This is a genomic window from Halorubrum sp. Atlit-8R, from assembly GCF_003666025.1.
Classification (GTDB): Archaea; Halobacteriota; Halobacteria; order Halobacteriales; family Haloferacaceae; genus Halorubrum; species Halorubrum salinarum.
Genome location: NZ_QPLV01000007.1, coordinates 1 through 55,900 on the forward strand (window position 1 = coordinate 1; position 55,900 = coordinate 55,900).

At 57.9% G+C, this 55,900-nt stretch carries 58 protein-coding genes and 4 pseudogenes; 25 read left to right on the forward strand and 37 right to left on the reverse strand.

The features are described 5' to 3' along the window. Window positions 1–294: 294 nt before the first annotated feature. Entirely contained in the window at window positions 295–1,254 is a 960-nt protein-coding gene (locus DVK05_RS15230) for a transcription initiation factor IIB family protein (RefSeq protein ID WP_080506115.1), read from the reverse strand. A 377-nt stretch (window positions 1,255–1,631) separates the two neighbouring features. On the opposite strand from DVK05_RS15230, the gene DVK05_RS15235 reads away from it, so the two are divergent. From DVK05_RS15235 to DVK05_RS15250, 4 genes are all read left to right on the forward strand, one after another. Beyond that, window positions 1,632–1,844 (forward strand): hypothetical protein, encoded by a 213-nt coding sequence (locus DVK05_RS15235; protein ID WP_230455323.1) that lies wholly within the window; start codon window positions 1,632–1,634, stop codon window positions 1,842–1,844. Between the two features lie 368 nt (window positions 1,845–2,212). Further along, window positions 2,213–2,785, forward strand: coding sequence for a CPBP family intramembrane glutamic endopeptidase (locus DVK05_RS15240; protein WP_199712343.1), 573 nt, complete (start codon window positions 2,213–2,215; stop codon window positions 2,783–2,785). Between the two features lie 162 nt (window positions 2,786–2,947). Further along, window positions 2,948–4,105 (forward strand): multicopper oxidase domain-containing protein, encoded by a 1,158-nt coding sequence (locus tag DVK05_RS15245; RefSeq protein WP_049983701.1) that lies wholly within the window; start codon window positions 2,948–2,950, stop codon window positions 4,103–4,105. 154 nt (window positions 4,106–4,259) lie between these two features. Continuing rightward, a complete protein-coding gene (locus tag DVK05_RS15250; RefSeq protein WP_049983700.1) occupies window positions 4,260–5,462 on the forward strand; it encodes a hypothetical protein in 1,203 nt (400 codons plus the stop codon). Between the two features lie 146 nt (window positions 5,463–5,608). Here DVK05_RS15250 and DVK05_RS15255 read toward each other — a convergent pair whose 3' ends face one another. Then, window positions 5,609–5,794 (reverse strand): hypothetical protein, encoded by a 186-nt coding sequence (locus DVK05_RS15255; protein ID WP_049983699.1) that lies wholly within the window; start codon window positions 5,792–5,794, stop codon window positions 5,609–5,611. A gap of 169 nt (window positions 5,795–5,963) precedes the next feature. Continuing rightward, the gene (locus tag DVK05_RS15260; protein ID WP_049983698.1) at window positions 5,964–8,462 is read right to left on the reverse strand and encodes a cation-translocating P-type ATPase; all 2,499 of its coding nucleotides are present in this window, start codon (window positions 8,460–8,462) and stop codon (window positions 5,964–5,966) included. Between the two features lie 897 nt (window positions 8,463–9,359). Between DVK05_RS15260 and coxB the strand changes: the two genes are divergently transcribed. The 3 genes and pseudogenes from coxB to DVK05_RS17790 all read left to right on the forward strand — a co-directional run. After that, window positions 9,360–10,151: a cytochrome c oxidase subunit II gene (gene coxB / locus DVK05_RS15265; RefSeq protein ID WP_049983697.1), complete on the forward strand. Its 792-nt coding sequence runs from the start codon at window positions 9,360–9,362 to the stop codon at window positions 10,149–10,151. Next, entirely contained in the window at window positions 10,148–12,646 is a 2,499-nt protein-coding gene (locus DVK05_RS15270) for a cbb3-type cytochrome c oxidase subunit I (RefSeq protein ID WP_049983696.1), read from the forward strand. Before coxB ends, DVK05_RS15270 begins: the two co-directional genes overlap by 4 nt. A gap of 199 nt (window positions 12,647–12,845) precedes the next feature. Next, window positions 12,846–13,412, forward strand: a pseudogene (locus DVK05_RS17790) (hypothetical protein); the annotation flags it as partial. Here DVK05_RS17790 and DVK05_RS15280 read toward each other — a convergent pair. After that, a complete protein-coding gene (locus DVK05_RS15280; protein ID WP_173231026.1) occupies window positions 13,347–15,296 on the reverse strand; it encodes a copper-translocating P-type ATPase in 1,950 nt (649 codons plus the stop codon). The pseudogene DVK05_RS17790 and the gene DVK05_RS15280 overlap by 66 nt on opposite strands. A gap of 57 nt (window positions 15,297–15,353) precedes the next feature. On the opposite strand from DVK05_RS15280, the gene DVK05_RS17425 reads away from it, so the two are divergent. Then, on the forward strand, window positions 15,354–15,542 hold the full coding sequence (locus DVK05_RS17425) for a hypothetical protein (RefSeq protein WP_199712344.1): 189 nt from the start codon (window positions 15,354–15,356) through the stop codon (window positions 15,540–15,542). A gap of 264 nt (window positions 15,543–15,806) precedes the next feature. Here the strand turns inward: DVK05_RS17425 and DVK05_RS15285 are convergent, their stop codons facing one another. Continuing rightward, window positions 15,807–16,004, reverse strand: a complete 198-nt coding sequence (locus tag DVK05_RS15285) for a heavy-metal-associated domain-containing protein (RefSeq protein WP_049983694.1) — start codon at window positions 16,002–16,004, stop codon at window positions 15,807–15,809. Window positions 16,005–16,136: 132 nt separating this feature from the next. Here DVK05_RS15285 and DVK05_RS15290 point away from each other — a divergent pair, with 132 nt between their 5' ends. The 7 genes from DVK05_RS15290 to DVK05_RS15320 all read left to right on the forward strand — a co-directional run bounded on the left by DVK05_RS15290 (window position 16,137) and on the right by DVK05_RS15320 (window position 22,332). Beyond that, window positions 16,137–16,727 carry an AsnC family transcriptional regulator gene (locus DVK05_RS15290; RefSeq protein ID WP_049983693.1) on the forward strand — a complete coding sequence of 197 codons (591 nt, stop codon included), beginning with the start codon at window positions 16,137–16,139 and terminating at the stop codon, window positions 16,725–16,727. A 160-nt stretch (window positions 16,728–16,887) separates the two neighbouring features. Then, complete coding sequence (locus DVK05_RS15295; RefSeq protein WP_049983692.1) at window positions 16,888–19,488, forward strand: heavy metal translocating P-type ATPase; 2,601 nt, start codon at window positions 16,888–16,890, stop codon at window positions 19,486–19,488. 44 nt (window positions 19,489–19,532) lie between these two features. Next, window positions 19,533–19,733, forward strand: a complete 201-nt coding sequence (locus DVK05_RS15300; protein ID WP_230455299.1) for a hypothetical protein — start codon at window positions 19,533–19,535, stop codon at window positions 19,731–19,733. Continuing rightward, on the forward strand, window positions 19,730–20,731 hold the full coding sequence (locus DVK05_RS15305; protein ID WP_049983690.1) for a DUF63 family protein: 1,002 nt from the start codon (window positions 19,730–19,732) through the stop codon (window positions 20,729–20,731). The genes DVK05_RS15300 and DVK05_RS15305 overlap by 4 nt, the downstream gene beginning before the upstream one ends. Before the next feature lie 2 nt (window positions 20,732–20,733). Further along, complete coding sequence (locus tag DVK05_RS15310; protein ID WP_049983689.1) at window positions 20,734–21,192, forward strand: hypothetical protein; 459 nt, start codon at window positions 20,734–20,736, stop codon at window positions 21,190–21,192. A gap of 13 nt (window positions 21,193–21,205) precedes the next feature. Then, the gene (locus DVK05_RS15315; RefSeq protein ID WP_049983688.1) at window positions 21,206–21,910 is read left to right on the forward strand and encodes a DUF1405 domain-containing protein; all 705 of its coding nucleotides are present in this window, start codon (window positions 21,206–21,208) and stop codon (window positions 21,908–21,910) included. 113 nt (window positions 21,911–22,023) lie between these two features. After that, window positions 22,024–22,332: a plastocyanin/azurin family copper-binding protein gene (locus DVK05_RS15320; protein ID WP_230455297.1), complete on the forward strand. Its 309-nt coding sequence runs from the start codon at window positions 22,024–22,026 to the stop codon at window positions 22,330–22,332. Window positions 22,333–22,355: 23 nt separating this feature from the next. Here the strand turns inward: DVK05_RS15320 and DVK05_RS15325 are convergent, their stop codons facing one another. The 3 genes from DVK05_RS15325 to DVK05_RS16990 all read right to left on the reverse strand — a co-directional run bounded on the left by DVK05_RS15325 (window position 22,356) and on the right by DVK05_RS16990 (window position 24,613). Then, window positions 22,356–22,868 carry a metal-dependent hydrolase gene (locus DVK05_RS15325; RefSeq protein ID WP_049983686.1) on the reverse strand — a complete coding sequence of 171 codons (513 nt, stop codon included), beginning with the start codon at window positions 22,866–22,868 and terminating at the stop codon, window positions 22,356–22,358. 57 nt (window positions 22,869–22,925) lie between these two features. After that, entirely contained in the window at window positions 22,926–24,224 is a 1,299-nt protein-coding gene (locus DVK05_RS15330) for an APC family permease (protein ID WP_049983685.1), read from the reverse strand. A gap of 92 nt (window positions 24,225–24,316) precedes the next feature. Beyond that, a complete protein-coding gene (locus tag DVK05_RS16990) occupies window positions 24,317–24,613 on the reverse strand; it encodes a hypothetical protein (protein ID WP_147437802.1) in 297 nt (98 codons plus the stop codon). A gap of 480 nt (window positions 24,614–25,093) precedes the next feature. Between DVK05_RS16990 and DVK05_RS15335 the strand changes: the two genes are divergently transcribed. Then, window positions 25,094–26,428: a permease gene (locus tag DVK05_RS15335; RefSeq protein ID WP_049983683.1), complete on the forward strand. Its 1,335-nt coding sequence runs from the start codon at window positions 25,094–25,096 to the stop codon at window positions 26,426–26,428. A 2-nt stretch (window positions 26,429–26,430) separates the two neighbouring features. Here the strand turns inward: DVK05_RS15335 and acnA are convergent, their stop codons facing one another. Continuing rightward, entirely contained in the window at window positions 26,431–29,208 is a 2,778-nt protein-coding gene (acnA, locus tag DVK05_RS15340; RefSeq protein ID WP_049983682.1) for an aconitate hydratase AcnA, read from the reverse strand. A 103-nt stretch (window positions 29,209–29,311) separates the two neighbouring features. Next, entirely contained in the window at window positions 29,312–29,908 is a 597-nt protein-coding gene (locus tag DVK05_RS15345) for a S16 family serine protease (RefSeq protein WP_049983681.1), read from the reverse strand. Between the two features lie 321 nt (window positions 29,909–30,229). Between DVK05_RS15345 and DVK05_RS15350 the strand changes: the two genes are divergently transcribed. After that, entirely contained in the window at window positions 30,230–30,724 is a 495-nt protein-coding gene (locus DVK05_RS15350; RefSeq protein WP_233562216.1) for a hypothetical protein, read from the forward strand. Here the strand turns inward: DVK05_RS15350 and DVK05_RS15355 are convergent. After that, entirely contained in the window at window positions 30,717–31,142 is a 426-nt protein-coding gene (locus DVK05_RS15355; protein ID WP_049983679.1) for a hypothetical protein, read from the reverse strand. The two genes, DVK05_RS15350 and DVK05_RS15355, sit on opposite strands and share 8 nt — an antisense overlap. Before the next feature lie 59 nt (window positions 31,143–31,201). After that, window positions 31,202–31,864: a plastocyanin/azurin family copper-binding protein gene (locus DVK05_RS15360; protein WP_049983678.1), complete on the reverse strand. Its 663-nt coding sequence runs from the start codon at window positions 31,862–31,864 to the stop codon at window positions 31,202–31,204. A 116-nt stretch (window positions 31,865–31,980) separates the two neighbouring features. Between DVK05_RS15360 and DVK05_RS15365 the strand changes: the two genes are divergently transcribed. The 3 genes from DVK05_RS15365 to DVK05_RS15375 are packed head-to-tail and all read left to right on the forward strand — an operon-like array spanning window position 31,981 to window position 32,900. Then, on the forward strand, window positions 31,981–32,331 hold the full coding sequence (locus tag DVK05_RS15365) for a winged helix-turn-helix domain-containing protein (RefSeq protein ID WP_049983677.1): 351 nt from the start codon (window positions 31,981–31,983) through the stop codon (window positions 32,329–32,331). Between the two features lie 2 nt (window positions 32,332–32,333). Beyond that, a complete protein-coding gene (locus DVK05_RS15370; RefSeq protein WP_049983676.1) occupies window positions 32,334–32,621 on the forward strand; it encodes a hypothetical protein in 288 nt (95 codons plus the stop codon). Between the two features lie 3 nt (window positions 32,622–32,624). Then, window positions 32,625–32,900, forward strand: a complete 276-nt coding sequence (locus tag DVK05_RS15375; protein WP_049983675.1) for a hypothetical protein — start codon at window positions 32,625–32,627, stop codon at window positions 32,898–32,900. Between the two features lie 12 nt (window positions 32,901–32,912). On the opposite strand, the gene DVK05_RS17795 is transcribed toward DVK05_RS15375, so the two are convergent. Together DVK05_RS17795 and DVK05_RS15385 are read right to left on the reverse strand one after the other, a co-directional pair. After that, window positions 32,913–33,053, reverse strand: coding sequence for a universal stress protein (locus DVK05_RS17795; protein ID WP_394338861.1), 141 nt, complete (start codon window positions 33,051–33,053; stop codon window positions 32,913–32,915). A gap of 205 nt (window positions 33,054–33,258) precedes the next feature. Further along, window positions 33,259–33,729, reverse strand: a pseudogene (locus tag DVK05_RS15385) (PLP-dependent transferase); the annotation flags it as partial. A gap of 3 nt (window positions 33,730–33,732) precedes the next feature. Here DVK05_RS15385 and DVK05_RS15390 point away from each other — a divergent pair. Continuing rightward, complete coding sequence (locus DVK05_RS15390; protein WP_233562218.1) at window positions 33,733–34,014, forward strand: hypothetical protein; 282 nt, start codon at window positions 33,733–33,735, stop codon at window positions 34,012–34,014. Between the two features lie 135 nt (window positions 34,015–34,149). Here the strand turns inward: DVK05_RS15390 and DVK05_RS15395 are convergent, their stop codons facing one another. From DVK05_RS15395 to DVK05_RS15425, 8 genes are all read right to left on the reverse strand, one after another. Continuing rightward, on the reverse strand, window positions 34,150–34,998 hold the full coding sequence (locus DVK05_RS15395) for a plastocyanin/azurin family copper-binding protein (RefSeq protein WP_230455295.1): 849 nt from the start codon (window positions 34,996–34,998) through the stop codon (window positions 34,150–34,152). A 134-nt stretch (window positions 34,999–35,132) separates the two neighbouring features. Beyond that, complete coding sequence (locus DVK05_RS15400) at window positions 35,133–35,486, reverse strand: SHOCT domain-containing protein (protein WP_049983674.1); 354 nt, start codon at window positions 35,484–35,486, stop codon at window positions 35,133–35,135. A 6-nt stretch (window positions 35,487–35,492) separates the two neighbouring features. Continuing rightward, window positions 35,493–35,909 (reverse strand): DUF302 domain-containing protein, encoded by a 417-nt coding sequence (locus DVK05_RS15405; RefSeq protein WP_049983673.1) that lies wholly within the window; start codon window positions 35,907–35,909, stop codon window positions 35,493–35,495. 105 nt (window positions 35,910–36,014) lie between these two features. Further along, entirely contained in the window at window positions 36,015–36,362 is a 348-nt protein-coding gene (locus DVK05_RS15410; RefSeq protein WP_049986201.1) for an SHOCT domain-containing protein, read from the reverse strand. A gap of 63 nt (window positions 36,363–36,425) precedes the next feature. Continuing rightward, window positions 36,426–36,743, reverse strand: coding sequence for a hypothetical protein (locus DVK05_RS15415; RefSeq protein ID WP_049983672.1), 318 nt, complete (start codon window positions 36,741–36,743; stop codon window positions 36,426–36,428). Window positions 36,744–37,015: 272 nt separating this feature from the next. Further along, window positions 37,016–37,720 (reverse strand): hypothetical protein, encoded by a 705-nt coding sequence (locus DVK05_RS16995; protein WP_147437804.1) that lies wholly within the window; start codon window positions 37,718–37,720, stop codon window positions 37,016–37,018. Between the two features lie 25 nt (window positions 37,721–37,745). After that, entirely contained in the window at window positions 37,746–38,336 is a 591-nt protein-coding gene (locus DVK05_RS15420; protein ID WP_080506109.1) for a MarR family transcriptional regulator, read from the reverse strand. Between the two features lie 125 nt (window positions 38,337–38,461). Then, window positions 38,462–39,856, reverse strand: a complete 1,395-nt coding sequence (locus DVK05_RS15425; RefSeq protein WP_049983671.1) for a permease — start codon at window positions 39,854–39,856, stop codon at window positions 38,462–38,464. Between the two features lie 327 nt (window positions 39,857–40,183). On the opposite strand from DVK05_RS15425, the gene DVK05_RS15430 reads away from it, so the two are divergent. Beyond that, window positions 40,184–41,650, forward strand: a complete 1,467-nt coding sequence (locus tag DVK05_RS15430) for an amidohydrolase family protein (RefSeq protein ID WP_049983670.1) — start codon at window positions 40,184–40,186, stop codon at window positions 41,648–41,650. Between the two features lie 373 nt (window positions 41,651–42,023). On the opposite strand, the gene DVK05_RS15440 is transcribed toward DVK05_RS15430, so the two are convergent. The 4 genes and pseudogenes from DVK05_RS15440 to DVK05_RS15460 form a co-directional block, all read right to left on the reverse strand. Beyond that, on the reverse strand, window positions 42,024–42,710 hold the full coding sequence (locus DVK05_RS15440) for an NAD(P)-dependent oxidoreductase (RefSeq protein ID WP_080506108.1): 687 nt from the start codon (window positions 42,708–42,710) through the stop codon (window positions 42,024–42,026). Next, entirely contained in the window at window positions 42,707–43,018 is a 312-nt protein-coding gene (locus DVK05_RS17585) for a hypothetical protein (RefSeq protein WP_230455292.1), read from the reverse strand. Before DVK05_RS17585 ends, DVK05_RS15440 begins: the two co-directional genes overlap by 4 nt. Before the next feature lie 658 nt (window positions 43,019–43,676). Further along, complete coding sequence (locus tag DVK05_RS15455; RefSeq protein ID WP_049983668.1) at window positions 43,677–44,831, reverse strand: DUF63 family protein; 1,155 nt, start codon at window positions 44,829–44,831, stop codon at window positions 43,677–43,679. Between the two features lie 72 nt (window positions 44,832–44,903). Further along, a pseudogene (locus tag DVK05_RS15460) lies at window positions 44,904–45,125 on the reverse strand (Lrp/AsnC ligand binding domain-containing protein); the annotation flags it as partial. On the opposite strand from DVK05_RS15460, the pseudogene DVK05_RS17800 reads away from it, so the two are divergent. After that, a pseudogene (locus DVK05_RS17800) lies at window positions 45,114–45,654 on the forward strand (hypothetical protein); the annotation flags it as partial. The pseudogenes DVK05_RS15460 and DVK05_RS17800 sit on opposite strands and share 12 nt — an antisense overlap. 35 nt (window positions 45,655–45,689) lie before the next feature. On the opposite strand, the gene DVK05_RS15470 reads toward DVK05_RS17800, so the two are convergent. From DVK05_RS15470 to DVK05_RS15500, 6 genes are all read right to left on the reverse strand, one after another. Further along, window positions 45,690–46,940: a phage integrase SAM-like domain-containing protein gene (locus DVK05_RS15470; protein WP_049983667.1), complete on the reverse strand. Its 1,251-nt coding sequence runs from the start codon at window positions 46,938–46,940 to the stop codon at window positions 45,690–45,692. A gap of 27 nt (window positions 46,941–46,967) precedes the next feature. After that, a complete protein-coding gene (locus tag DVK05_RS15475; RefSeq protein ID WP_174955904.1) occupies window positions 46,968–47,477 on the reverse strand; it encodes a DNA-binding protein in 510 nt (169 codons plus the stop codon). Next, on the reverse strand, window positions 47,470–48,165 hold the full coding sequence (locus DVK05_RS15480; protein ID WP_196219627.1) for a nucleotidyltransferase domain-containing protein: 696 nt from the start codon (window positions 48,163–48,165) through the stop codon (window positions 47,470–47,472). Before DVK05_RS15480 ends, DVK05_RS15475 begins: the two co-directional genes overlap by 8 nt. A 100-nt stretch (window positions 48,166–48,265) precedes the next feature. Continuing rightward, the gene (locus DVK05_RS15485; protein WP_049983666.1) at window positions 48,266–48,805 is read right to left on the reverse strand and encodes a hypothetical protein; all 540 of its coding nucleotides are present in this window, start codon (window positions 48,803–48,805) and stop codon (window positions 48,266–48,268) included. A gap of 468 nt (window positions 48,806–49,273) precedes the next feature. After that, window positions 49,274–49,759, reverse strand: a complete 486-nt coding sequence (locus DVK05_RS15495) for a hypothetical protein (RefSeq protein WP_121564742.1) — start codon at window positions 49,757–49,759, stop codon at window positions 49,274–49,276. Then, window positions 49,752–50,624, reverse strand: coding sequence for a ParA family protein (locus tag DVK05_RS15500; protein WP_119712862.1), 873 nt, complete (start codon window positions 50,622–50,624; stop codon window positions 49,752–49,754). Before DVK05_RS15500 ends, DVK05_RS15495 begins: the two co-directional genes overlap by 8 nt. 493 nt (window positions 50,625–51,117) lie before the next feature. Here DVK05_RS15500 and DVK05_RS15505 point away from each other — a divergent pair, with 493 nt between their 5' ends. Both DVK05_RS15505 and DVK05_RS15510 read left to right on the forward strand, forming a co-directional pair. Next, window positions 51,118–51,792 carry a helix-turn-helix domain-containing protein gene (locus tag DVK05_RS15505; RefSeq protein ID WP_121564744.1) on the forward strand — a complete coding sequence of 225 codons (675 nt, stop codon included), beginning with the start codon at window positions 51,118–51,120 and terminating at the stop codon, window positions 51,790–51,792. Continuing rightward, entirely contained in the window at window positions 51,789–52,484 is a 696-nt protein-coding gene (locus tag DVK05_RS15510; RefSeq protein ID WP_121564746.1) for a hypothetical protein, read from the forward strand. Before DVK05_RS15505 ends, DVK05_RS15510 begins: the two co-directional genes overlap by 4 nt. 83 nt (window positions 52,485–52,567) lie before the next feature. Here DVK05_RS15510 and DVK05_RS15515 read toward each other — a convergent pair whose 3' ends face one another. The 5 genes from DVK05_RS15515 to DVK05_RS15535 form a co-directional block, all read right to left on the reverse strand. Beyond that, window positions 52,568–52,840 carry a hypothetical protein gene (locus tag DVK05_RS15515; RefSeq protein WP_121564803.1) on the reverse strand — a complete coding sequence of 91 codons (273 nt, stop codon included), beginning with the start codon at window positions 52,838–52,840 and terminating at the stop codon, window positions 52,568–52,570. A gap of 157 nt (window positions 52,841–52,997) precedes the next feature. Next, window positions 52,998–53,432, reverse strand: a complete 435-nt coding sequence (locus DVK05_RS15520; RefSeq protein WP_121564748.1) for a TRAM domain-containing protein — start codon at window positions 53,430–53,432, stop codon at window positions 52,998–53,000. 57 nt (window positions 53,433–53,489) lie between these two features. Continuing rightward, on the reverse strand, window positions 53,490–54,056 hold the full coding sequence (locus DVK05_RS15525; RefSeq protein ID WP_233562221.1) for a hypothetical protein: 567 nt from the start codon (window positions 54,054–54,056) through the stop codon (window positions 53,490–53,492). A gap of 90 nt (window positions 54,057–54,146) precedes the next feature. Next, window positions 54,147–54,824 carry a hypothetical protein gene (locus DVK05_RS15530; RefSeq protein ID WP_233562223.1) on the reverse strand — a complete coding sequence of 226 codons (678 nt, stop codon included), beginning with the start codon at window positions 54,822–54,824 and terminating at the stop codon, window positions 54,147–54,149. Window positions 54,825–54,940: 116 nt separating this feature from the next. Then, complete coding sequence (locus DVK05_RS15535; protein WP_121564752.1) at window positions 54,941–55,789, reverse strand: hypothetical protein; 849 nt, start codon at window positions 55,787–55,789, stop codon at window positions 54,941–54,943. Between the last annotated feature and the right edge of the window lie 111 nt (window positions 55,790–55,900).

Sequence of the window (55,900 nt, forward strand, 5' to 3'; positions counted from 1 at the left end):
AAGTCTCGATTCCCAGCTCAAAAGTAACGATTTGAAAGAATAGAGAGGTGAGCGAAGACTTAGTGACATAATATTGAGAGGAGTATATTTTGTATTGATCTCTGAGTCGGGGTTCATTATTTTCAGATGGATCTTATATTCCCCTACAGAGCGAGCAGGGATAGGAAACGTATCATGAATTAATATTTCATGAGATGTGATACATAACCCACCTTCTGTCTGTGTCTGGAAATCATTCATATTAAATTAAATTTGTATGACCCAATATCCATTATTATACAACAAATTGCTATTTTATATATCCTTTTCGTACACTTCGAGAAGCTCCTTATATCGATTTTGTATTGTAACTTGGCTTATGTGGGCGACTTCGCTCACAGTCTCTTGTGTGAGCTGTTCGTTCGTAAGATGGGTCGCAGCATATAACGCAGCAGCCGCTAATCCTGCCGGGTTCTTCCCACTGTGTACCCCATTTTCTGTCGCAACCTCAAGAATTTCTCGAGAACGCTGTTCCGCTTCATCGCTCACGCCAAGTGATGAAGCGAATTGTGGAAGAAATTGAGTCGGAAGCTCCGGTTCAATTTTTAACTCAAGTTCACGGGATAGATATCGATACGCTCGCTGGACTCGGATTTTTTTAACACGACTCACATCAGAGAATTCTTCTAATGGCCGTGGCATTCCATGCTGTCGTGTAGCCGCGTACAGCGAAGCTGTTGACATCCCTTCAATCGATCGGCCGGGTAGTAAGTCCTTCTCTACAGCACGTCTGTATAGGATACCCGCTGTTTCTCGGATTGATTTCGGAAGGCCGAGTGCAGACGCCATCCGGTTTATTTCACCGAATGCTTGTTTAAGATTTCGTTCATGAGAATTTTTTGCTCGAAACCGTTCATCCCACATCCGAAGACGCTGTAACAGAGCGCGTTGACCATCAGGAACTGATTTTCCGTTAGCGTCCTCATCTCGCCAGCCGATAGTTGTACTTAAACCCTTATCATGCATCAGCCGTGTTGTTGGGGAACCAACACGACTCTTCTCATCGCGCTCCTCTGACGTGAACGCACGCCACTCTGGACCATGATCGATCCGGTTTTCCTTGAAAATCAACCCACAATCTTCACAAGTTGATTCACCTCCGGTATCGTTATGAGTGATTTGACCTGAACACTCGGGGCACACGCTGTTTTCAATGTACTCTGAGGCCTGATTGAGATTATCTAACGGCTGTTCGATGTTATGTTCTTGGCGCATAATAGTAACCCGATGAATAGGTTTGTTCCCCCCAAATCGTGGGGCTTCTTACCTGTTCTGAGGGGTAGCTGCGTATTGAACAAGTGGCGGAATCCCATTCGGGAGGAATCCGACCTATACCTTTGTAACCAAACTGTTGATAGACTTATTGTAATTAGGAAGCATCCTATCAATAAAAATATGTTCACCGGTATAATGAATACTAATCATTCAATTCACGATGGGGTGGTCAGCCTAGTAAATAAAGAACAACGACCTGTCCCCTTACTAAACGAATTTTAGATGGGGTACGAACGGAACCAATTCGTATTGGAAAGTCTATTTCCGTCGCAGAGATCGCAACAATTGGGATTTTCTGGTTCAGCCTCGGCCTCGGACTGCGACCATGTGTCCTCGGTTGGTACCAACGAATTCTGATGAACCCACTAGTAATCGTCCTAGGTGTTACAGCAATCAGGTCTCATCTGTCAGTTTGGTGGACTAACATTCACTTATCGGTTCCTAGTAGAGTGTTCTCAACGTATCACCCGATGGTACAGGCGGCGACAACCTCCTGCTCATACAAATCACCGTGCGCCGCTGTACGATGACAGACTCCCGTAGATGGACTAACAATTCCGAATCTCCCACTCCTGGCATTCATGCACATTACAGCCACAGAAGCTATTTGTTTGGCTGTATCTGAGAGACAAACGAACAACATCAGACAATTAATGATCAAAAGCGCCAATTTATCAGCACAACTCAGTATCGGAACTCGACGTATTGCTCACGCAAACCGATCAGTAACAGGTATTTTCAAATGACAAATTTAATTACACGGATCCAGTCTGTCGGCAGTGCAGTTGGACTGACGTACGGCTCAACGGTTATTGGATCGATTATTGTCACCATCGCTGCCGCATTACTGGGCGCATTCGGGATCGACGTAACCGCTCGTCCATCATTGCGCCTCGTGATGACCACGATCTTGTTACAAGGAGTAACATTCGGAGGGCTCTCAATCCTCTATCTCAGATTCCGCGGTCTCAACTACACATTCGTTTCGCTTTCGATTCCGGACCGCCGGGATATTGCTGTGACTATCGGAGGAATAGGTACGCTTCTCAGCCTACTCGTTGTCTCATCACGCATCACTTCCGCACTTGGACTGGAATCTGCAGAAAATCAGGTAGTAACGATTGGTCAACAGAATCCAACAGCCTTTCTGGTTCTAATTCCTCTATCGTTTTTGTTAGTTGGTCCGGGCGAAGAGCTCCTATACCGAGGATTGGTTCAGGGGACACTTCGAGAAACACTACATCCAACCCGTGCAATCGTTCTTGCAAGCATCCTCTTCGCGTCGATCCATCTCTTTTCGTTGAGCGGGGAAGGGAAACTCGTGTACGTCGGTATCGCATTCATTCTCGCCTTGGTACTCGGTGCGACCTACGAATACACCGATAACCTCACTGTTCCGGCCGTGATTCATGGTGCGTATAATGCGATACAATTTACCATCGCATATCTAACAGCTACTGGCGGCGTGTAACTGTTCGCTATCTGTTGATAGCGTATTTGTTTCTTTGACCGCTACACAAGTGCCTTACTTGCGGATAGTTTGACTGTAGCCGAATATGTTCGTAGGGGTCTCTCACTGACGGGGATTCCGCATTCCTGTTTTAATACGACAACAAAGTATTCCAAATGTACCATGACTAGATCTTTCGGTGCCCCTGGAACCGGACTATCCCGGAGAGAATTTCTCGCTGCGACTGGGGTGACAGGCGTGTCGGCGTTGGCGGGCTGTTCATCCAAAACAATCGACGCGCCGACAGCGGCCACGGGCACCCCGAGTGAAGCACAGACGACATCGTCTGATCTTCCCTACACCAGTCCTCCGACGGTGATTAATGTCGACGAACAGGGAGGATCCGTGACGATGGGGACGCAGCCGGCGCGACACGCGGTCCATCCACTTGATTCAATGGGCGGCCCGGTCGAGTTTCCCCGAGTCTGGGCATGGCAGGCCGACGACAACGACCCGAGCGTTCCAGGCCCGATCCTTCGGACAACCGAAGGGAATGACATGGAAGTGACCCTCGACAATACGAATGGGCGTCGACCCCATACCATCCACTTCCACGGGGTCACCAAAACATGGAAGAACGACGGTGTTCCGACATCGACCGGAATCCAAGTCCCGGCGGGTGAGAAACACACCTATGAAATTCCGGCGAACGTTCCGGGGACGCACCTGTACCACTGTCACTTCCAGACACACCGTCACATCGATATGGGAATGTACGGTATCTTTCGGGTCGACCCCGAAGGCTACGAGTCGGCGGACCGGGAGTACTTCATGACGATCAAAGACTGGGACTCACGGATCCCGGAAAAATGGGCCGGAGAGGCGGATTTTACCTACGATACGACCTCGCGGACTCCGGACGTCTTCACGGTTAACGGGAAGAGCGCACCCCGGACGCTCCACCCCGAACAAGGGTCACCGATCATTGTCGATCAGGGCGATCAGGTCCGTATTCACCTCGTCAACGGGGGATACATGTCACACCCGATACACATCCACAACCACCGCTTCCGGCGCGTCGAAAAGGACGGTGGGACGGTTCCGGAGGCCACCCGCCACGACATGGATGTCACGAATATTGCACCCGCTGAACGACACACAATCGAGTTCACGGCGGACGCAGACCCCGGGATCTACCTCATGCACTGCCACAAAGTCAACCACGTGATGAACGGGTCGTTCTACCCCGGTGGCATGCTTACGGGGGTTGTGTATCGCTCCGTCATGGATACGGACATCTTCAGCCAGCTCATGGAATACGCCGGCTACGAACCGAACTGACACGATCAGACACCCTCCCCCCTCCCTCCGAGCCTTTCTAGTCGGGGCTCTACAGCACGGTTCCACTCATACACAGACTCTCAGGTGGTCACGAGGTGCGTCTCGGGGAAACGAGAGAGACAGATAGTTGTGTGTGAGTTACTAAGCTCGCGTAATGACTCAGAAAGGCCGGAAAGAGAAAGCGGATGGTGACAGACCGAAATCTCGCAGAAGGTCGATCCGCCTACTCGTCCTGGTTTCTGTCGGGATCAGTCTCCTTTCGCTGGTCCCCACAGTTTCGGCCCACGGTGGCGCCGAGGCGTCGGGTTTCACACAGTCGCACGGGCTGGCGATCGCTGGTATCGGCGCCCTCGCAGTCGGTGCGCTCGTTCTCCTCAAGCGAAGGGAACGGATCTCACCGAGAGCCGCTCTGTACGGGATTGCGGTCGGCATCGGAGTTGCTGTCGCCGGTGCGATCCTCTTTGAGGGCCTGGCCCCGGATCCGACGTATCAGGCAGATTCGATGCCGTTCTCGCGGTCTTTGTATCAGCCGCTCGCGATCGGAACCGGCCTGTTAGTCGTGGTTGCGAGTTTTATCACCGGACTCGTTCGATGGACGACACGTCCTCGGTACATGGCTCTCGGAATACTGTTCGGCGGCTGGATACTGTATCCGTATCTGCTGCCCGGGTTCAGCGGCTACACCAATCCGATAGGATACGGGATCGTCCTCGCGACACCGCTGCTCGTCGGATACATTCTCTGGAAAGACGTTGGCGCGGCGCTGTCGACGATCCTTCGGGATTCGGTGGCGCGTCGGTTCGGATTCAGCGTCGGAGTCATGGTGAGCCTCTTCTTCATGGCGACGGCAGGATACCTGTCGTTCTTCAGTGAAGAGGGGGCTCCGCAAGAGACGACCATAGCTGTCCTGAACGTGCTGTATCAGATCGTGCGATGGCCCACCCTTGAGGTACTGCTTCCTGACGTCCCGTTTTTCATCGCGATCTCGCCTGGAGTGGTCATCGTACTGGGACTACTCGGCGTTCTCGTGGGATTGAACGCAGCCGCCGTCGCTCACTCGTGGCGTCTCGATCGGCAGGCGGGCGCCACACAGAGCACGGCCGGGACGGCGACGGTCGTCGGTGCGTGTACGTGTGGGTGTTGTGGGCCACTCGTCTCCCAAGTCGCCGTCATCGCGGCCGGCCCGACGATCGCGGCGCCGATATACTGGATCTTCGTCGATTCGGCGTCGCCACTGAGTTCAATATTCTTGTTAGGTAGCATCGCACTGTTCACCGGCACGCTCGTGTATTCGATTGACTCCCCAGCACCTATCCGAAAAGATACGTCTGAGATCAGTACGGGAGTCACAGAATAGGCGTCTCGGCCACATCGATCCTCCGTTGCTGATCGTTCATCAAGTTTTGTTGAAACGAAGTGCGGACCACCGGACGTAGTAACCCGAATGAAGACGCTTCAGACGGACGGACACTGTGAGTTTGGGGGCAGTACCGGACAGGACCGCTACGGACTAACGCGGAATTCGCCGTGTTTCATCCCGAAAAAGTACGCGACCACCGAGAACGCGATCATCGAGGGAAGAACCATCATAAATACGGTCGAAGGTGCCATCACTGCGGTTAGCGCGACCGTTGCGACAGCGACGATCACGGCGAGCGGAACCACCGAACGTGTAAAGTCGAACTCCATAGTTGTAGTAGTATCTAGACAAGCATAGTCCTTAAGAAACAGAAGGAATGAGGAGCCGGATGGTGACCCCAACAGTCGGATCAACGATGCGCGAACCTTGATATCCACCCTTCATACCACGTCGGTGAGACAGCTCGGATCCGTGCTCGTTTGGAGGCCGTACCCCTCATCAAATTAGCTTCCGTTGAGTGTTTACCGCGATCAACCCACCGCCGGCAATGACCGCGGCCGCTGCCGTCAGCGGATTGAAGAACCCGACAGCCAACGCCGCGAGGGCGATACCATTGTAGGAGAACGCGAGGAGGTTGTTCTGTTTCACGCGGCGGCGAGCCGCTCCCGCGAGGTCGAAGGCGGTTTCGACAGAGCGGATGTCGTTGTCGACGATGGCAATGTCGGCAGCGTCGGCGGCTAGTGCTGTACCGCCGCCCAGAGAGATACCGAGGTCGGCAGCGGCGAGGGCCGGGGCGTCGTTGGTACCGTCACCGACCATCGCGACCTCCCCATCAGATTTGAGCCGCCGGATCGTTGCCGTCTTCCCCTCCGGCGGAACCGTCGCAAAGACGTGCGTCACGGCGTCGTGTCGCTTGAAGAAGTCCGTTGCCTCCTCGTCGTCGCCGGTCAGGACGACGATCTCCGTGCCCCGTTCCCCAAGCCGAGAGACGGTGTCATCCCAGCCGTCTCGCGGCTCGTCCCCGACGACAATCAGCCCCTCTGCTGTCCCGTCACGACCGACGACCACCGGAAGCTGTCCGAATTCCTGGGCGTCGGCGATCCGAGATCGGATGTCGTCGTCGACGGTCCACCCCTGTTCTGCGAACAGATCAAGGTTTCCGACGAGGTACGATGTGTTGCCGATCACGCCTTCGATACCGGACCGATGGTTCGTGAACTCGCGTATCTGACCGACGCCTTCCGTTCCGGCCGCGTCATCTCCGGAGTCCGGCTGATCCGCTGTGCCGTCGCTACCGTCTTTCCCAGCGAATGCCGTCGTGATAGCGTTCGCGGCGGGATGTGACGCCCGTTGTTCGAGTGCGGCGACGGCGTCGAGCAACTCGGGAGGCGCGTCCGCTTTGATCACTTCCATCTCTCCGGTTGTGAGTGTCCCCGTCTTATCGAAGACGACGATATCGACGTCGCGGAGCCGTTCAAAAACTGTTTCGTCGAAGATGATGATCCCGCGGCGGAGCGCACTGGAGAGGCTCTTCGCGACCGACAGGGGCGTCGCAAGGCCGAGAGCCCACGGTGAGCCGGCAAGGATGATCAACAGCGCGAGGAGGAGGGCATCTGGCAGGCCCATCCCGAATGCGAGTACACCGACGCCGCCAACCGCGACAGCGGCTCCGACGACGAGGAAGACGGCGTACGACGCGAGTTGGTCAGCATGGCGTTGGACGCCGTGAGTCGCGCTCTGTAGGTCCCAGACGGCAGTCGTTATCCGGTCGATACTACTCGTTAGGTCCGGGGCGACACGGACCAACGCTGCCCCGTCCGTCACGATCGACCCCCCGATCACGTCGTCGCCGGCGCGTTTGAGCACCGGAAGTGACTCCCCTGTCACGATCGCTTCGTCGACGGTACAACTGTCTTCAACCAGTTCACCGTCTATTGGAACACGTTCGCCCTGTCGGACGAGCACGACATCCCCTGTACTGAGATCCTCCACGCGAACTTCCTGAGTCTCCCCGTCCGAGTCGTACGTTCGTGTACTCTCGACCTGTGAAATGGTGAGTTCGGTGAGACGATCAAGTGCCCGCTGTTTGATCGACGATTCGTAGAATACCATCGCGGTAACCGCAGCCGTGACGATGATCGCGAGATCATAGAAAATGTCGTTTTGCCCGAGAATAACGGCAGCCGTACTGTACGCGTACGCGCTAACGGCGGTGAGCGCAACCAACAGGTCGGTGTTCGGGCGTCGCATTTTGAGACTGATATACGCGCCACGCAACACTGGCAGACCGGTGAAGACGAGAATGATACCAGTCATCACGAAATACAGTCGGAGGAACACGAATGCCCCTTGACTGTTTAGCCGAAATGTGCCCTCAAATATTTCGAGCACTTGCCAGTCGAAAATCGACGCGAGCTGCGCTGGATAGAGGATCGCAACGTATGGAACCAACAGAAACGCACCGAAGAGGAACCCAACGGAGTATCGCATACCCAAGAGCTGGTCGTCTCGGCGCTTTCGAATCCCACCCATCTCCCGCGATCGACGTGTCGTGCCACCGGCCTCACCCACGTCTGATGAGGCATCTTCACGGAGATACGCGGTGTAACCCAGCGAGCTCAGTGCCTCGCGCAACGATTCCTTCGAAACAATGGCTGGGTCGTGTTCAACTCGGATCGTCTCCGTGACGTAACTCGCCTCGGCACTAGCCACTCCCTCTTGTTTATCGGCAAGAGATTCAAGATACGCCTCACACGTCGCAGAATACATTCCGTCGATCCGGAGGAACGTTTGAGAACGATGTTGATTGGGAGGACCCGTGTCGTCTCCCTCTTCGATCTTGCTCTCAGATGAGGTTTGCGTGGCATCGGGAGAATCGGAAGCTCCGAGCGTCGTATACACATCGTGGCAACCACTCGAACAGAACGATTGTTCACCGACAGTCTCAAATGTGGAAGAGTGAACCTCGCGACCACACAAGTAGCAGTTATCAGTCATAGTTCAACAGAGGGGTGCTTGGTCTGCTTGAAACTATACCGGCCTGAATAGACATCATAAAACATATTATTCCATATAGATTGATCAGGCGCTAGGACGTTGATCGCTCAGTATACAATAATCGGGTCATGTTTATGTGGTTGTTGCTACCTTCCGTATGGTGAGATTCACAGTAGTGTATCTGTGTCGATCCATATTGGTTCTACACGTACACAGTACCCTCAAGAGCAGCCCTTTGTAGGCAGCATATAGGAGCAAAGCACGTTCTACACGTACACAGTACCCTCAAGAGTACACGATAACCATCCTCGCTCACTGATCTCTATGTGTAATTGTACCATGATACCCAACAGGGCAGTTCCAAATGAGGGCTGATCACCGCGCCAGCGGGATGGGTAGTTCCTCGAGAACGTGACAACAGCGGTCCCAAGTGTAGTTAGAGAGTTTCTCGACAGAATTACGCTGTTGAAACACATGGATTCCTCGCACGAGAAATAAAGCACACTCCCGACAGCAAATCCCACGCTGCGATTGATCGCGTAGAAGTCGTTGACTAGAATTTCCATTAGTGCCATCAGCCGCAGATTTTCAAGTGTAATACTACCATTTGCCGAATTTTCACCGATTATGAGACTCAAATTACGATCGATAGTGGATTCAGGTTCGGAAGAAAGCGCCGGATGAAATTGCTAGCTCCGCCTTCAGGGCAGTCTTCATCAAGTTACGCCTCCAAAGGCAGGTTGAATGACTACCACGAGCAAGATATTTTAATAGTAACATTGTTGGTAATCCCACGTGGCAGGTGTTCCGAAAACTCGGTACAACTATTCTACTCAGGTGATACAAAATAATAAGTGGACCCTCGTGAAGTAGAGGGGCGAGACTACGGAAGCAAATATGATTGACACAGTTATCTTACAACGAGGGAGCGACTGGCGCGCGCAAGCGGAGGTTTTCGACGAGATCTTCTTCGTCTTCCTCGCGCTCGGTACCCTCGTCGGCACCATCGTCGTGGCGTACACGCTGTGGAACGTGTACAAGTACCGCGACGACGGGGGCGAACCGAAAGAAGACTTCGACGCGCCGACGGTCGGCGAGCTCCCGACGGGACAGGGTGGTCCGAAAGCGAAGAAGCTCTTCCTCTCATTTGGACTGAGCGCGATCGTCGTTATCAGTCTCGTTGTGTACGCGTACGGGATCCTCCTCTACGTCGAGGAGGGGCCAGACACAGCAGACGAGAGCGACATCGAGATCCTCGTCGAGGGGTACCAGTTCGGCTGGGAGTACGAGTACCCGAACGGCCACACCACGACGGGCGAGATGGTCGTGCCGGCCGATAACCGAGTCAACCTCGACGTGACCTCACGCGACGTGTGGCACAACTTCGGCTCGTCAGAGTTGCGGATAAAATCCGACGCTATCCCCGGAGAGACCAGCGAGGTCTGGTTCTCCGTGAGTTCCGAAGAAGTCGAGGCACAGGGCGGCGAGGCAACGTACCGAGTCGAATGCTTCGAGCTCTGTGGGGCCGGTCACTCTGCGATGACTGGTCAAATCACGGTGCTCCCGCAAGACGAGTGGGAAGAATGGTATACAGGTACCCAAAGTGAAAACACCTCCAATATCGATAGGACTTCCGCCGGAAATACTCCCAGCGTTGACAACGCGATCATTCGAGGTGCCCCTACATGAGCGAACTCCCGCCCACGACTTCGGTCAAACGATGGCTCGTCACGACTAACCACAAGGACATCGGGATCCTCTACACGATCACTGCCCTGTTCTTCCTACTATTCGGCGGTGTCCTTGCTTTACTGATCCGTGTCCAGCTCTGGGAACCAACGAATCAGATCCTGTCCGGGCTGGCGTACAACGAGGCCGTCACTGCCCACGGACTGATAATGGTGTTCTGGTTCCTCTCCCCGTTTGCCTTCGGCTTTGCAAACTACTTCGTGCCGCTCCAGATCGGTGCCGACGACCTTGCGTTCCCACGGCTTAACGCACTCTCCTACTGGATGTACCTGTTCTCAGGCGTATTATTATCAATCAGCTTCTTCCAAGGCGGCACGCTGAGCGCTGGCTGGACGATATACGCTCCGCTCAACATACCCGCGTACACACCGAGTATCGGCTCGACGGGTGCGATACTAGCACTCGCGATGTTCACCATCGGAGTCACCGCCTCGTCGATAAATTTCCTCGTGTCTATTCATCACTCGCGTGCCGAAGGGATGGGAATCATGGACATGCCGATGTTCACATGGTCCATCCTCGCGACCGTGTGGATGATGCTGTTCGCATTCGCCGCATTACTCGCTGCGGGACTAATTCTTGCATCCGACCGTGTACTAGGCTCGGTGTACTTTTCCGCAACAGAGGGCGGCTCCCTTCTGTGGGGCCACCTATTCTGGTTCTTCGGCCATCCGGAGGTGTACATCGTCTTCTTCCCGGCGCTCGGTGCAATGTTGGAGCTTTTCCAGACATTCTCTGGGCGTCGCCTCGTCGGGCGAAAGTGGGTGATAATCGCCATCTGTCTTGTCTCCGTCCAATCGTTCCTTGTGTGGATGCACCATATGTTCCTGACGACGATCAATTTGGAGATCAAGACGCTAATGATGGCAACCACCATCGGTATTTCCTTACCCTTTGACCTGATCGTGTTCTCGCTGATCTACACGCTCATCAAGGGACGAATCCAGTTCACGACACCGTTCCTCTTCGCGTTCGGGGCGCTGCTATTGTTCATCCTCGGCGGCATCACCGGGGTGTTCCTCGGCGCTATCGTCCTCGACTACGAGTTCCGTGGCACCTACTGGGTGGTCGCGCACTTCCACTACGTGATGTTCGGGGGGGCGACAGCGCTGATCGGCGCTGCGTACTACTGGTTCCCGAAAATAACTGGGAAGATGTACGATGAACTCCTCGGGAAGATCCATTTCATACTGTTCTTCATCGGGTTCAACGCCGTCTATTTCTCGATGTTCCTCGGGTGGGAGACCCCCCGGCGTGTCTTCGAATACAACCCCGAACTCCAAATTTACCACCAATTCGGGACTATCGGCGCGTTCGTACTCGGATTCTCCTTCTTCATCATGTTCTATAACTTCGCGAAGTCGTATGTCTCCGGCGAGCCTGCCGGCGACAACCCATGGGACTACTCGCGAACTGCTGAGTGGGCCATCTCTTCACCCCCGCCGCTCGAGAACTGGCCAAACCGGCCGTCCTACGCGTCCGGTAAGCTTGAATTCGTGAAAGATTATGTGCCAGACGGAGGTCCGGCTGTCAAGACCGACGCCAATGGGAACGGAACGACTGACGGTGGTGACACCCACTCCGAACACATCAAAAAATATCCGTACTGGGACAAGCACCCAAGCCACGCAAGTATCTGGCCGCTGGCCCTATCGCTGGCAGTCGGTGTATTGTTCCTCGGACTCACCGGGTTCCGCGATAACGTTGTCTTCGAGCTGGGCGAGTCGCTCACATCGACTGGCGTGACAATCTCGAATCCAGTATACCCGATACTCATAGTTATCGGTCTGGTCGGACTCATTTGGACCGGGGTGAAGTGGGGCCTTGAGGACTTCTATGCCCCACCGACAGAGTTCGCCGAGCGGTGGCCGTTCGACGGCATCGAAAAAGTCAAGCTGGGGATGTGGTTCTTCATCGCGTCAGACGTGATCGTCTTTGGCGCGTTCCTCTCTGCAGCCATCTTCGTCCGGTACAACGCCGGCTGGATGACATGGGAGCCACTGGCCGAACCACTACCGGGGCTGATCAACACGTTCGTACTCCTCACCTCGTCATTTACCGTGATCTTGGCGCTGGTCGCCGCTCGTCGAAAGAATCGGCAGGGCCTGCTCGCGTCACTCGGTACAACGATAGTGCTTGGATTCACATTCTTGGGTATCAAGCTCTGGGAGTGGAACAAAGAGATCTTCGAACGAGGCGTGACAATTTCGGCGAATGCCCATGGTGACCCTATTCAAGCATCGATCTACTACGTCACGACCGGCCTCCACGGGATCCACGTAGTTATTGGCCTTGTGATCGCCATCTTCCTGTTCATCAGGGCCTACCAAGGCCACTACCTCGACGACGAGCGGCCAATCGAGTACTTTGGCCTCTACTGGCACTTCGTCGACATCGTCTGGGTGTTCATCTTCCCGCTGTTCTACCTCTTCTGAATACATCGGAATAATTATAAAATTCCGAATATATTGAATTTTATATTATCAACAGTGTAGATATCTACGACCCATAAATCTCCGCCCACTCATAGTGATTACTGCGACTATTTTCACGGGCGGTGTCGAAAGACGGCGGTTCAGAGGCTCCAATCACCGATCCAGATCATCACGGCGGTAAAGAATCGCAGTAATCACTATCAGTCACGTGTCCTGGGGAGCACCAATTCCGACCGTCGCTGGGGAAGTGATGTCGAATTTGATTCTCCGACATTCCCTCCCGAATGCGAATCATCGAACTGGCAGCGTGATGCTACAGTTCTGTATTGAGAGTGTGGACGGATTTTGCGATGCCACGAACACACGTCGACGACAACACTTGGCGAGAGTGGGTCGATCCCTACATCGTCGATTCCAAGCGGCTCATCACGGTCTGCCGGAACAACCTCCGTTTCAAGCAACTCGAAGACCTAGATGTCGACCTCGTCGAAGGGAAAGACGGGATCCAAATCCAATTAGCCGAGTTCGAGCTGGATATACACTGGCGAGAAGCTCTTTCGAAGTACGCTGAGCAGCATGAATCCCACTGTACGGCTTCGCACAGGCAGTTCTCGAACGAGCAGAACGGGACGATCTGCTCGACCGTCAAGGACCAACCGTAGATCGTACAGTCGCGCGAATACCGGATGAGACGGTTCAGTCATGCCGAGAGGTCGACTCCTTTGAGTCGGCGGGCGTTGATCGCGACGATGATCGTCGACAGTGACATGAACACGGCACCGATGGCCGGCGACAGTAGAATGCCGATGGGTGCGAGGATTCCCGCAGCGAGTGGCAGCGCGAACACGTTGTAGCCGGTCGCCCAGACGAGGTTCTCCTGCATCTTCCGGTAGCTCGCCTTCGAGAGCTTGATGAGACGGACCACGTCGAGAGGGTTGTTGTCGACGAGGATGATGTCGCCCGACTCGATGGCGACGTCGGTCCCGGAGCCGATGGCGATGCCCACGTCAGCCCTGGTGAGCGCTGGCGCGTCGTTGACGCCGTCGCCGACCATCGCGACCAGTTTGCCCTCGGACTGGAGTTGTTCGACCTTCGTGTCTTTCTCCTCCGGGAGCACCTCAGCAAAGTACTGGTCAATGCCGAGTTCTTCAGAGACGGCCTTCGCGACGTCTTCGCTGTCTCCCGTAAGCATCGCCACCTCGATGCCCATCCCATGCAGTGCCTCGATGGCCTGTCTGCTCTCTTCCCGAATGACATCGGCCAGCGCGAACGCCGCGACGACCTCAGATTCGTCGTGAATCAGATAGATAACCGTCTGTGCGTTCGCTCCGGCTTCCTCGGCGAAGGCAGTAATGTCGTCGGATCGCTCGATACCGAGTTTCTCGATCAAATTGGGGCCACCCAGGTGGACCGTTTCGCCATCGACGGTGGCTCTGACACCGAGGCCACGGAGGTTTTCGAAGCTCGAGACCTTCGCCCGTTGGATGTCACGTTCGGCGGCGGCGTTCCGGATGGCGCGAGCGATCATGTGTTCGGAATCGCCTTCGACGCCCGCAGCGACCTCGAACGCCCGCTGTTCATCCCAGTCGCCTGCCGTCTCGACGCCGACGACGCCCTGTTCGCCCTTCGTGAGCGTCCCGGTCTTGTCGAACATCACCGTGTCGAGGTTCCGGGCTTCCTCCATAGCGATACGGTCGCGGATGAGCATCCCGTTCTGGGCAGCCGTGGAGGTGTTGATTGCCACCACGAGCGGGACGGCCAAGCCGAGTGCGTGCGGACACGCGATGACGAGAACCGTCACGACGCGTTCGAGGACGGTGATGTTGAATCCGACCGCGACGACCCACGCAACGGCCGTAATCGCCGCGACGCCGAGTGCGACGTAGAACAGCCAGCCGGCTGCCCGGTCGGCCAGGAGTTGCGTGCGGGATTTGGACTGCTGGGCCTCGTCGACCAGTCGCATGATGCCTGCCAGCGTCGTCTCGTCACCGGTCTTCGTGACGCGAACGCGGAGGCTGCCGTCCTGGTTGACCGTACCAGCGACGACTTCTGACCCGGGTTCCTTGTCGACAGAACGAGACTCGCCGGTGATCATCGATTCGTCGACCGAGGACTCCCCCTCGACGACTTCCCCATCCGCAGGTACACTCGCACCCGGACGGACGAGAACGACGTCGTCCTCGCCGAGTTCGGAGACAGGAATCTCTTCCGTGTCCCCACTCTCGGTGACGCGCTCGGCGATGTCGGGCATGAGCTTCGCCAGCTCGTCGAGCGCCCCGGAGGCCTGCCGGACCGAGCGCATCTCCATCCAATGGCCCAGTAACATGATGTCGATCAGCGTGACGAGTTCCCAGAAAAAGGGCGTCGTCCCTGGAAGGAACAGGCTGGCGATGGAGTAGACGAACGCGACCGTGATGGCCAGCGAAATAAGCATCATCATCCCCGGCTCACGGTTCTCGAGTTCCGTCCGGGCCATCGAGAGGAACGGCACCCCACCGTACGCGAAGACGATCACCGAGAGGACGGGCGTGATCCAGACGCTCCCGGGGAATATCGGTGCCGTGTACCCGAAGACGTCCTGGATGAACTCGCTGAAAAAGATGACTGGCACCGAGAGGACGAGCGACACCCAGAACCGCCGGCGGAACATCCCTTCATGGCCCGTGTGGTCCGTGTGGGCTCCGTGATCGTCGTGTGGGCCCCCTTCGTGACCGTTCGCCCCGCGGTCGTGTTCTGCGTCTCCGTGGTGAGTGTGTTCGGATTCGACTTGGTGGTGATCGTGTTCGGCTTCGTGCTCGTGCTGTACGTGTTCGTCCGGGTGTTCGGGTTCTGTGGGTGCCTCATCCGCCGCAGTGTGTGCTTCGTGCTCCGAGGGGTGGGACTGCTGCTCGGATGACGCGTGGGCTGATGCTCGTGGTTCCGACTCTGTTTTTAACCGGCAAATTCGACAACAGTAGACGGGTCCTTCGGATTGGTTCGAGGTGTGACCCTCTGCAGAGGGGGTTTCGGAGTTCTCGTGGTCTGGATGGTTGCTCATGGTGTGGGTGTTGGTGCCGTCCCTCATTATGCTGTCCAGACCCTGATACGGCGCGGTACCGTCAAGAGGGCCGGTGTCGAACGAGAACGGCGGTGCGCTCGTGGACGTGCGTTCCGGCGTTTCTCAGGCGTGGGAGGTGTATCCGGCGTCCTCGACGGCTTGAACGAGTGACGTGACGTCAGCGTCGCCGTCGACGCTCGCCTGTTCGGCCTCTCGATCGGCGGTCGCGTCGGTCACGCCGCTCACTTCTCGAAGCGCGTCTTCGACTGTCTGTTCACAGTGGCCGCAGGTCATGCCTTCGACGGTGATCGTCTGCGTCATACAGCTATACGTATGAGATGCACGTCTTTGTCAGTTACTGCTTCGAATCCAAAGTCAATCCTGAAAATGAAATGGCATACGAAGCCCAACGCTGGGAAACAATATTGTAATTCGAGATACCTACAGATAGATATGCGTGATTTAGATGAGACTGACATGAAGATCCTCTCGCTACTGGCAGAGGACGCGCGACGTCCGTTCAGCAGCATCGGTGAGGAGGTAGATCTCTCTGGTCCGGCCGTATCAGACCGCGTGAAACGGTTAGAGGAATCCGACATCATCAACGGGTTCACCGTCGACGTGAATCGCGCACAACTGCGAGCTGGCGTTCCGGTGTTCGTCCGGCTCGAAAACGATACCTCTGTCATCGAGCCACTTCGAAGCCGACTCCACGACGCGGATGGTATCGAACACCTCTTCGTTACTGCCGAGGGGAAAATATGGTTCTACGGTCGTGCGGAGGGGCAGAACGTTCGACGGTGGATCGATGGGCTTCTCGAGGAGACGCCATCGACGGACTACTCGGTAACGCTCGTCGACGACCTCGAATGGACACCCTCGCTCGACGGCACTGAGTTCGCAATTACATGTGCCGAGTGTGGGAATACGGTCGATAGCGAGGGCGAATCCGCTCGAATCGACGATGATGTCTATCACTTCTGTTGTTCGTCGTGCCGTGGTCGCTTCGAAGACCAGTATCAGCGACTCGAAGAAGGAGCGTAAGCTGTAGTCGCTGTTTCCTCTCTGGGTGGGGTCGTTGATATTGGCTTCCTTCGGCGGTGTAACGTTAATTTGCTTTAGAATCTGAATTCTATACTTGTCTAAAGCCCTGTTCTCGAAACAGTAACTGCACTAAGTAAGGACCACGTATTGTAGGGTACGAATGGGAACGCGAACTGTCCACCTCGATATCACGGGAATGTCCTGCGCCAACTGTTCGGCGACGATCCAGGACACCCTCGAATCCCTCACCGGGGTATCGGAGGCGAACGCGAACTTCGCCACCGACGAGGGCTCCGTCGAGTACGACCCCGAGGAGGTATCGCTCCGCGAAATCTACGACGCTATTGATGATGCCGGCTACGGCGCCGTCTCGGAGACGGCCACCATCGCCATCTCCGACATGACGTGTGCCAACTGTGCTGAGACCAACGAAACCGCGCTGGAGGCCACACCGGGCGTCATCGACGCCGAGGTCAACTACGCGACCGACGAGGCGCAGGTCACGTACAATCCTGCCGACACGTCGCTAGACGCGCTGTACGACGCCATCGAAGACACGGGGTACTCACCGGTTCGTGAGGACGACGGGGAATCCGGTGAAGATGCCCGTGACGCCGCACGACAGGCCGAGATTCGGAAACAGCTCCGGCTGACCCTGTTTGGCGCGGTGCTGTCGGCCCCGCTGCTGTTCTTCCTCGCCGAGAAGTTCCTGCTCGGCGGTGGCGTCCTCCCGGAGACGATTCTCGGGGTCGAGTTCGGCTGGGCAGAGTTCCTGCTGGCGACACCCGTCCAGCTGGTACTCGGCTGGCCGTTCTACAAGAACTCCTACAAGGCGCTCGTGAAGAACGGTCGCGCCAACATGGACGTGCTGATCGCGCTGGGTTCGACCACCGCGTACGTCTACTCCGTCGCAGTCTTGCTCGGCGTGATCGCCGGTGGGCTGTACTTCGACACCGCAGCGCTCATCCTCCTGTTCATCACGCTCGGGAACTACCTCGAAGCCCGCTCGAAGGGGCAGGCCGGCGAGGCGCTGCGGAAACTGCTGGAGATGGAGGCCGACACCGCGACCCTCGTCGACGAGGACGGGAACGAGGAGGAGATTCCCCTGGAAGACGTCGAGGTCGGCGACCGGATGAAGGTGCGACCGGGCGAGCAGATTCCCACGGACGGCGTCGTCGTCGACGGGCAGTCGGCGGTCGACGAGTCGATGGTCACGGGAGAATCGGTCCCCATCGAGAAGAGCGAGGGCGACGAGGTGGTCGGCTCCACCATCAACGAGAACGGCGTGCTCGTCGTCGAGGCGACGAAGGTCGGGAAGGACACGGCGCTCCAGCAGATCGTGCAGACGGTCAAGGACGCCCAGTCGCGCCAGCCCGACATCCAGAACCTCGCTGACCGCATCTCCGCGTACTTCGTGCCGGCCGTCATCGCGAACGCCGTTCTCTGGGGCGTCGTCTGGTACCTGTTCCCCGGAACTCTCGCGAGCTTCGTCGAGTGGCTCCCGCTGTGGGGTGCCGTGGCAGGTGGACCCGCAATTGCTGGAGGGACCGTCACCGTCTTCGAGTTCTCGATCATCGTGTTCGCGTCGGCCGTACTGATCGCCTGCCCCTGTGCGCTCGGGTTGGCGACGCCTGCCGCGACGATGGTCGGAACGACCATCGGCGCACAGAACGGCGTCCTGTTCAAGGGAGGTGACATCCTCGAGCGAGCGAAGGACGTGGACACGGTCGTCTTCGACAAGACCGGGACGCTGACGAAAGGAGAGATGGAGCTGACCGACGTGGTCGTGTTCGATAGTGACGGCCAACCGGTCGCGGACGGCGGCGACACCGCTGCCGATGGGGGTCAGCTAACCGCACGTGACCGCCTTAGCGAGGAAGACGTCCTTCGGCTCGCAGCCACGGCCGAGAGCGGGAGCGAACACCCGCTCGCCCGCGCTATCGTCAACGGAGCCAAGGATCGTGGCATCGACGTGACCGACCCCGAGGACTTCGAGAACGTCCCCGGACACGGCATCAAAGCGACCGTCGGTGACAGCGAGGTACTGGTGGGCAACCGGAAGCTGCTCCGCGACAACGGGATCGACCCCTCGCCCGCCCAGGAGACGATGGAACGCCTAGAGAACGAGGGGAAGACAGCCATGCTCGTCGCCTACGAGAACGAACTGGTTGGAGTGGTCGCTGATGCCGACACGATCAAAGAGAGCGCGAAGGACGCCGTACACCAACTACAGGAACGTGGTGTCGACGTGATGATGATCACCGGCGACAACGAGCGGACCGCCCGCGCGGTCGCCGAGCAGGTCGGCATCAACCCCGAGAACGTTCGCGCGGGGGTTCTCCCCGAGGACAAGTCCGACGCCGTCGAGACCATCCAGGACGAGGGCCGGAAGGCGATGATGGTCGGTGACGGCGTCAACGACGCGCCCGCCCTCGCCGTCGCGTACGTGGGGACGGCCATCGGCTCGGGGACGGACGTCGCCATCGAGGCCGCCGACGTCACGCTGATGCGCGACGACCCGCTCGACGTCGTGAAGGCCATCCGCATCTCGGACGCGACGCTCGCGAAGATCAAGCAGAACCTCGTCTGGGCGCTCGGGTACAACACCGCGATGATTCCGCTGGCGTCGCTAGGCCTGCTCCAACCGGTGCTCGCTGCCGGGGCGATGGCGTTCTCCAGCGTGTCGGTGCTGTCGAACAGCCTGCTGTTCCGACGGTACACCCCCGATCACGACTACAAACTGCTCGGGAAACTCCGCTGAACGCCAAATCCACTTGCTCCATGTCGTCTATTTCCCGCCGCACGGTGCACGCGTACCTCGTCGAGACGGCCGATACTGAGCCCACGTACCTTCGGGCTCGGGATATCGCCAGCGACCTCGACGGATCGCCGAAAGCCGTCGCACAGTATCTGAGCCAGCTCCAGGACGACCTCACCGACGTGTCGCTCGAACAGTGGGGACGCTCGAAGAGCACGACGTGGCGACTGGAGGTGAGCGAGTCGTGAGCACCGTCACTCACCGCGTCGAAACCGCCCTCCCCGCCACTGGAACTCGGGAGTGGTGGGTCCTGTATCTGCTCGCCCCGGTCGTCCTCGTCGGTGCAGCACTCCTCGCATTCCCGACGCTCGTCTACGACCGATTCGTCTGGCAGTATCTCTGGGGCCCGGTCGTCGCTGACGCTGCCGGCCAGCCAGTCACGCACGAGGGAATACGGGCCGTCCGCGGATACAACGCCGTGAACACGGTGACGTACCTCGCGGCAGTCGTGTACAGTCTCCCCGGGCTCCGAGCGTATCTCGACTCCCTCGATGTCACGTACGACGCTCGACTCGCGTACGGGTTCGCGCCAATCATCGTTGCTGGCGGAGCGATGCGCGCCCTCGAGGATATCGGCCTGCTCGGTGACTACGCCGTGCTGTTCATCACGCCGTCGATCTACTTCGTCGTCACCGCCGTCACCGTCCTCTCACTCGGCGTCGGCGCACTCGCGCGTAACCGGAATATCGGATCCATCCCGTCGATAGTCGGTCTCGTTGGAACGGTCTGGGCGATCGGTGCCGTCGGGTGGGCGCTCTGGTATGGGCTCTCGACGTCGGCTCCACTCCGCGTGTGGGTGCCGGTCGCGACGACGGGGATCGCCCTCGGCGTGACCGCGCTCTACTACTGGGGCGCGAGTCTTGTGGATATCGCACACCTCCGACACCCGTTGTCCCTGCTGGCCGTCTTCGGCCAGATGTGGGATGCGGCGCAGAATCTCATCGGCGTCACGTTCCTCGGCTATTCACCCAAGCTGGTCGTGACGAATCTCGTGTACCAGGCGACCGGATTCTCGGGATCGACGTTCGTCCTCAAACTCCTCGTGACTGGCGGTATCGTGTGGTACCTCGCGGACGCGAAAGAAGAAATGAATCACACTTGGTGGTGGCTCATGACGTTCTTCATCGGGGCGATTGGGCTCCCGATGGGCGTCCGTGGATCGCTTCGGATGATGCTCGGAGTCTAACAATGGAGACGATGAACACGAACGGTACGACACGGCAGTACGGCGCGGCAATCGCACTCGTCTCGGGAGTCTACTCGCTGCTCTCGGCGGTAACCGGCAGCGGGATGATGGAATCGAACAGCGGGCTCCTCATGGTGCTCCTCGGCGTCATCGTAGTCGTGCATGGCGTCGTTCTGCTGACGCCGTACGCGGATCGGCTCGGGAACACGAGCGGACCGCTGATGATCGGCTACTCGCTCGTGATGTTGCTCAATCAAGCGCTCGTCGGCGTCACCGGGAGTATGAACTGGGGAATGGGGTCCGGTATGAACGGCGGAATGGGTGGCGGGATGAGCGGCGGCATGGGGTCGTCGATGACTGCCGGGATGGGCTGGGACCTCGGAATGGTCGCGCTCGCAGTCCTGATGTTGATCAGCGGCGTGATTATGACGAACCGACGAAACGACAGCTCAGGGATGTAATTCGGCGAGACGAATGACATCCGCACCTACAGCGACCACGAATCGACTGCCCAGCTATCTCGCCCCACTCCCCCGGCGCGTTGAGGACCTCGCACTTCGGTACGCGTGGGTCATCGTCGCGATTAATCTAGCCGGGACTGCGTTCGGGTTCTGGTACTACCGCTTCCAGCTGGCCCAAACCCCGATAGTGATGTGGCCGTTCGTCCCCGATAGCCCCGCCGCGACGCTGTTTGTCGCGCTTAGTCTCGCCGCGTGGAAACTGGACTACGACGTCGAGTGGCTCCACATGCTCGCCTTCTTCGGCAATATCAAACTCGGGCTCTGGACGCCGTTCGTCCAGCTGGTTCTCAACGGGCCAGGTGGTATCGAACCCTGGCTCTACTGGTTCCTCATCGTAAGCCATCTCGCGATGAGTCTGCAGTCGTTCCTGATCTATCGCTACGCCGAGTTCTCGGTTGGTGCGGTCGCCGTCACCACCGTCTGGTACGGCCTCAACGACATCGTGGACTACTTCGCGCCGCTCGTCGGGGAGTTCCACCACACGTTCCTGCGGGCCGAACTCGTCAACGGCGCACTCGATCACTCGGTGCGAGCGCACGACCTCGCAGCGGCCGCGGCCGTGACGCTGACGCTCGCCGCGACGTTTCTCGCACTAGCGACACGGGTGAAGAAGCTCGAAACAACTGAGGAGTCCTCCGCACGAGGGGTGCGCCGATGAACGGCTATTCACGACGGTCGGTACTTCGCCGGAGCCGGAGTGTGCTAGCAGTCGGGGCAACCGCGATTGCTGGCTGTCTCGGAGGTAGCGGCCCGTCGGGTCCGACGGTGACGATGACGGGCGACCTGCGATTCGATCCGGCTGACGTCGCAATCGACCCCGGTCAGCAGGTCACCTGGGTGAACGAGAGTGGAGTCCCCCATACCGCATCGGCATACGAAGAAGGGATTCCCGACGAGGCGTCGTACTTCGCAAGCGGCGGCTACGAGTCCGAGCAGGCTGTCCGGCAGAGTACGTCAGCGAGAGGGTTTCTCGAACGAGGCGAAACCTACAGTTACACGTTCGACGTCACGGGGACGTACCAGTATTTCTGCCTGCCACACGAGGAAAGCGGGATGGTCGGACGTGTCATCGTCGAATGACCACGAGAGTCGACCTCACTCGATCACTGACGGTGGGTCGATGGGTATCCCGGCATTCCATCGGCCATCCATAGCCAGAGCCCCAGTATCGTGACGACGGTTTGCCCGAGTACATACGGGGTCGGAGACAACAGCGCGAGCAGGTCTCCGACCGTCTCGACGTGGTGATAGTCAGTTACGACCGGCCAGAACAGAAACAGTAGCGTCTCCTCGGGGACGAACAGGTAATCCACGAGGTCCGCAGCGAGGTGTGATCCATATCCGAGCGCGTACGCCGCGCCGACCCCCCACCGGTCCCTGTGTTTCGTGACATAGAAGACAATCAGGACGACGAGTGCCGCGGTGAACACCGAGTGCGCGACCGACCGACTCGGGAGCGATGGAAGTACAAACGCGAGTGGTTTGTCGACGAGATCCGGGAGCAACGCACCTCCGAACAGGGCGAAGATCGGGACATCGTCACATCGGTCAGTAGGGCCACCAGAAATGCCTCGGTAAACGAGATACGCGACTGCAGCGTGGACCCAAAAGAGCACACTCGACAACACTGTCCAGGCTATTTAAATCGTTCACGCACTGCTGCCCCGTCAGCATCACACGCTATCGATTTCGGAGCGAATAGTCTCGCGCTCGAAGTAGAGGATCTCCAGCCCCAGGAGGACGACCGTCACAACGAGAACCACACTGAAGACGGCGGGTTCCATCACGGCGAGGTGGTACACTAACGAAGGAAAGAACAGTACTGCACCCACCACGCCGACAGCGGGGAGGATACCTGTTCGAAGCCCCGCTCGATGCCTGAACGCGAGGAAACTCATCGACCCAAAGACGGTGATGAAGGCAAGCGACGCGAACGACGTGATTCCCTGAAGACTACCGTAGGCGGTGAACGCGGCCGTTATCAGGCCCAAGACGAGAAGTGTTCGCGTCGGAGCACCGTCGGCATCGGCGTCTCCGATCCGGTCGGGAAGTAGGTCGTCTTCAAGCATTCCCGTCGCAAAGTGGGCCGCCGAGAACAGCGTGGCGTTGATCGCGCTCCCAGTCGAGAACAGCGCCGCCACGGAAATGAGGATGAACCCCATCTGCCCCATGAACGGTTCGGCCGCGATGGCGAGTGACACCTCGGGGTTCGCGGCGATCGTTTCGGGCTGAAGCAGACCCGTCGTGACGACTGCTACGAGGACGTACAGCCCGAGAGAAGCGGGAATTGAGAGATAGATCGCCTGCGGGATGGTCGTCCGGGCGTTCCGAAGATTTCCCTCGTCGTAAAAGAGTAGCTGCCAGCCCTGAAAGGCGACAAATGAGAGGGCAGCGGACATGAGCAACCCGCCCGTCGCGACGGAGGAGAACCCGGTCGTCAGCTGTCCTGTCCGCGCTCCAAAATAGAACCCCCACACACCGAAAATGAGGAGAATCCCGACCTTTGCCGCGACGAGGAGCACCTCGGTCACGCCACTCGCCCGGGCGCCGAGGACGTTCAGCAGTACAAACCCCAGGACGCTGAGAACCGACACGACGGGGCGGAGTGGAACCCCGAGGGCTGTTTCGACGCCGAGAAGTTTCGTCGCGAAACTACCGAACGCGAACGCGTACATCCCCATCGACCCGATATAGCCAAACAGAAGCGTCCACCCGACCATCCCAGCGACCGTCGTCGACTCACCGAACTCCTGTAAGAAACTGACCGAACCGCCGGACACGTCGCCAAGCCGCTGGAGACGAACGTACGAGTAGCCAGCGCAGAACGCGACGACACCGCCGCCGGTAAAGGCGAGCCACGCCGCAGGCCCCGACATTTCCGCAACGACGCCAAGTACGGCGAAGATCCCACCCCCGATCATACCACCGAGCGCAATCGAGACTGCACCGAGACGGCCCAGCTTCTCGCTCATCGTCTCTCCGTTGGGGTGCCATCTTTAGACTTCTTGTTGTTTAGAATCCAAACCACCTCAGCCCGAGAAGTAGAAATCGTCTACTTCGATGCTCAGGTTCCGAAAAGCGAGTAGAACCACGCTTCAGTGTCCGGATGGAGACCGTTATGGACTGTCCGGACCGCCGCAGCGATTGATACTGCGAAGATAGCGTGAAGAAGATGTGTCGGAACCCAGCCGACCACGACTGCACTTGCCCCGAGGACGGCAGCACAGAGCGCTCCAACGCCGATTCTAAAAAAGAACGGCCGCTGAATCACCAGCACGGAGTCCCCGTAGAGCAGAGTGTAACAAAGGAACGCAAGCCCACCAGCGACGACTGCCGAGAGTAACGAGAAGAGGAGCGCCATCATCGGGATTCTCCCCCAGAATACCCAAGTCGCGGGTGAATATATCCGAGTGCGCCGAGTACGACTATGACACCGAGGAGAGCTCCGGTTTCCACTGCAGCGAGCAGGCCATGCGGAAGCGGTGTGAGCATCCCGAGATGGGCGATCCCGAACAGTAGCCCAACGAGCGGTACGCCAACGAGTAGGTGTCCATATATTCCCTCGTACTGGTGCCAGATAGCGGGCGTTTTGCTCACCGTGTACGCGGTGCTCGCGAGAATGATACCCGTCAAGAGAAGTTCGCTGTAGGACGTAAGCATACGACTATCTTCCCCAGCCAGCCACAAGTCAATTACTCCGCACCCGAAGTGGCATACCCCTTGATTCTAAATTCTGCTAGGGTTGTGATGCTGGTATCCAAAGGATCACAAACGATATATCCCACAGATGTAGCCACAACCGCATTAGGAGAGGAGCCCCTAAATGTAGGCCACCAAGACAATGGACAGATCAGATTACGCGATCCTCACGGTCATCGCCGTAATCACCGTCACCATCGGCATCGTCACGACGACGAAACCGCTCGGGACGTTCATCGTGGAGAGTGCGAGGCAGGCCGCGACGACGACCGCCGCGATGGCGTGGATCACCTGGTGGGCACTCGTCATCGGCTTCGCCATCGCCGGCGGCGTCGAGGCGTGGGTCTCGACCCAGCGGATCTCAGAGCTGCTCGAAGGCCACGGACCCCGCTCCATCGGCCTCGCGACGTTCTTCGGGTTCGTCTCCTCGTCGTGTTCGTACTCGGCCATCGCCACGGCGAAGAACCTCTACAAGAAGGGGGCGTCGGCTGCGGCGGCGCTGGCGGCATTCCAGTTCGCCTCGACGAACCTCGTCATCGAGATCGGCATCGTCATCTGGCTGCTGCTGGGTTGGGAGTTCCTGCTTGCCGATGTGGTCGGTGGACTGCTCCTCATCGGCCTGATGTCGGTCGGCTTCGTCTACGTCGTTCCCGACGAGGTCCTCGATGAAGCACGCGAGAACGTCACCGACGACGAGGGCATCACTGTCCAAGACCCGGTCTGTGGAATGGAGGTCGATCCTGAGGAAACCGACTACTCCATCGAACACAACGACCAGACGTACTACTTCTGCTCGCAGTCCTGCAAGGACTCCTTCGACCCCGAGGAAGCGAACACGTCGATTCCGGAAAAGGCGACCTCGTGGTCCGGGTGGAAATCGCTCGCGGACAAACAGTGGAAGGAGTGGGCGATGCTGTGGGACGAGATCGCCATCGGGTTCATTTTCGCCGGGCTCATCGCCGGGTTCATCCCCGAAGCCGTCTGGACGAGCGTCTTCTCCGGAGCCGTATTCGGCTTGCCGGTATACGTCCTCTGGACGGCCGCGCTGGGTGCGATCATCGGCGTCGTCACCTTCGTCTGTTCGGTCGGGAACGTCCCGTTCGGGACCGTCCTCTGGACGCGCGGGCTCCCCTTCGGGTCGGTGCTGTCGTACATCTTCGCGGACCTCATCGTTCCGCCGATCATGAAAGCCTACGACGAGTACTACGGGACGACGTTCGCGGCGGTGCTGTCCCTGATGATCTTCGTCACCGCCGTTATCGCCGGGTTCGTGGTTCACTTCCTGTTCTTGGGCCTGGGCCTCATCCCGTCGCGGGCCTCCGCGCAGATCGCCGAAGTGTCCATCGAACTCAACTACAAGCTCGTGTTGAACGTCCTCGCGACGGCGTTCTTCGCGTTCCTCTACTGGCTCCACAAACAGGATTCGGTGGCTGGCGGGGAACGCGGTGACGAGGGACATGTAGCAATGACGGACTGATTCTACCCCTGAGTGAGTAGCCGGCGAAGAACGAGGTGAAGGATGCCCCCGTTCTCGACGTATCGAACGGCTGCAGGCGTCCCGACCTGCGCAGTAACGGGGAATTCAACGGTCGATCCGTCGTCACGTTCGGCAACCACCGTGAGTTCCTCGTTCACGTTGAGACCATCGTCAAGCCCGTGAATCGCGACCCGTTCAGAACCGTCGAGACCGAGTGATTCCCACGAGTCGCCCTCGGCAAATTGGAGCGGGAGGACACCCATGCCGACGAGGTTGTCACGGAAGATGCGCTCGTAGCTCTCCGCGATGGTTGCGCGAACGCCGAGAAGGTCGGTCCCCTTCGCCGCCCAGTCGCGGCTCGATCCAGTGCCGAGTTCCTCGCCGGCGAACACGACCAGCGGCGTGTCGTCCTCGCGATAGCGACGGCTGGCCTCGAAGACAGTCGTTTGCTGGTCTGTAGGCTGGTGGATCGTGTAGCCACCCTCGACATCGTCGAGCATCTCGTTCTCGATGCGGACGTTGGCGAAGGTGCCGCGCATCATCACCTCGTGGTTGCCCCGGCGAGCGCCGTACGTGTTGAAATCGTGGGGTTCGACGCCCTGTTCGACGAGCCACTCCCCGGCCGGCTGCTCACGAGAGAACGGGCCCGCCGGGCTGATGTGGTCGGTCGTGACCGTGTCACCGAGCAACATGAGCGTCCGAGCGTCCTCGATATCCGCGACGCCCGGTTGCTCCAGCGGGAAGTCCTTGAAGAATGGCGGTTCTCGGATGTACGTCGAAGAATCGTCCCACTCGTAGACGTCACCGGTCGGCGCGTCGAGCGCCTCCCACCGCTCGTCACCCTCGAATACCTCAGCGTATTTCTCCTCGAACATCGACGAGTCGACGCTGTCGTGAACCGCCGCGTGGATCTCGTCAGCGCCGGGCCAGATATCCGCGAGGTAAACCGACTCGCCGTTGTCATCCGTTCCGAGCGGGTCTCGTTCGAGGTCGATATCCATGCGACCAGCAAGGCCATAAGCGACCACGAGCGGCGGACTGGCGAGGTAGTTCGCTCTGACCTTCGGGTGGATGCGCGCCTCGAAGTTCCGATTGCCCGAGAGGACGCTCGCCGTCCAGAGGTCCTCGGCGTCGATGGCGCGCTCGATGGGTTCGGGGAGTGGCCCGGCGTTCCCGATGCAGGTCGTACAGCCGTAGCCGACGACGTTGTAGCCGAGGTCTTCGAGATACGGCAGTAATCCCGAGGCTTCGAGGTATTCGGTGACGACGCGGCTCCCGGGCGCGAGGCTAGTCTTGACGTACTCGGGGACATCCAGGCCGTACTCGACGGCGTTGCGGGCGAGCAGGCCTGCGGCGAGCATCACCGAGGGGTTCGACGTGTTCGTACAGCTGGTGATGGCGCTGACGACGACGCTCCCATGCCTGATTTCGGTTGTCTCGCCGTCGAGGTCGACGTCGACCGTGTCGTTTAGTTCGCCCACGTCCGGTTCCGGGAGGTCGGCGTCGGGGCGGTCGGCGGCGACGCTGCTCTCGCCCAGCCAGCGGGTGAGTGCGTCCTCGTCGATGTCGTCGAGTTCGTCTTCGAACTCGCCGTGGACCAGCCCCCGGAAGTGGGTCTTCATATCGTCCATCGGGACACGGTCCTGGGGACGCTTTGGTCCCGCGAGACTCGGCGTGATCGTCGAGAGATCGAGCTCGACCGTCTCCGTGTACTCCGGATTCTGTTCGCCGAACAGCCCCTGCGCATCGAGATATTCGCGAACGAGTTCGATGTGCTCCTCGTCACGACCCGTGAGTTCGAGGTAGTCGAGCGTCGCTTCGTCGACGCCGAACATCGAGATGGTCGAACCCTGCTCGGGGGCCATGTTCGCGATAGTCGCCCGGTCGGGGACCGTGAGGTTCGCCACGCCGGGACCGAAGAACTCGACGAAGCGATCGACGACGCCAACCTCGCGAAGCTGTTCGGTGACGTGAAGCACGAGGTCAGTCGCAGTTGCACCCTCGGGGAGTTCTCCGGTAAGGCGGACCCCGACGACTTCGGGGAGGTTCATTGTGATGGGCTGGCCGAGCATCGCGGCTTCGGCCTCGATGCCACCGACGCCCCAGCCGACGACGCCGATGCCGCCGATCATCGGCGTGTGACTGTCCGTGCCGACAAGCGTGTCCGGAAGCAGCCAGTTCTCACCGTCACGCTCACGAGCGTGGACCACTTGGCCGAGATATTCGAGGTTTACCTGGTGGACGATGCCCGTTCCCGGCGGGACGACGCGGAAGTCGTCGAAGGCCTGCTGAGCCCACTTGAGCGCTCGATACCGCTCGCCGTTGCGCTCGTACTCCAGTTCGACGTTCTTCTCGTAGGCATCCTCGGAGCCGAAATAGTCGACCTGGACGCTGTGATCGATCACGAGGTCAATTGGAATCTCTGGCTCGACGATCGCGGGATCCTTGCCTTTCCGGTCAACCGCTGATCGGAGCGCAGCGAGGTCGACGACGGCAGGGACACCGGTGAGGTCCTGCAAGACGACCCGCGAGGGTGTGAACGGGAGTTCGACGTCCGGTACGTCAGGTTGCCACGACGCGACGTTTCGAACGTCCTCGGCGGAGATCGTGTCGCCGTCGACGTTCCGAAGGACGGATTCGAGGAGGACACGGATGCTGACCGGGAGACGGTCCAGTTCACAGAGTCCCGCCTCTTCGAGGGCGGTGAGATCCGCCATCCGATAGGCATCTCCGTCGAACTCGAACTCGCGTATCGCGTCGAAAGGATCGGTTTCGGCCATACCCTGAGCTACGGCGACCCGGCTCTTGAATCGTTTCCCGTAAGCCATCGGCTAGGCTGGACCGATTCGCTCCTTGGACCCAATCAGCAGTGAGACGCTCCGGTCACAGAATCCGGTCGAGTGTATCTGTAATCGAGGGAGATTCGACGATTCGGAGCCCTTGAACAGCCACGTCCGTCGGTTCGCTTGCCGGGATGATTAGCTCCCGTGCGCCGACTGCCCGCGCCGCGCGCGCTTTCCTCTCGATCCCGCCGACGGGAAGCAACGCGCCCTCGTCGTCGACGATCCCCGTCATGAGCGTCTCCTGTGAGAGCGACTGCTGGTGGAGGCTAGCAACGAGTGCGACGGTAAGCCCGGCCTCCCAACTCTTCCCGCGGAGTACAAGCACGCCGGAGGAGGGGGGCTCGAACGTGATGTGCGTCGCCATGTTGGTGAGCGACTTTCCGGTGAGACCTGTGGCCGTCTCCCTCGCCTCTCGGAGCGCGAGCTGGAGGTCGTGACGGACTTCGATTCCGTTCAGGTTGGCGAACAGTTCACCGTCCCCGTCGGTGAACTCGAACTCGAACGGGACGACGAGGCCGTCGCCGGAGCCGTCGACCGCTGGAAGATAGTAGCGTGTTGTCGCGGGAAGCGTGGCCCCGCCCGCAAGCGTCGCCAGCGACTGAAACCCGTCTCCCGCTCGCGTGAGACCGAGAACCACCCCAGCGCCGCCGACGCCCCCCAGGCCGAGTCCTGCGAGGAACCCTCGCCGTGACAGAATCGTCTCTTCTACCCGTCCTACAACGTCTCTTTCCGTATCGGACGGGCGAGAGACGGACGCGGAATCATCGGTGGGCATAGCAGTATGGTGCGTGGCTACGCTGGGGCTTGCGTGGTACTATGTAACACGGGTACAGTAATAAATGCTCTTCGTGTACGCGTTTCGAACGGGTACATCTATTTCGGTGTGCGCTGACGTATAGACACAGTCTCATCACCACTCATGACGCTCCGGTATCGGTCACTGGTCGGGCTCGTGGGCGTGAGCAGCGTTGTGACCGGGGTTGGCGTGTGGATCGCCTACCAGTTCGAACTTCTCTTGCTCGGAGTGACGACCCTCGCGACCTGGTCACTTCTGGTCGGACTCGTCGAGGAGGCATTCGTCCGGTTCGTCCCGCTGATACTCGTCTTCTACGGCTGGAGTTACCGTCGGGGGACGCTCCTCTCGAAGACCGAAGGGTTACTCGCGACCGTGGCCTCCGGGCTGACCGTTGCGCTCCTCGAACTCGTGCTCAAACTCGAGTATCTGTCGCGGCTGGAGGCGACAGTCCGGTTCGACTCGCTCGTGCTCCCGCTGGTGTTCGTCCACCTGCCGTTCGCGTTACTCGCCGGGCGGTTCGCGTACGCGCTCGGCGAGCGGATTCACGGCTCCGACGCCATCGGGCTCCCATCACTCTCTCGGCGAACCCTGGCGGCGCTCGTGCTCGGGTATCTCGCCCTCGCGTTCGCCCACGTCGGGTACAACGTGCTCATCTGAGAGCCGCTCGAACAGAGGGGAGTACTGCAAGACCGACGATCACCACACCCTGGACGAGGTGGGGATACTGCAACCGTTTCCCGAATCCGATGACAACCCCTTCGACGAGGACCCAAACGACGAGCGCGACGCCGACGGCGATGGCTGCCGGCCACGCCCATCGTTTTCGACGGTAGAGACCGTACACGACGACCAGCGGAAACACACCGAGGACACTGAAGAGGATGACCCCGGGAATCAGATAGCTCTCGAACGGGGAGCCAGCCAGAAGCGTCGACGAGATACCGATAAGACGCCCCGAGGGAGCGAGGATGAATTGGCCTCCGCCAGCGAGTCCCGACACGCCCAGCACACCAACCGTCGCGATGAGTGCCCAGAGCGAGAGTGGTCGATCTTGTTGCTGTGTTGAAATACCCATTCGTCGACGCTCCTCGGTCCTGATAAAAAGTACTCGCTACGACGGGAAAATTATGTGTCTCAGTGGCTGTCTTCTTCGTGGTCGTCACCGAGCGCCGTCCGAATCATCCCGTTCAGCTCTTCGAGCTTCTCGCGGACGCTTTCCGGCTTATCGGCCGGCGGCTCTTCGAGGGCGACCTGCTCGTGGGGGTCCGGCTCGCCGACGATGACGCTGCCGAGCATCCCGAGGCTCTCGTGGGGCGTGCAGTAGTAGTGGTAGACGCCCTCGGTCTCGAGGGTGTGTTCGAACGTCGCGCCCTGCTCGGAGACGATACCGCTGTCCCAGGCCGCAGCCCCGTCGGGAACGAGCTGGGGCTGATCGTTGTCGGAGTGGTAGGCGGTCGTCGAGTGACTCCCACTCTCGTTGTTCCAGGTGACGGTTCCCCCGACGTTCACCCGCACGACGTGTGGCTCGAAGTGGTAGCCCCCGTCCTCCGTAATCATGTTCACTTCGGCCGTATCGGACGGCGCTCCGACCGCTTCGTCGTGACCGCCCTCGTCATCGTGGCCGCTCTCTTCGTCGCTGTGACCGCTCTCCGTACCTTCGTCGTTGCCACTCTCGGTCGGCGACGCGTTTGCCGCCTCGCTGTCGTTATTCTGCGTTCCAGTGCACCCGGCAAGCCCAACGACTGCTGCACCGCCAGTCAGCTGGAGCATCCGTCGACGCGTGATTGAGTCGGTCATGCCATCGGTCACCTTACAGGTGAACCTACACGGGCTGGGCATATAATCCGGAAAGCAGATTTGCTGGGTCAGCAAATCGGCGTTTCTTTATATACCCACCCACAACAACACGGATTGTGAGTGAGGAGCGAGATATCTCGAGGATTCTCGAAATCCTTGACGACGACTATGCACGCGCGATCCTCGAGTCGACTCGCCGAAAACATCTGTCCGCCAAGGAACTCAGCGAAGAGTGTGACATGTCAGTCTCGACAGTTTCCAGACGGGTCAACACGTTACTGGAGTACGATCTGCTTATCGAGCGAACGCACGTTGATCCCGACGGTCATCATTACAGTGAATACGAAGCCCAACTCGACCGCGTCGAGGTCCAGCTCCTCGAATCAGGATTCGACGTCCGTATCGAACTTCGAGAAGACGCGCCCGACAGATTTGCTCGGTTGTGGAACACAATGAGGAACGAATAACCATGCACCCCGGACTCATCGTCGCAAAGCTCGTCACAATGGTTCTGGGATTCGTGATCGCCTATCAGGCCTATCGAGGGTACCGACGTAGCAACAGTCAATCGATGCTGTACCTCGCGGTCGGGTTCGCCATTATCAGCTTCGGCGCAATCGTCGAAGGAATCTTGTTCGACGTGGTTGGCCTGACCTTACATAATGCGGGAACGGTGGCAACAACCATCGTCGCGATTGGCATGCTTACGATCCTCTACGCTCTATACGGACGTGACCCGCAGAAACTGGAGGACTGACTAATGGTGGATACGACAACAGCCGTTCTCGTGGCCGTCCGCTTGGCTGTCCTTGGCCTCGGTATTCTGATCACGTACTACAGTTTCAAGGCGTATCGACGAACGAGGACGTACTATATGAGAAACGCTGCAATCGGATTCGGGATCATCACCCTCGGTGTGTTCATCGAAGGAGTACTGTTCGAGTTCGGGGGGCTCGATCTCGCTTTCGTCCATATCATCGAATCGGTCGCCATCGGTCTCGGATTCGTGGTGCTTCTCATCTCACTTCGCTGGTAGCTCGAGCCACGGCTATACTCCTCGAATGGTTAAAATGAGCTCATCTGAGTTCCGGAGATCCTGTTCGATCACACTTCCGAGGAGCCGTCGTGAAAGGCCGGATCGTCCGTGTGTTCCCATCACGACGAGGTCGTTCCCGTGTTGATCCAGTATTTCCTTATTGCCTGATGAGGAACGGCGTGAGTGATCTCAGCAACGACTAAAACATCGTCGGCAGCTGCCCGGGACTGGACATTTTCGACGACAGTCTCTCCGTTTTGCTCCAATACTTGCTGCAGTTTGTCCCACGTCCATTCCGGACGAGACGCGTAGGCACCTCTATCCACAATGTAGAGGGCATGAGGTGTCGGATCGTACGTCCGAGCCAAATCAAGAGCGTGAGTGACTGATGATCGTCGAGCCACGCCGCAAGGTCGCGGGCGTTCCCACTGTGTCGGTCCATCCGGATGGGGAGCGTCTTCGTTCCGCGAAGGACGAGGAAGCACGCGAACGGGTCCGGTGTCGCTCCCACGCTGTTCTGGTAGAACCCCAACTGCTCGTCCAAGCCTTCGTCGTCCGTGACCAAGGCGCCGCCGACGACATCGGAGTGACCGCCGAGGTACTTCGTCAACGAATGAGCGACGATATCTGCGCCTAACTCTAATGGGCGCTGGAGATACGGTGTCGCGAACGTGTTGTCCACGGTACAGAGAGCGCCGTACTCGTGTGCGATTTCGGCGATCTCCGCGATATCGACGACCTGCATAAGTGGATTCGTCGGCGTCGCGAGCCATACGACTTCCGTCGCCGAGGAGACCGCCTCTCGGTCTCGGTCACGTATGGTCTCATCGGGATGCTCGTCGGGGCCGTCTTCAACCGCCTAGCCGGGATGTGGCTGATGCTGATTCTCCCGATGCTCGATATCGGACTGTTTCAGGATCCGCTGTTTATTCAATCTGAACCTGATTGGTGGATGAAACTCTTTCCGGGCTATTGGCCAGTCCGTGTAATGGTCGATACCGGACTCACAACCGACGTAGATACGGCTCTCTCGTTGGTGTGGGCTACTGGATATCTTCTCCTCGTAGCCGTGCTCGCAATTGGTGTTTACTACCGAGCCACACAGGCGAGTTGATCACAAGAGAAATCAGTCATAAATAAAACAAAACAGGTCACGGGATCGTTCTGAAATCAAAGGTATCGGTGAGGGCGGTATTCTCTAATCCCCGAATCACTTGACCCCGGTGAGTTCACCCTCTCACGGTGGCAATCAGTTGGAGATGTCCTCATCAGTAGCATCTAATCGCTCACGGCGACGTCTATACTCCTCCTCGTCAATTTCGCCCCTGGCATAGCGGTTCTGGAGCGTTTTTCTGGCTGAGTCGTCGGTAGTCGATTGAGGAGATTTTTGGTTTCCAAGCCAGTAGAGCCCGCCACCGAGAACGCCCAGCATTCCGAGTACGCCACCAACAGCTGGTAGCCCTCCAACTCCACCTCCGTTGCGGCCACTCATCATTCCAGAACCACCTCGTCCCATCATTCCACCACCAGTATTCCCGCTTCCATCGCTGCTTGAGCCGTAGGCGACTGTACCCTGGTCAACAATCGCCTCACTCGATGGGACCTCTCCATCCGGGATTGAATCCTCCTCTGCCGGTCCGCCAGGACTGCCAACTACGATCCGTCCGACCATCCCAATCGACTTGTGCGGGATGCAGTAGTAATCATACGTCCCTGGCGTTTCGAACGTATATTCGAAGCTCCCGTCTGAGATCGTCCCACTATCGAAGGCGGAAGCGCCCTCCGGAATACGATCTGCGTACGCCGTAGCGGAATGTGCCCCCGCTGCGAGTTCAAATTGAACGGTTGTCCCGGGATCAACACGTAGGCCGATTGGGTCGAAGTAATTGTTTCCCATCTCCACGATGGGCGTCTCCTGTGCGTTCGCTGACTGAGCAAAGCCGGTGCTGGCGACTGCGCTGGCACCGACAATGCCTAAGAATTGACGTCGGCTGTGATGTGTCATGTGGTCTGTATCATTCGTCAGGGGGTAGCTACGCGCGATACTGGTGCGAAGACTTCGGACGTGGCTCACTCCGAACTTGTCGTTTGTTCCCATTACTACTCATAACCATATGCTGAATCGAGCACACCATTTCGATGTAACGGAACGATGCTGCCGAACGGTAGGTTTCGATACCCTCGAGTCGATCCGCAGGTGTTCAAACGGGTGAAACGCGGTTTAGGTAGTGGTCACTCTGATTGTTCGAGCTTTTCTCGTCGGGCTTCGAACTCTTCGTCCGTGAGATCGCCACGAGCGTACGCCAGACGTAACTCTTCCATCGCGGGATTATGAGACGTCTGTGTCTCGCTCATCCGCCGGAAGATGAGATATCCACCGCCCAGAAGCGCAAGGAGGAAGATGACCGGGACGAGCATCCCGATGAGGGGCCACCAACCACCTGTGGTACCGTACTGGCCCATCATTCCTCCGTATCCCATCATCCCACCGAACCCCATACCCATTGTGAGCAAGGGAAGGAGGATGAACGCTCCGAGGACGATGAGCAGTATCGTCGTCGTATCCAGTTGATCCGATGATGCCATCAGAGATCAGGCCTCCGATGCGGATCCGAACTCGTCAGTTACGGCTGCCAGTACGCGATCGAATCGTTCGCTGACCTCGGTCGCGACGGAGTCAAGCGCGTCGTTATCAGCGATCCCGACTAACTGTTCCGGGTCGACCGCACTCACCACGATGACGCCGTCATCGTTCTCGTAGACGATGACGTTACAGGGCAAGAGCGCACCGAGTTCAGTTTCTGCACTCAACCCTTCGTATGCCAGCGGAGGATTGCACGCACCGAGGATGCGATACTGGCGGAACTCCTCGCCGAGTTTCTCCTTGAGCGTCGCCTGAATGTCGATGTCACAGAGAACACCGAATCCCTCGTCTTTGAGCGCGGCATCCGTTGCGTCGACGACATCGTCGAACTCTCCATCAATCTTGGTTTGTATTGTGTAAACCATGTAATACTGTATCCTGTAAACGCACTTAAGCGTTCGGTCCCGTCGCCCCAACTGGCAGACGAGAATTTTTTCTCGACGATGCTCCTTCTATTTCGGTCATGGGCACTACTCGAGTTGCTTTCGTCGACGTTCGAACTCTTCATCGGAGAGTTCACCGCGAGCGTAACGCTCACGAAGAACCGAAAGCGGCCGACTATCACTCCTCTCAGAATCTCTGTTGAGGAGTGAGTAGACGAGATAGAGCGGGACGACGATTAGGAGCCCCATCCAAAGGAAGCTCCAGAGGCCCATTCCACCGCTGAAGACCCCCCAACCGCCGCTACCCATCATACCGCCGCCGTAGCCTCCACCACCGTGAGCCGCTGCGGTGCCCGTTGCTACAATCAACAGCGGAACCGCTAGTATTGCGATTCGACGAGTCGTCCGCCCGAGAGTGTTGGTGTAGTGTGTCATTGTGATCGTTGAGTCAGTAAGTCGAATATCTATCGTGTCAGACGAGGATCCGAACAGGGATCGTTAGCAGCCGTACCCCTGTCCGTTCATCCCCGTCGCGGTGTGATTGTCGTCCGCCATATCTTGGGCCATCTCGTCGACGGTCACGCCCATGTGCGCTTCCATCTCGTCAACGGCATTCGGGCCCATGTAGTCGGTCATGTGACCTTCCATCCAGGCCGCCCAGTCTGCTGCACTACCATCGGCTGGCGTCCCTTCAGCTGCCGTCTTGTTCCCCTGGATCGGTTCGTCACCGTGTGCGCTAACTACCGGGGCGGCAAACGCGAGTCCGACAATCGCGAGCGCCACGAGCAACCATCGTCCGAGGTTTCGGTTGGTCATTGTCTTTCGCCTCACGTAGTCATACGGTGGGTTCGGAGTTATCTTCGTGGGAATGAACTCAAACAGGAGAGCGTTCAAGAACGTCTATAACGCCATCTAAACGTTTTCTACTGACAGGATCGTTCATACCTGCCGAATTCGAGAGGATCAGAGGAATGGTGAGAGCAAAGGGGATCCGTCGAGACTGTTCACCTCATTGCGGCGATCCAGACAATAACCACGGTTCAGGCGGCGAGGGAGGCTCAGGTATTGCTAACCACGAACGAGATGGGTCAGTTCCCTCGGAACTGGTGATACTGCCTCGTGAGTGCCTGACGATGGTAGAGGATTCCAATCGTCACGAGAAACAGAATGGTCGCAATCTCGTAGCCATACGCACCAAGCAATAGCATCGTTGAAGAACCACTTAGTCCGCCTGCAAGTAGAACAGCAAACAACGGACTAACGCAGGCAGGACACGCTACAATCCCGACAATTCCTCCGACCGCCGACTGCGAGAAATCAAGCAACGCATCATAGACGAGATACGCCAGCGCGAACAGGCCAACCGCCTGATAAGGAATGAGCGAGACCGTGATCAGGTCACCTGTATAGATGAAGACCGGACTCCACCCCAAAGATCGACCCCACGTTATTCCGAAGCCGTTTGGTCCAGTGAGCTGTCCGAAATGAGAGGTGCTCGGTCCAAGTAATCCTGAAAAATAAAACATCACGATGAGGTATAGAGCAACGACAAGTGCGGCACCAAGACGATACACGCGACGTGTCGTCTCAGGTCGGGTGTGCCAGATCACCCAGAGTGAGGCGGTGAACCAAATGAACGGAAGGACGAAATGGGTCCACCGACTCCCCATATCTCCTGTGAAAAATGCATACACCAGCCCGGCAATCAACTGTGCGGCGAGGAGGAGATTCAGCCACGTGCTTGACTTGAGAAGTCGGCTCACATGATCGCTTTCGAGTGTTGCTTGTGGCATGATGGGGTAGTGTGTGTATGAAGTTCTAGGTTTGTTGGTTCTGTAGATCATCACTCGGATACACGCGATAGGTCCGACCCTGTCGTTCCCGATACAGCAGCCCGCGCTCCTCGAGTGAACTCACAGTCTGGCTCACTTTACTCTTCGAGAACTCAGATCGATCCCGAAGTTCGATCTGCGTGATTCCGGGGGAGTTCAAGACGGGTTCGAGGACGCGTCGTTCATCATCCGGTAAGAGATCGAGAACGCGTGCTTGTGGGTCCGATTCAGGATTGATAGACGTCGCCGGCGAGGCTTCATCGTCCCTCGACGTAGCCGTTGCCGATGTCTGTACGGAATCGACAGGCGTCGTTGTGTCAGCCACTTCTGGATCGGTGAGTTCTCCCCGGACCACGTAATAGACGGTACCGATAACGCCAGCGACTAGCAGGGTTCCAACCACGTACCAGAGGGGGTCTGTGCCGTGCATCGTCCCCATAGATGAACCCATCATCGACCCCATCGATTGCTCGATAGCCCGACGCTGTTGATAGGCTCGCCAACTGAGTACCCCGCCGGCCAGGAGAATGAACCCGACAAGTACACCGACGACAGTATCTGCTCGGCGGCGATTCATATGACGGCCCCGAGTTGCGAGATTTGACTATTCATACCGTTTATTTGGGTACAGTAGTTGTGACAATTGCGGATTGAAACTGTGATGATGAACCCCTTCACAGCGGATGGACCACAGTGCGATCATCAGTGGTCATGGTCGTGATCGTGGCTCGATATCTGCGGGCTTTGATCAGCAAATTCCGTGGGTTCTTCTTCGAACGTACGCTTGCATTTCTTTGAGCAAAAATAGTACGTCGTCCCATCATGGGATGCACTCGGGGCCTCATCGTCGGTTCGCATCCCGCACACTGGATCACGATACTGACCCGGTGCGCCGAGTCCGCGCCGGTAAACGTAGAGAAAGAATCCAGAGAGTGCGAAAGCGATAATATTGAGATAGAACGTGTAGTTGAGCTCGAAGTACGTCTGCTCGGTCGCCGTCTCCCCGCCTGCCAGGTCTGGAACGATACCCAGCGCGTCGAACAGCACCTCCATGAGGAAGCCGGTGAACGCCATCGTCACAAAAAAGACGCCGAGGATGTACAGCATGATCTTCCAGCCGTAGTACTTCCGGTAGACGTTCAGCACGGGAATCGTGATGAGGTCGGCGTAGACGAACGCGATGATCCCGGCGAAGCTGACGCCACCGCCCCACAGCGCGACCGCGAACGGGACGTTGCCCATACTGCCAACGAAACTGAGGACGGCGATGGTGACACCCATGATCGCGTTCTCCGCGGTCACGAGCAGCCCGTCGCCCTGGATGAACAGGGTGTTCCAGACCCACTGGGGGACGAAGACGATGACGAACCCAGAAATAAGGAAGCCAGCGACGATGTCCTTCCAGATCATCGACCACTCCTTGCGGTACTGATTCCCGACTTTGTACCAGCCCCCCCACGACAGCAACTCGTCACGCCACCCACCGCGACTCGACGTCTCCTGGCGATAGGTCTCCATACAGCCCTCCGAGCAGAATTTGAGCGTCTCACCGCCGTCGGTCATGAGCGTGTATTCGTCTTTGCCTTCCATCCCGCAGGTCGGGTCTTCGCTGACACCCGCCTCACGGTCGCGCTCGTTGAGCGTCTCCCGGACCTCTTCGAAGAGATTCTCGGGGAGCGTGAAGTGGACGATGACGGCCATCACAGCGATGAGGATGAGTCCACCGAGTAACTCTGCGACCAGGAACTCCCAACCAAGCAGAATCAGAATCATCAACCCAAGTTCGACGATGAGGTTGGTCGACGCGAACATGAACGCGAGGAAGTTCACCGCGTGCGCCCCCTTCTTGAACAGGCCCTTCCCGATGGCGACGGCGCCGAAACTGCAGCCACTGCTTGCTGCTCCGAACACAGTCGCCTTGGTAAGTCCAGTTAGATCTCCGTCACCCAGCTCCTGTGCCATCCGCTCCTTCGAGACGTAGACCTGGACCAGACTCGTGATCGTGAGGCCCATAATGATCGCCCACGCCGCCGTCCAGAGAAATCCGACACCGATACGGAGGGATTCAAGAACTCCGTCGATTATCGTCGCCTGCATAGTTGTATCATTGTAGGGATCATCTATTGCGGTTTTGATTAGAATATGCTGCCTATGAGGGTATCTGTACTATGGTATCCTAACCGTCGGCCATAGATGATCTATCGTGAAGAGGGAAAACCTTGCAAACCTCCACAAGCCCCGCGGAATCCGACCTCAGATTCAAAAGGAGAATCGGATTAAGTTACGCCGACGTATTAGAAGCTGATGGGGCCAGTAGAGACCGATGAGATCCCAAATGAGGGGGACACCACCTGGAGGACCAGCGTTCGCCGGCCTGCTCGGTTGTCCAGTATGGTAACTGTCACATCCACTTCCTAATTTACGATGGCTGTCGATCTGGCAATCCACGATACACTCGTTCTCACAGCCGACGAGCGGAACCGGCTGTACGAGCGCGGCACAGTATGCATCACCGATGGCTGTATCGAAGAAGTCCGGCCGTCACGTGCAGGAGACGGAGAAATAGAAGCGTCCACCGTTATCGACGGGAACGGGAAACTAGTGATGCCAGGATTGGTTAATGCTCACACGCACCTGGAGATGACGCCGCTCATCGGTGCGTTTAGCGAACTCAACCTGACAGAGATGCTTGGGAGTGGGACGACCTTGTTCAACAGACTAGGGAACGGCGACTTCGAGTATCTCGTCGAAGCGGGCGTCGAGCTCGCAGCGCTCAATTTCCTCCTGGGCGGTGTCACGACCGTGAACTCCATGGACGCACGGCCTGCCGGAGGTGCAGAGACGTTCGGGGAAGCAGGGCTCCGCGGATTTTTCGGCCCGGCGATCTCGGACCTCTTCTGGGACCAACCAGTCGATCAGCAGTTCGCTCGTGCTCGCGAATTCATCGAAACATACCACGACACGTACGAGGGCCGAATCAGGGCGACGATCTGCCCGCACGACGACTGGTCGTGTACCAGGCAGCTGTGGGAACGGACCGCATCCCTCGCCGCAGAGTACCCGGACCTGCTCGTCCACACGCACTTGCTCGAACTCGAGGAAAGTAACACGATGGCACGAGCGAACGGCGGCGAGGACTCGGTGGGGCTACTCGACGATGTTGGACTCCTGGACGATCGACTGGTCGCTGCTCACTTCCGCCTCGCCGACGAAGAGGACATCCAGCGAACCGCCGAGGCGGACGCGGCTGTTGCGCACTGCCCGTCCGTCTTCTGTTACTGGAATCCGGACGGGGAGACGCAGTGGACGCCCGTCCCCGAGCTTCGAGCCGCTGGTGTCGATGTCGGGGTAGGGATTGACGACCACTACTGGCACGACTCGTACAGCATGCTCGGTGAAGCGCGGCAAGCCCGTCTGGCGGCAAATCTCAAGCGTTCAGCCGGGCAGTTCGACTCGATGGAACTGATACGAATGCTCACTATTGAAGGCGCACGCGCGCTGGGGATGGGCGACGAGATCGGCAGTATCGAAGCGGGAAAGCGCGCGGATATTATCCTCCTCGACGCCGACAAACCGAAGTTCACGCCACGGACCAATATTCCTGCACAGGTCGTGAACAACGCGGTGCCGGCCGACGTCGAGACAGTGATCGTCGACGGCGACGTCGTCCTCCGGAATGGTGTGCCCGAGACAATGGACTCGGACGACGTGCGACAGCGAGCAAATCAGGCTGTCGAACGCTTCGAGGACGAGACGGGCTGGGAGTTACACGTCGGTGGTAGCGAACCGCCAACCAACATCGAGACTGTCCGGGACCTCCCAAAGCGTGGCCCTGCGCGACTCCTGACTCGCCTCGCGATTCAATCTGCGCGTGATCGGTTCCCATTCTAAGCGGGTGGCAAAGAACAGTCCACACCACCCTTCAGCGCGATAGACGGAGCAGCCGGTCTTGCAGTACGCTCTTCAAGGATTCGCCGACTATGTACAGCTATGCCCGGTAGACAGAGTGATTCCCCACTCAGTCGGGTGATTGGTCTCGTTGTCGCCGGCCTCGCTGTGGTGTTGCTGGTGTTGGATCAGACCACCGACCTGCCGGTTCCCTACGGATATATGGACGTGGCTTTAGGTTCCTGATCGGGGGTGTAGTGGCACTTCTGGTCGTGATTGTCCTGGGGTGGCAGTATCGTGATATTTTTTTAAGTAATTCGCTCGGGGAGCAACTCGCTTTTGCGCAATCAGTCGCGGGACTCGTACAGCTGTTGTCTCAGTTAGTTCTGAGTCGCTTCGCGATCGTCGCAATCTGATCAAGGAAAAATCCGAGATCGGCGTTCTCTTGGCTGGTGACTATCGGCGTCTCTCGAACGTATAGGTCCTCTTGGACGATTTGAAGCAGAAAATCGGCGACATCAGCCCGTGAAATCGGCCGGGCACTGGCATCAATATCGGCACCGTGGACGTATTCCCCGGTTCGCGGTGCGTCCGTCAACCCTCCGGGCCGTACGATCGTCCAGTCGAGGTCGCTTTGCATGACCAGTTCTTCTTGCCGTGCCTTGTCTGCCATCAGATCGTGGAGAGCGGTTGCGTTTACAATTCGGATATACCACGGAACGGTTTCAGAGCTCGAGCCGAGGCCCATCGACGTTAGCACGAGTAATCGGCTGACTGGCCGGTCATCCATCGCCTCGATAATGTTCCGAGTCCCCCGCGACACGACATCCGGTGGGTTATTCGGCGTTCGCCCAAGGAGACAAACCACGGCGTCTGTATGCTCGACTGTTTCAGAGACTGCCCCTGGCTCCAAGACATTTCCCTCGATAGCTGTGATCTGCTCACCTGGCGGGAGTTTAGCCTGGGTTCGGGTGAGGGCCCGAACGTCATAATCGGCTGCGAGCGCCTGCGTTATCAAACGTCGTCCTGTCCCGCCAGTCGCCCTGAATACAGCGAGTTTCATGAGAGTGAGCTGGTAAAGCGGTTATACAACCCAGCAAACAGGTAGGTGAATACACCAGTAATGACCACGGCTTCAAGGATTCCAGCGATAGTCCCAACGGGTGTCGGCGTGAAGAACAAATGCCACTGCTCCATCATCCCGACCCCACCTTCGTAGACTCCAATCGCCCCGAAGAGGCCGAGTAAAAGCATGATCACAGCTGCGACCGTAGCTGCTGCCACAGCAAATGGAAGTGGATCGAGACCCGGTGATACCCGACTGAATTCCGGGATCTCACGAACGCCGGTTTGCTCGGGTGGAGTGCTCATATGAGATACTACGAGCGGGTAATTCACTGAGTTTGTGGATACGATTCGAAACCGGCTACATCAAACTGCTACCCGCCAAAATATGATGACAAAAAAGCACCACGGCACGGGGTTTGACCCATTACTGAACCCTTCTCTTAGCACGATCCAGCCCGATGAGTCAGCGTGACAGCGCGAAGGCTCCCAGAATGAGATTGGATTCGAACGCAGAACTGTTGCAAAGCTGGGATGTCGAAAGTATTCCCGAGGTAGCCCACAAGAAGGTAAGACACAATCGCATTGAATAGGGAACTCGTATTGAGAACTGGAGACGCATTTCACGGAGGGAAAATATGTCTGACAAAACAGACGATACACGACTCATTACGATTGTTCTCATTATCATCGGTGCGTTCGTCCTCTTCCCGATGTTCTTCATGGGCTTCGGGATGATGGGAGTTGGCCCGATGATGGGTGGCACATGGGCGGCCATATGTGGGGAGACGGGACCATACCAACTTGGATGTTTATCGCCGGTATCATCATGCAGCTCCTTTTTTACCTGCCCTCGTCGGCGGTGCCTACCTCCTCTACCAGGCAATTACGGGAAGTGAGAGCGACTCAGACGACGTCACCGGTAGTAGCCAAATAAACGAACGACGGAACGAGAGTCCGGTACTTATACGCCGAACGTCGCGCGCAGCATGTCCCGCGTGCCCGGGCCGAGCCCGACCGCGAGCACCGTGATCAACAGCAGCAGCGTGTACCGCGGCGACTCCTCGTACATTTCCCCGTTGAACACCCAGACGACGAACGTCGCGGCCGCGAGCTTCACCAACAGAAACGGCCACGCGTCGCCGGTGACGGAGACGATCGACGCCGGCAGCAGCCGCCCGGTCCAGTCGACGATCAGCGCGTTGACGACGTGTTTCGGGACGAGGTTCGCGGTGCCGGTCAGGGCGGGCATCCAGTTGAGCCCGATCACGTTCGCGACGCCGTCGATCGCGTGCCCCCAGATGATCACGATCCCGGCCGCGCCGGTCCCCTGTCGGATCGTCGGAATCTGCCGGGTCGCCAGCGCCCACGTGCCCGCGGTCGCGGCCGTCGCGATGACGAGCGTGGGAACGAGCACCTGCGGATAGAAGGTGACGTAACCGGTCGTGGCCGCGAGATAGGACAGATACCCGACCGCGAGCGCGAGCCCCGCGGCGCCCGACGCGAACAGCGGCCGCGCGTAGTCGTCGACGACGCCACGGCGTTCGAGCCCGAACGCGGCGAGCACGCACGCGAGCGTGAACAGGAACACCGTGAAGTAGATGAACGGGCTGATCAGCACCGCACTCGCCGGGAACGCGATCAGCGGTTCGACGCCGGCCGCGGTCGCGGCGACGCCCGCGTCCTCGACCGTCCGCATCGCCCCGCCGAACAGCATGAACGGGAACAGCGCGTAGAAGAAGCGGAGCTCCGTGGCGATGTCGAGCCGGCGGAGGAGGAAGACGACGCCGATCAGCATCGCCAGCAGGATCACCACGTAGCTCACCGTCGAGAAGGTGGTGTACCCCGGGGCGGCAACGACCTCCCCGGCGCCCCGAGCCGCCTGACACGCCGCGGTGCTGCCAAGCAGCTCCGTCCCGCCGGCGTCGCGGACCGCGCACTGCGCGCCCTCGCCGTCCGCGACCACCGGCCCCCAGAAGTAGCGCCAGAGGAACTGGTCGTAGACGACGCGCGGGAAGACGACCGATCCGACCGCCAACAACGCCGTGACGCCGCCGACGACCGCCGCCCACGCGCGCTCCGGCGACGGGTCGAACCCGTCCGCCACACCTGTGCTCATGGTCACCGTTCGGGGAGGTCCCGAGTTGAGCGTTCCGGTCCCGTAGCGCGGGCGGCGGCGCCACGCGCTCCGCTACAGCGGCGGCCCGGGCTGCTCGTAGTCGGTGCCGAGAATCACCATCGTCTGCGAGCGCGAGAACCCCTCGGTCTCCGCGATCCGCTCGAACATCAGCTCCCGGAGCCGGTCCGTGTCGGCCGCGACGACGCGGAGGATGATGTCCCACTCGCCGGTGGTGAGGTGGATCTCGCGCACGCCGTCGATGCCGCGGAGGCGTTCGAGCGCGTCCTCGAACCGGACGACCCGTTCGTCACCACCTATAGAAATGTAGTGGAAGAGGCGGGACACTCCTGTCCGACTGCCTCGAACGCCTACCGGATCGTCCGGTTCGGGCTCGACGCCCTGTATCCCGACGACTTTCCAGTTCGGAGCGAAACCAAGGTGCAGGCGGCCGGCCCGCAGGACGATGCTGCGTACGGCGTGATGAGCCGCATCATCTCGTACGTGACTGCGCGACCGACGATGATGGATTCAACGGGCTCGCCGGCGGCTACGGCGGCCGCCGCGACCTCCTCGTCTTCGACGCATTCGACCCGGACACGGCGGAGCTGACGTTCCGATTCCGGCGAACCGACACGGACGAGACCGTCGAAGTGGCCTACCACGTCAGCGACGTTCCTGGCGGTGACCCGCGATCGGGAACCTCCAGGGGATTCTCGACGGATCGGCAAGCGACCAGCAACGGGAGGCCTTCGCTGACGCCTGGCACCGCCGCGTGCAAGTCGTTCTCAGCGACGACTCGGTGTTCACCGTCGACGCGGTGTGAACGCGGCGGTGTATCCTTCGTACTCGAAATACGAGTTACCGGGGTATACTGTCGATCTCGTTGAGCGCCTCGGTGGCGACATCCCCCAGTTCGCCGGCCTCGATATGCGAGTACCGCTCACGGACCATTTCCTCCGAATTATCGAGATACCGGGCGGCGACAGTATATCCGAATGCTCGAACGAGCACTTCACCCATCCCACGCCGACCACCGTGCGGAGCAAGATAATCGTGTTTCGGATGGTCGATATCGATCTCTGCGGTCTCCGAGAGCCGCTGAAGAATCGACCGTGCGCCGTCCGTCGTGATCGACGGCGGCCGAATGTCCTCCTCAAGCGCCAGGAGGAGGTCGCGAGCGTACTCCGCACGGCGTTCGGCGATTGCCTCCGGATGTTCCCCTCGTTCGGCTAGCTCTTCCCGGACGAGCCCTGCAAGCGTCCGTTGGTCGAACGTCGGGAACACCGGCCAGCGCTCAGTTGGTGGGTCCATAAGCCGACGATAGCTCCGCAGCGGCGAGATCACCGGATCGGGGAGACTGGCGGCGTCCCACTGTTGTTTCTTCCGGTAGACGTCCATACTCCCCTCGTCAAGCGAGAGGTCCTCCCAGCGGACGCCACGTCGACGCGGATCGTTCGGGTCCCGGAGAAGTTCACCGACCCGAACGGCGGTGTACGCGAGGACGAACACCAGCGCCCGGTCACGAGCCGCCTTCAGCGCCGCGTAGCGCGCTCGCTGCTTGTCGAGGGGGTCAGTATCCTCTAGGAGTGTCGTGTACGCTTCGACGGCGTCGCGAGCCCGTTCGTCGACGTGGCGGGTGAGGGCGTGGCGCTGTTCGGACGTCCAGGCCTGCTGGTCGCCGGGCTTGCGGCCGTCGTCCTCCGGCAGCGGCGCCATCGCACTCGCTCGCTGCGCGTAGTGGGCCTCAAGATATCCCTCGTTGACGCACCAGCCACACCACGCAGAGATATAGCGATAGTAGGTTTGTACCGTGTTCTGTTTGAGTCCTCGATCGCCGGCGAGATGCCGGGCGTACTCCCGGAACACGCGTTCGTCGAGGTCCTCGAAAGTGGGGTCGCGGTCGACGTCGTCGGGGACGATCCCGGTCCAGTCGTCGCCCCCGCGGTCGCCGGCGGCCCACTCGGCGAACCGCTCGAGTTCGCGGGCGGCGTTGCGTCGATAATTCCCGCCGTCGCCTCCACGGCCTTTCCCCTTGTCCTGGAGGTAGCGCTCGAACGACTCGGAGAGTGAGGTCAATGGCGTCCGTTCCGTCGGTGTATTCCGGTCCATAGTGCTCTCCTGAACTGTTGAACGTAGTCAGTCACACAGACAGACGCCGCCTTCCCGAATCTGGCTCACTGCGAACTGATGGACAGCGCCGGCGAGGTCAGTCATTGCTTCCGCCTGCTCTTCGGTTGGACGCCCCCCGCCGTAATAACTCTCTGTCCGGTTCTCGCTGTAGAGGTCCTTCATCGCCTCTGCAGTCTCCCGCTCAAACAGCCCAATTTGGTGGGCACGCTCGTAGCTGAACTGGTGGTCCTGAAAGTCCTGAAGCGTATCGTTCGTCATCGCGAGCGCGTACGCCTCGATCGACCGTTCAATCGCGCCGAAACAGACTTCGATGACGGCCGTGTAATACCCATCCTGTGATTGGAGCGTGTCCACGACCTCGAGGAGGCGGCACGCTTTCGTCAACTGTGTCTTCCAGTCTTCGTCGGCACTAATCCCGTCCTCGAACGCTGTTCGCCCGCGTCCGACCATCTCGAAGGCATCCTGTGCGCGGTCGAGTGCTGTGAGCACAGCGGTCGGGTCCGAGCCGTTACTCATCAGAGGCTCCTTCCTCCAAGAGGAGGTTCTCGACGGTTTCGAAGTCATTCGTCTTGTAGACCGGAATCCCTGAAACGACGATTTCTCGGATGTCTTCGGTGTACGCCGGGATCGCCTGGACGGCCTCGACATCGATATCGTAGGCGTATCGGTCACCATCGAACTCCGTGTCTTCGAGGTCACGGGCAATGGTGTTCGCTTCTCGTTGGCTTTCGGCCCGCCCAGACCGGGTTAGCACCCAGAGATCGATATCGCTCCGTCGGTCAGCCTCGCCTCGAGCCACACTCCCATAGAGGATGATGCCGACGACGTCGTTGATGTTCTCACGAAGCTCCGTAACCGCAGCTTTGACGGGTTGATGATACTCTGGTTGGGGGATCCGGAGGATCGGATCGTCTGGAATCGACAGGCGCTGTCTGTTGATCTGGACGAGTCGCTGGTTGCTTTCGGGCGATTCGACGACCAAGTCGTTCGCGCTGAGAACGTTTACTGCCCGTCGGACAGACTGGTGTGAGTGACCGATCTGTGTCGCGAGTTCTCGCAGTGAGAAGTCACTGAATCGGTGGTTTGTTAAAAAGAGAAGGACGTCGCTCGTCGCCTTGTGTTTGAATAAAGTCGGATCTGAAGGGGGTATTGAAAGAGAAATAGCTGCTCCAGACGAATTCGTACTATCCGTCTCGCGGTTCATGTGCCGTATCACGGACCACTACTATAAAAACATTATATGTGAGTCGGAATCAGCCTAAATATTCATCTGCCAGCAACGGACGTGCGGAGAACGAGGTCCGTCACCTCCGGGTCTCACCGCGTTCGGTCGCTGGGGCTAGAAAGTCCCACTCTCGGATAGCAAAACCCACAATTTCGATTCGCCGTTGGAGCTGTTCCCACTCACGCGCGATCTCTCGGCGACGATCCTCTTCGGTGACGTCGAGTACCTGGTCAGCGATCGTCTCGCGAAGTTGGTTCGGTGACTCGACATCGAACTCGACCTTCCATCCTCGGATCTGAGCGTTCATCTCGGTGAGCCGTTCGGTGAGGTCTTCGACGGTGTAGTCGCTGTCCCGAAGGCGTATGGCCTCCGTGAGCGCTTGACGGCGATAATCGGGGAAGTATGTCGTGTGGCCCCCGGTGTCGTCACGGTGGAGGATGTCGTCGTCGACGAGATGTTCGAGGACGCGTTTGGTCGGCCCGTGTGACCAGTCTGCTTCGGAGGCGATCCAGTTTGCTGTCCGCGGGTCTGAAACCTGTCGGGCGACCATCCGCACCCGGTCTTCACCCGTGGGTTGGCGTTCCATCGGACCCTCGGAAATCGATTCACCTCCAGTCATATAACCCCGTTCGTGCCGTGTCATAAAATAGGTCACAGGCATTTAGTCTATCACGAGGACTGCCCTCGCCATCTCCGCGGACTCGGCTGAAAAGAGTCAGAGAAATCTCGAACCCTGTTCTTGGCGGCTCTACCCTGGGGGAAGCGTCTTTCTGAGCCGATTGCAGCATTCGTGCTTCACCGACGGCGGTGGGGTACTTCAAAGTGGTCGTGATTATTCGTGTAATCAGGACCACCGGTGACAGAAGTCTTATAACCATTTTTCCTATGATAGAAGGGTTCTATCCCCCGAAATTCGGTTTTGGCCAACGTTATAAATCATATACCGCTATATCAAAACCGCGACCGCCGTTCGGACCCGGTTCCGTGAATAATCGCGAGACTGCAAGCAGATGGCTTGCTACACAATCTGCATTATGTACAATGCGCACGAAATCTGAATGATGGGGAAAATCACCCAAATCTAATATTAGTCGTTCGTAGCTTGCTCGCTCAGCATCTCCACAACTTCCTGAACACGTTCCTCATCGGCTTCGATACCACGCTCCCGGAGGATCTGGAGGGCGACCTCATCACCGTGGTCCGCAATTACCCGGAGACACGCATCTTGAAACTCTCTTCCTTCAAATTCGGGAACATCAAACATAGAGCACGCAGCAGTTACCGATGATCGCATCCGGGTGACGCCATTCCACGTGTCCTCCCGGACATAGAAGCCGTGCATATCGGTCTTATCAAAGGAGAAGGCCGGTCCACCGGTGGATTCGTCCACATCCTCCTCATCCTGCTCAGGAATAGACTCAGTCTCCGACTCTGTGTCCTCAGGAATTATCTCTTCATCCGGTTGCGGTTCATCCTGGGTGTCAGTACGTTCGTCGTCATCCGATTCGGCTCCTTCCTCCGTTTGTTTGAGCTGTTCAGCGACGTCCCCGAAACGGTCGTCCTCATTAGGCATGGCTGTGTTCCTCCACGAGGTCCGCTAAGTGGTCGAAATTCGGGATCTGGTCGCAATCTTCGTCGAACTCCGAGACCGGCATTCCTTGCTTGAACGCGCGAGAAATCGCGGTCCGTTCGCGAATCCCTGGCTTTGGAATACTATCGATGGTGCGTCCCGAATCATCGAGGGCATCGAAGACCTCCGGGTCCACACGAGCGTACTCGGGGACGAATGAACCGAACTCCCGGTTGAGATTTTCAACGAGAGTCCGATGCTCGTTGCGTTGTCCCATTGTTTCGCGAATCATATTCGGAGTGACTGCGAGGATATCCAACCCGATATTCTGCCGGATTGGGGAGATCTGGCGTTCAATCATCTTATTGAGGCCGTTGATCGAGCCAGCACGCGGGATTAGCGGGATTATGACGCGCTGGACGGCGATGAGGGCGTTGTCGGAGAGTTTCCCACGGCCGCCTGCGGCATCAATTATCACGTAGTCGTATCCGTTTTGAATGAGTGGATCGACAACGTTCCGTCGAAGCTTCACGTCTGCGAACCGTTCGTCCTTCAGCCTCGTCTCGACGTTCTCGAGCTCGTTACTCGACGGGAGTAAGTGAACGCCGAAGTCCGTCTCGATAAGCAGGTCTTCAGGGTCCTCACCATCGATAAGGGCGTCACCGAGGTTCGCATCTCGGTCGTACGCATCGTCGTATCCCAACTGGGTCGTCATATGCCCGTCCTTATCCAGATCCAATAGTACCGTCTCATGGCCACGAGCAGCGAGTCGATCAGCGATGTTGAGCGCGATCGTGGATTTCCCTACCCCTCCCTTGAGCAACGAGACAGCTGCTCCGGGGAGCCCTTCAAACTCGTCAGCACTCATAGCTCAGCACCCCGTAAGCAGCGGATTTTGTACATTTTGTAGGTAATGTACATTGGGTAGATGTTGAAGGTTGCGCGAGTTTTGTCGATAATGTAAGTTTCGTACTGGTCATACGCGGTCAATGAAGCTCGTCCATCTTAATTCTGTGTCAGACAGATTGCGGACGCCATCCACACAATCTACATTTTGTACATTACGTAGATTGTTGGCACAATCTCAATTGTCAAAGTCACCGTCGACTCTACGCAATCTACATAATTTAGATTATCAGCATTTCATACGTATTCATCGCAATCTTTGCCACCCACACGAACCAATTGAAGAAGCCCAATTTGCATTATCTACATTATCCACATTATGCAGATTGGCTATGAGATCTACATTCTTCAGTCATTCAATAGGAGAGTCCTGAGTAATAGAACTCAGACAGAACCGTTCTACCCCGTCCTCTAGTAAGACTTTTAACTGTTACCGGATTATTGGTAACTACCAGATGTACGAGGTTCTCGACGACACCGCGGCGCAGGTCATCCTCGCTATCGAGAGTGGTGACTCCATCCGCCGTGTCGCCCAACACCTCCACACACCGTACGAGACGGTGAGACAGGCCGTCAACCGACTCGAAGACGCAGGTTACGTCCGCTATGACGACGGCCTCTCAGTCGTCGACGAGCGCGTGAGGGACGCAGCACGAGAGCTCGTCGCTGCCAGTGCCGGCGTCAGTCCACCATCCATCGAGGAGGCCTACGTCATCCCGCAGTTCGGTGACTGGCCGTTCGCATTCACACGGATCGACGCCGTCTACGTGTGGACCCAGGGCGGCTATCAGGTCGGTCGCGAGCCCAACGACTATCCACTGTTTCTGGCCGTCCGTGAGGAGGACGTCGACGCTTGGGAGGCGTTTTTCGAGTCGTTCGACCTCCCGACCGCATTCGAACGACAGCCCCGTCACGAGCTGGACGGAGCGCTACAGATCGTCATCGAGCCAGGGCCGTCCCTCGACATCGAGCACGTCGAGGGCTACCCGGTGATACCGAGAGCAGAGACAATCGAGTATATGCGTGAGAACTACGCCCAGTTCCAGTCGGCGCTCGCGATGCTCGACCGGATGTACGAGGACCTCGACCTCGGCGTCACGTATCGAGAGACCGAACGGGCACAGCCATGAGCTTCAACAACCGAAGTGACGCGCTCATAGAACTGCTCGAGGAGCTCACCCAAGAGGGCCACGAGTACGTTCTCGTCGGCGGGTACGCTGTCTCAGCGTTCAATGCTCGCTTCTCCACGGATCTCGATATCGTCGTCGCGCCGGACTCCAAAGCTGACTTCGTCGAATTCCTCGAACGTCGGAACTTCGAGGAAACGGACAGCCACGCCAAGGAGTGGTTCTACGATACAGAGGTGATCGAGTACGAAAAGCGGCTCACGCCGCAACAGCCGATCGGCTTCGACCTCTTGGTGAACGGACTCGGGTGTCGTCAGACCGAGGCACAGTGGTCGTTCGACTACCTGTACGACCACAGCCACCAACAGGAGGTGAGCGGGGGCACAGTGACGACGACGGCTAGAGTCATCGATGGGGCAGTCCTCGTGGCTGCAAAGCTCCACAGCGGCCGAGAAACGGACCTTCGGGACGTCTTGGCAGTGGCTGAAGAGATCGACCTCGACGCTGTCACACCCCACCTGCGGCGAGGAGGCGACGATGGGCTCCGGGAGCAACTTGAGCGTGGTCTGGAGATCTTGGAGAGTGACGAACTCAAACACGGATTTCGGAGTGACTTCGGGGCCTCAGCTGTCTCAGAAGAAACGGTCACCGCTCTCCAAGAGTATCTGTCTGCACAGATTGACTACCTGAGCTGAAGCGGTCGGGGCCCCCTTGATCGGAAGTGAAGATAGGGCCTTCAGCGGTGCTTACACTCAGCCAAAAAATTGGAGGGGCGGTATCAGTCGACCGTCGCTAACACACGGACATCCGTAGCTGAGTGTCGTTCCCGTTCAGTACGAGCACCATGCTCGCGGAGGAACTCCTCAATACGGTCGGCAAGGGATTCCGCATCTTCCCTATCGACGTGGACGATCAGCGTCGGACGCTCCTCGTCGCTGTTCTCGATCACGAGCGAGACATCCTTGAACTCGTCCGGCTGTCTATACGCCTCGAACTCATCGGCGACCTGGTTGGCCAGGTCGTCGAGTACCTCAATCGGTTCCTTTGTCATAGATTGAATATCGGCCTTGGAAGGTTGTGCCATCGCGAACGCGTGAAGAAAACGTGACGTGACTTTCAGAACCACCTCCATCAGACAAACGCGAACGGAGCCTTCTCACACCGATGGTTTACCGAGAAGAAGACCGATTCACAGAAGGGGCAATGGGTTAGAGTGCTCGCGGATCGCTATCGGCGATGCTCGCAAACGCGACGTTCTCCTGAACTTGTTCGATTTCGACTGTTGGCTCGTCGCCGGGTTGAGCGCCGGGAACGATCACGACGTACCCCCGTTCGACTTTCGCAATACCGTCTCCTTGATCACCGACGGTTTCGATTGTCACGTCGCGCACTTCTCCCTCATCAACAGGAGGACCAGATGAATCGTGGCTCGTGCTCCCCTGAGTAGCGGGATGCCGTGGGCCCTGTGGAGATGTTGATTCAGCTTTGGAGGAGGAATCAAGGAGAGCGATGCGGTACGTTTCATCACCGGTCAGCGCCCCGTGCTTGATCTCACTCGGAGGAATCTCGATGACGAAAGTGCCATCCTCCTCCTTAATTTTCGCAGTGAAAAGCGAACACAGGGAGTCTGAGATTTCTACCATAACTGGGTTTGATACTGGATACAATTAATCGGTCTCTTTGAGAAGGAGCGAACTGGATCAGCTGTCCTCAGCTGGTTCTTCCCAAGGAATGTCTCGCTTATGGACTACAGCGAGCTTCGAGTCGTCATCATCTTCTATTGCACTGAGACCACGCTGGACGAGAGTGTGAACCTGTCCAGCAGACTCCGGGAACGAAAATTGGTCATCCTCCGCGTCAGCACGGAGTTCCAGATAATGGACGTACAGCCTGAACGTCGTATCTGCCCCGATAGGCCACCAAATCGTCCCTATCTGCTCATCTACCTGATTGTCCCAATGCTCTATGAGTTCACGGATATCGTCGACGAGCTCCTCCCCAGAGGTGCGAAGGCGGAGGGAGTATTCCCGATCCCGCTCCATCTCTTCGATTATATCCTGAAGGAAAGGCTCAGCCTCCAAGGCGGTAGGTGAGGTCTGATCCGCTTCTAGCAGGCGTTCTAACGCCCGAATTTCTTCACGCCGAGCGGCTACAGCGTATGCGACATTGTGCTTGTCCTCGGGGAAGATTTCGTGCTGACTCGGTTGCTGTGCCTGAGGGACAGTATCCCCAGTGGATGAGCTAAATAAGGTCTCAAAGAGTCCCATACGCTTCGTCCGGAGGGCACCCATAAGTATTTCCTGTCAGAGTGGACCTCAGCTCCGCGACAGTGTACCTTCTTACCAGTCGTTGCGTAATCAGAGGATCTCGTGTGAATCCTGACCGACTTGGGAACGCGTATGAAACTCATCCAAAATATAGAGGATTGAAACATCAAATAATGACGTCAGCTGTTGCTGATATCGGACAATGTCTTTCTTATCTCCGGTCACAATACGCTGAAGCACATCGCGTTCTGCAAGCCCTATTGCGTCAAGAAGCCACTGAGAGTCTACTGGAGGAATCCGGGACTCCCGAATTCCGATGTGCTCCTTGACTAGACCGCGAGCGCGCTCCTGATCGTCATAAGTTGACGACATGACGTGGACAGCATCCATTAGTGCGTCTTTCCGCTCCTTTGCGTCGTGGAGAACACGATCTCGAAGATCTTCGACACACCGTTTCGCATTCCGTGGGGTGATTTCACGCGAGGAGAAGTAGTCCTGGAAGTGTCGAACAAAGTGTGGCTTGGCCTGACTTCGAACCTCAATATTATCGAAGAAAATCTCTAAGATCCTCTCAAAGGAAAGCCCATCGTAGCGCTGTAAATCGATTTCTCGGTTGTACATTGGGATATTATCCTCGACGTTCTCTTGAAAGTCTTCAAGAACGGTCCCGAACACGCCATCGGTATCGTCAGGGTCAACCTGTAGCTGATCGGGGTCAGACACAACTCGAGGCGCTCCTTGTGGACGGCTGCAATACTCGTAGATCACAAACTCACTCGTGAAGAGCGTGTTATGACCGTCTAGGATACGCTCTGCTTCTACGGCCCACCGATCGTGAGAAAACGTGAGTCCAATGAGGACGTTAGTGTCTACGAAGTATCGAGTCATTGGCCCGGATGGAGATCTTCGTGCGCAATTCCCCGGCGTTCAAGAATCGGAGCAACAAGTTCGTCAGCTGCACTCCGTTCAGATTCGAGTTCAGTCGGTAATCCAGAAAATTTCGCATCAAGGTCTTCCTCTTCGAATTCGTCAAGTTTCTGAATCGCAGAACTCCGAGCCTCCTCAAACGAGGTTATACCGAGGTTCCCACGAACCTCTTCCGGAGACATTCCCTGGGCATGCCGTTGAGCAAGCTCGAGTGCAAAGATACGCCAGAACGTTACATTCACCGTCATCAATCTGGAGGGATCAGGAGAATGCGAATGGAGTTCTCGAGTGACCGCGTTATACCACTTGATTAGTGGTCGATCGTACTCCGGAAATCGGTCGTTTGGAAATGATTCAAAAGTGTCGTGGACGGAGCTGAGTACCGATTCTCTGCTTGGGTCAACCTCAAAGAAATCGTGATACTCCGTATGTAACGTTCGTATTTTCTTATCTAACTCCCGAAAATCCCGCTGAACCTGATACGGCGCATCATCATACATTCTGTCAGTGAGCCATTCTAATCCATGTTCGTAATATTCAGAGAGCGCCTCTGAGACAACAGAACGTAGGCGATCTTCAAGTCCGGGCTCGTTAATACTGGCTGAGGGGACAGTCGAGGGCGTGGCTGGAGAGACGGTACCAAAGAGATACCAATAATACGGAATCTCGATGTCCAAATTTTGCTCGGCAGATTTGACGTCAACACGATAGAGGAGCTTGTGAAGCGACTTTTTCGGCAGCGCATCCGCAGCCCCACGTTCGCGATTGAGGAGGCGCAGAGTCGTTCCCAAGTCCTCGCGGTTCATTATATCCAATATCTACCGCTCGTTTTATAGAAGTACCGTCGGGTCCCAGTAGACTATCCAACGACTGAGGGAAAAGTAATTCACACGAGACTTCCTTGTAACGAGATACAT

Excerpts from the sequence above, each read along its gene's own strand:
- DVK05_RS15230 (WP_080506115.1), bottom strand. The coding sequence starts at position 1,254 with ATGCGCCAAGAACATAACATCGAACAGCCGTTAGATAATCTCAATCAG.
- DVK05_RS15370 (WP_049983676.1), top strand. The coding sequence starts at position 32,334 with ATGCACCCCGGACTCATCGTCGCAAAGCTCGTCACAATGGTTCTGGGA.
- DVK05_RS15395 (WP_230455295.1), bottom strand. The coding sequence starts at position 34,998 with ATGGGAACAAACGACAAGTTCGGAGTGAGCCACGTCCGAAGTCTTCGC.
- DVK05_RS15335 (WP_049983683.1), top strand. The coding sequence starts at position 25,094 with ATGGACAGATCAGATTACGCGATCCTCACGGTCATCGCCGTAATCACC.
- DVK05_RS15280 (WP_173231026.1), bottom strand. The coding sequence starts at position 15,296 with ATGTTCCGCCGGCGGTTCTGGGTGTCGCTCGTCCTCTCGGTGCCAGTC.
- DVK05_RS17585 (WP_230455292.1), bottom strand. The coding sequence starts at position 43,018 with ATGAGCACTCCACCCGAGCAAACCGGCGTTCGTGAGATCCCGGAATTC.
- DVK05_RS15480 (WP_196219627.1), bottom strand. The coding sequence starts at position 48,165 with ATGAACCGCGAGACGGATAGTACGAATTCGTCTGGAGCAGCTATTTCT.
- DVK05_RS15310 (WP_049983689.1), top strand. The coding sequence starts at position 20,734 with ATGGAGACGATGAACACGAACGGTACGACACGGCAGTACGGCGCGGCA.
- DVK05_RS15420 (WP_080506109.1), bottom strand. The coding sequence starts at position 38,336 with ATGAATCGCCGCCGAGCAGATACTGTCGTCGGTGTACTTGTCGGGTTC.
- DVK05_RS15285 (WP_049983694.1), bottom strand. The coding sequence starts at position 16,004 with ATGACGCAGACGATCACCGTCGAAGGCATGACCTGCGGCCACTGTGAA.
- DVK05_RS15505 (WP_121564744.1), top strand. The coding sequence starts at position 51,118 with ATGTACGAGGTTCTCGACGACACCGCGGCGCAGGTCATCCTCGCTATC.
- DVK05_RS15405 (WP_049983673.1), bottom strand. The coding sequence starts at position 35,909 with ATGGTTTACACAATACAAACCAAGATTGATGGAGAGTTCGACGATGTC.
- DVK05_RS15510 (WP_121564746.1), top strand. The coding sequence starts at position 51,789 with ATGAGCTTCAACAACCGAAGTGACGCGCTCATAGAACTGCTCGAGGAG.
- DVK05_RS15475 (WP_174955904.1), bottom strand. The coding sequence starts at position 47,477 with ATGAGTAACGGCTCGGACCCGACCGCTGTGCTCACAGCACTCGACCGC.
- DVK05_RS15400 (WP_049983674.1), bottom strand. The coding sequence starts at position 35,486 with ATGGCATCATCGGATCAACTGGATACGACGACGATACTGCTCATCGTC.
- DVK05_RS16990 (WP_147437802.1), bottom strand. The coding sequence starts at position 24,613 with ATGGCGCTCCTCTTCTCGTTACTCTCGGCAGTCGTCGCTGGTGGGCTT.
- DVK05_RS15375 (WP_049983675.1), top strand. The coding sequence starts at position 32,625 with ATGGTGGATACGACAACAGCCGTTCTCGTGGCCGTCCGCTTGGCTGTC.
- DVK05_RS15430 (WP_049983670.1), top strand. The coding sequence starts at position 40,184 with ATGGCTGTCGATCTGGCAATCCACGATACACTCGTTCTCACAGCCGAC.
- DVK05_RS15290 (WP_049983693.1), top strand. The coding sequence starts at position 16,137 with ATGCGTGATTTAGATGAGACTGACATGAAGATCCTCTCGCTACTGGCA.
- DVK05_RS15320 (WP_230455297.1), top strand. The coding sequence starts at position 22,024 with ATGACGGGCGACCTGCGATTCGATCCGGCTGACGTCGCAATCGACCCC.
- DVK05_RS15295 (WP_049983692.1), top strand. The coding sequence starts at position 16,888 with ATGGGAACGCGAACTGTCCACCTCGATATCACGGGAATGTCCTGCGCC.
- DVK05_RS15520 (WP_121564748.1), bottom strand. The coding sequence starts at position 53,432 with ATGGTAGAAATCTCAGACTCCCTGTGTTCGCTTTTCACTGCGAAAATT.
- DVK05_RS15245 (WP_049983701.1), top strand. The coding sequence starts at position 2,948 with ATGACTAGATCTTTCGGTGCCCCTGGAACCGGACTATCCCGGAGAGAA.
- DVK05_RS15515 (WP_121564803.1), bottom strand. The coding sequence starts at position 52,840 with ATGACAAAGGAACCGATTGAGGTACTCGACGACCTGGCCAACCAGGTC.
- DVK05_RS15240 (WP_199712343.1), top strand. The coding sequence starts at position 2,213 with ATGACCACGATCTTGTTACAAGGAGTAACATTCGGAGGGCTCTCAATC.
- DVK05_RS15330 (WP_049983685.1), bottom strand. The coding sequence starts at position 24,224 with ATGAGCGAGAAGCTGGGCCGTCTCGGTGCAGTCTCGATTGCGCTCGGT.
- DVK05_RS15425 (WP_049983671.1), bottom strand. The coding sequence starts at position 39,856 with ATGCAGGCGACGATAATCGACGGAGTTCTTGAATCCCTCCGTATCGGT.
- DVK05_RS15250 (WP_049983700.1), top strand. The coding sequence starts at position 4,260 with ATGACTCAGAAAGGCCGGAAAGAGAAAGCGGATGGTGACAGACCGAAA.
- DVK05_RS15260 (WP_049983698.1), bottom strand. The coding sequence starts at position 8,462 with ATGACTGATAACTGCTACTTGTGTGGTCGCGAGGTTCACTCTTCCACA.
- acnA (WP_049983682.1), bottom strand. The coding sequence starts at position 29,208 with ATGGCCGAAACCGATCCTTTCGACGCGATACGCGAGTTCGAGTTCGAC.
- DVK05_RS15535 (WP_121564752.1), bottom strand. The coding sequence starts at position 55,789 with ATGAACCGCGAGGACTTGGGAACGACTCTGCGCCTCCTCAATCGCGAA.
- DVK05_RS15415 (WP_049983672.1), bottom strand. The coding sequence starts at position 36,743 with ATGACCAACCGAAACCTCGGACGATGGTTGCTCGTGGCGCTCGCGATT.
- DVK05_RS15270 (WP_049983696.1), top strand. The coding sequence starts at position 10,148 with ATGAGCGAACTCCCGCCCACGACTTCGGTCAAACGATGGCTCGTCACG.
- DVK05_RS15410 (WP_049986201.1), bottom strand. The coding sequence starts at position 36,362 with ATGACACACTACACCAACACTCTCGGGCGGACGACTCGTCGAATCGCA.
- DVK05_RS15440 (WP_080506108.1), bottom strand. The coding sequence starts at position 42,710 with ATGAAACTCGCTGTATTCAGGGCGACTGGCGGGACAGGACGACGTTTG.
- DVK05_RS15255 (WP_049983699.1), bottom strand. The coding sequence starts at position 5,794 with ATGGAGTTCGACTTTACACGTTCGGTGGTTCCGCTCGCCGTGATCGTC.
- DVK05_RS15455 (WP_049983668.1), bottom strand. The coding sequence starts at position 44,831 with ATGAGCACAGGTGTGGCGGACGGGTTCGACCCGTCGCCGGAGCGCGCG.
- DVK05_RS15360 (WP_049983678.1), bottom strand. The coding sequence starts at position 31,864 with ATGACCGACTCAATCACGCGTCGACGGATGCTCCAGCTGACTGGCGGT.
- DVK05_RS15495 (WP_121564742.1), bottom strand. The coding sequence starts at position 49,759 with ATGCCTAATGAGGACGACCGTTTCGGGGACGTCGCTGAACAGCTCAAA.
- coxB (WP_049983697.1), top strand. The coding sequence starts at position 9,360 with ATGATTGACACAGTTATCTTACAACGAGGGAGCGACTGGCGCGCGCAA.
- DVK05_RS15355 (WP_049983679.1), bottom strand. The coding sequence starts at position 31,142 with ATGGGTATTTCAACACAGCAACAAGATCGACCACTCTCGCTCTGGGCA.
- DVK05_RS15500 (WP_119712862.1), bottom strand. The coding sequence starts at position 50,624 with ATGAGTGCTGACGAGTTTGAAGGGCTCCCCGGAGCAGCTGTCTCGTTG.
- DVK05_RS15525 (WP_233562221.1), bottom strand. The coding sequence starts at position 54,056 with ATGGGACTCTTTGAGACCTTATTTAGCTCATCCACTGGGGATACTGTC.
- DVK05_RS15470 (WP_049983667.1), bottom strand. The coding sequence starts at position 46,940 with ATGGACCGGAATACACCGACGGAACGGACGCCATTGACCTCACTCTCC.
- DVK05_RS16995 (WP_147437804.1), bottom strand. The coding sequence starts at position 37,720 with ATGCCACAAGCAACACTCGAAAGCGATCATGTGAGCCGACTTCTCAAG.
- DVK05_RS15315 (WP_049983688.1), top strand. The coding sequence starts at position 21,206 with ATGACATCCGCACCTACAGCGACCACGAATCGACTGCCCAGCTATCTC.
- DVK05_RS15390 (WP_233562218.1), top strand. The coding sequence starts at position 33,733 with ATGCTCGTCGGGGCCGTCTTCAACCGCCTAGCCGGGATGTGGCTGATG.
- DVK05_RS15485 (WP_049983666.1), bottom strand. The coding sequence starts at position 48,805 with ATGACTGGAGGTGAATCGATTTCCGAGGGTCCGATGGAACGCCAACCC.